The following is a 57,671-nucleotide window of genomic DNA, read 5'->3' on the forward strand; positions in this document are numbered from 1 at the left end:
AGTAGCGGCCCGATCACTTCCCATTCTTCGTCTGTAACGCCAATCCGCTCGCCCAAGGCAGCCTCCAAAAGCCAGCCTTGAATCAAGGTCCGAGTCCACAGTCAAGCTTTGTCCACGAAGCCTAAGGCTTCGGGCGATCATGCACCCGATAGCGACAAGCAATCGTCCGAGAAATTCCACGGCTGTCACGGACATCATTCGGGCGTAACCGCGGATTACATGACAGACACCATCCGGCTGGCCTTTTCATCCCGCCGCCTTCCGCCCCGTTCGGCCTCGCTGCCGCCCGCCGCTGCATTCGGAACCTTCAGACCACCCATCGCCTGACGATCCAGGGGTCGCGCCTGCCTTTCCCGAGGCGCACGTCCTTCGACCGTCAGGAGTTTTTCCTTCATGCGATTTCTAATTGTCGCCGCGACGCTCGCGGCGCTTGCGGCCTCGTCGCACGCTACGCCTGCGGCTGCGCAGGGCTCCGATCCAATGCCGGTCGGTCCGCCGACGCCGCTGGGAGCGGCAATGGCACCGACGCCGCTGCCGGCGCGGCTCACGCTGGCACAGGCACTCGAGGCTGCCGACGCGCGCTCGCCGCGTATCGCCGCCGCCGCGGCCGAGGTCGAGGCCGCCAGAGGGCGCCGTCGGCAGTCCTCCTTTCGCTTCAATCCCGAGATCAGCGTCGAGATCGAGAATTTCGCCGGCACCGGTGCCTATTCGGGCTTCAACGGCCGCGAGACGACCGTTGCGATCAATCAGCGCCTCGATCTCGGCGGGCGGCGCCATGCGCGCATTACGCTGGCTGATGCCGAACTGATTGCTGCGCAATATCGCCTCGAAATCGCGCGCGCCGACCTCGCGCTCGCGATCCGCGATAGTTTCGCCGATGCGATCGCCGCACGCGATGCGCTCGCCCTCGCTGGCGAGAATGAAGTGCGCGCACGCGAAATGGCCCGCGTCGCCCAGACGCTGGTCGATACGGGGAACGAGCCGCCGCTGCGCGTACTGCGCGCCAATTCCGCGCTCGTGCAGACGGTGGCCGACCTGCGTTCGGCCGAGGCCGCCGAGCGCACCGCGCGGCGCTCGCTCGCAGCGCTCATCGGCTTGGACGCGCCGCCCGCCGAATTGATCGACAGCGATCCCGAGACGACGCCGGAAGCCATCGATCCCCGCATGACGCTCGATGTGCGGCTTGCCGAGACCCAACGAGCGATCGCCGAAGCCCGGCTCGGCAGCGCACGCGCCGAGGGCCGTGTCGATCCCAGCGTCGGCGTCGGGGTGCGCCAGATCAGCGAGACAGGTGATCGTGCGCTCGTTGCCAGCCTATCGCTGCCATTGCCGATTTTCGATCGCAACCAGGGCAATGTCGCCGCGGCGCGCTCCGACATCACCGCGTCGGTGGCGCGGCGCGACGATGCGATACTGGCCGCCCAGGCAGAAATCGCCAATGGCGAAGCGCAACTCGCGAGCGCCGAAGCGCGATTGGCCGCGCTTGAGGGCAGCGCGATCGAACAGGCGCGCGAGGCAGTGCGGCTTGCCGAGCTATCCTATCGGGCCGGCAAATCGTCGCTCGTCGAATATCTCGACGCACAGCAGGCCTATGCGGAAACACAGGCCGTCCTGATCGCGGCGCGGCGTGCCCGCGCCGAAGCCCACGCGGTCCTGCTGCGTCAGGCCGCCGCGATTCCGGGCGGTGAACTGCCATGAGCCGATTGGCCCAATGCGCCCGCGGCGAAGCCGCCTTCCCTATTTCGGCCTGCCCACCGCGCGGCCCTTTCCACCTTTCCGGAGATTCCCGATGATAACTACAGACAAGCGACTGCTGGCCTCCGTGGCCGGCGCCATCGCCCTTGCCGGCGCCGCCGGCTTTTCGCTGGCAAAATGCACGGCCGAGCCCGTTACCGCACCCAATGCCGAAGCTGAAGAAAATGACGCCCTATCCGACAGCCTCGCGATTACCCCGGCGGCGATCGAGGCAGCTGACCTGGGCGTCGAGGCGGTAAGAGCCGGCGGGCTCGGTTCGGAGATATTGTCGCAGGCGACGATAACGGCCACGCCGAACGGCGAGGCTGTCGTGACCGCCCGCGCCGGCGGAGCTGTGACGCGGCTTTTCAAACAGCTCGGCGACCCCGTTCGCGCGGGCGAGCCGCTGGCCATCGTGCAGAGCCGCGAGGCGGCGCAGATCGCGGCCGATCGAACCGCTGCCGAAGCCCGCGCGACGCTTGCACAGCGCAACCTCGAGCGTGAGCGCACGCTTTTCGAGCAGAAAGTGTCGGCCCGCGTCGATTATGAGCAGGCGCAAGCCGAAGCAGCGGCAGCCGCAGCCGAAGCGCGGCGCGCGCGCGCGGCCGCGAGCGCCGCGCAGGTTTCACGCGATGGCAGCAGCGTCATCGTCGCGAGCCCGATCTCGGGCCGCGTGACCGCCGAGAATGTCAGCCTGGGCGCCTTCGTCCAGCCCGAAACCGAATTGTTCCGCGTCGCCGACCCGTCGCGCGTCCAGATCGACGCACCTGTGACCCCCGTCGATGCCGAGCGGCTCGCGAGCGGCGACAAGGCCATCGTCGAGCTGCCCGACGGGCGCCGCCTCGATGCCCGCGTGCGCGCCATAACGCCGGGCCTTTCCGGCGACACGCGCGCCGCGACCGCGGTGCTGGATGTCGCGGGCAATCTCCAGCCCGGGCTCGCGGTGCGCGCGCGGCTCTTCCCGTCACGCGGGACCGGCGCCGACGCCGGTCGCATCACCATCGCCGAAGACGCGCTCCAGACGCTCGAGGGTCGCGACGTGGTGTTCGTTCGCACCAAGACGGGCTTTCGCGCGCAGCCGGTGACGGTGGGCCAGCGGAGCGCGGGACGGGTCGAGATCCTCTCGGGACTGAAAGCGGGCGCGATGATCGCCACCCGCAACGCATTTCTGCTCAAGGCCGAACTCGGCAAGGGCGTGGGCGAGGAGGAATAAGCGATGATTGCACGACTGATGGCTCTTGCCGTCCGCGCACGCTGGGCGGTCCTATTCCTCTTCCTCATCATTGCCGGCCTCGGTGTCTGGCAATTGACGAAGCTTCCGATCGATGCGGTTCCCGACATCACGAACAATCAGGTCCAGATCAACACGGTCGACCCCCGGCTTTCACCGGTCGAGATCGAAAAGCTCGTCACTTATCCGATCGAAATCTCGCTCTCTGGAATTCCCGGCCTCGAAACAACGCGCTCGATCTCGCGCAACGGCTTCAGCCAGGTCACCGCGATCTTCAAGGATTCGACCGACCTTTATTTCGCAAGGCAACAGGTCGGCGAGCGGCTGTCGCAGGCGCAGGATAATCTTCCGGACGGCGTCCAGCCGCAGATCGGCCCCGTAACCACCGGGCTTGGCGAAGTGGTCATGTACACTGTGGGCTATGCCCACCCCGATGGCAAAGGCGCCAAGACCGTCGCTGGACGACCGGGCTGGCAGCCGGGCGGTGGATATCTCACGCCCGAGGGCGACCTCCTCGCCAGCGAGGTGGCCATTGCCGGCTATCTGCGCACCGTACAGGACTGGATCGTCAGTCCGCAGCTCAAATCAGTCCAAGGCGTGGCGGGAGTCGATTCGATCGGCGGCTATGCCAAGACCTTCGTCGTCGAGCCCGATCCGACGCGGCTCACCAGCTATGGGATATCCTACAGCGAACTCGGCGAAGCCCTGGAAAAGGCCAATCTCGCGGTCGGTGCCAACTACTATAACCGCGCGGGCGAGGCCTATCTGGTGCGCGTCGATGCGCGGGTGCGCTCGGCGGACCAGATCCGAAATGCCGTCGTCGCGACGCGCGGCGGGTTGCCGGTGACGGTCGGCCAGATCGCCGATGTGACGATCGGCGGCGATCTGAGGACCGGCGCTGGCAGCATGAACGGCAAGGAGGCGGTGATCGGCACTGTGCTGATGCTGATCGGCGAGAACAGCCGCACGGTCGCCGAGGATGTCTCGGCAAAGATCGACCAGGTCAGGCAGACACTGCCCCCCGACATCGAGGTGGCGATCGTCCTCGACCGCGCGAAGCTGGTCAACGCGACGGTCGGAACGGTCGAAAAGAATCTGACCGAAGGGGCGCTGCTCGTGGCCGCGGCGCTCTTTCTGCTCCTCGGCAACTGGCGCGCGGCGATCATCGCGGTCCTCGTCATCCCCTTTTCCTTCCTGATGATGGCGATGGGAATGAACGCCTTTCGCGTTCCCGGTAACCTCATGAGCCTCGGCGCGCTGGACTTCGGCCTGATCGTCGACGGCGCGGTTATTATCATCGAGAATTGCCTTGCGCGGCTCGCGCACCGCCAGGAGTCCGAAGGTCGCCTGCTCGACCTGCGCGAACGGCTCGAAGAAACCATGCGAGCCTCGCAGGAGATGATCAGGCCGACCGTTTTCGGCCAGGCGATCATCCTCCTCGCCTTTGCGCCCTTGCTGATGTTCACCGGGATCGAAGGCAAGACCTTTTCGCCGATGGCGATTACGATCATGCTTGCGTTGATCGCGGCGTTCATCCTCGCGATCACCCTTGTTCCGGCGCTTGTCGCGCTCATTATTCGCGGACGCGTCGCCGAAAGGGAAGTGTGGCTGATCCGCAAGTCGAAGGGTCGTTATCGGCCGCTGCTCGACAAGGCGATCGCGCGGCCCTGGCGGTTCATCGGAGCGGGCCTGCTTTTCTTCCTGTCCGCAATACCGGTCTTCGGGATGTTGGGATCGGAGTTCATCCCCAAGCTGGACGAGAAGAATCTCGCGCTCGCCTCGACGCGTGTCCCCTCGGTCAGCCTGGAACAGTCGCTGGCAATGCAACGCAAGGTGGAAGAAGCCGTCAGCAGCCTTCCCGAAGTCGATATCATGTTCTCGAAGACCGGAACGGCCGAGGTCGCCACCGATCCGATGCCGCCGAACGTCTCCGACGGCTTCGTCATTCTCAAACCCCAGGAACAATGGCCTGCCGGCGTCACGACCAAGGCCGACGTTATCGCGCGGGTCGAGAAGGCGGCGAACGGGGTGCTCGGCCAGCTTTACGAAGTCAGCCAGCCGATCGAATTACGCTTCAACGAACTGATTGCGGGCGTGCGCGGCGACGTTGCAATCAAGCTTTACGGCGACGATCTCGACAAGATGTCGCAAGCGGCGAACGAGATGGTCCGCGTGCTCCAGACGATTCCGGGTGCCGGCAGCGTCAAGGCCGATCAGGTCGGCGGCGCCCCGACGCTCGACGTTGCGCTCGATCGCGCCGCAATCGCTCGCTACGGCCTCACCGTCGAAGACGTGGCTGATACTATCGCTGCGGCGCTTGGCGGACGCGAATCGGGGCTGCTTTACGAGGGTGACCGGCGCTTCGACATCATTGTTCGGGTTCCCGAAGCGACGCGCAGCAATCTCGACGACATTGCTGCGCTGCCCGTGCTGCTCCCCGACGCCAGTGCCGGCGCGCGCAAGCAGGTGCCGCTCGCGCAGGTCGCGCGAATCCGGCTTACAGAGGGACTCAACCAGGTCAGCCGTGACAATGGCAAGCGCCGGGTTGTTGTGCAGGTAAATCTCGAGGGCCGCGATGCCGGGTCGTTCGTCGCCGAGGCGCGGACAAAAATTGCCAAGGTGCCGCTTCCCCCGGGCTATTATCTCGAATGGGGCGGTCAGTTCGAGAGCCTGCAAGCCGCATCGAACCGGCTCGCGATCATGGTGCCGCTGTGCTTCGCAGGGATTTTCGTGCTGCTCTACCTGGCGCTGGGCAGTTTCGGACGCGCCGGCGCAGTGTTTCTCGCGGTGCCGCTCGGCCTTGCTGGCGGTGTCTTCACGCTCGCGGTCACCGGGATCAACTTCTCGGTGTCGGCGGCGGTCGGCTTCATATGCCTTGCCGGCGTCGCGGTGCTCAACGGCCTCGTCGTGATGACCGCGATCCGCGAACGGATCGAAGGCGGGATGGCGCTCGACGAGGCCATCCGCGACGGCATGATCGAGAAAATGCGCGCGGTAATCATGACCGGCTTCGTTCCCGCAATCGGCTTCGTGCCGATGGCGCTCGCGACCGGCACCGGTGCCGAAGTGCAAAAGCCGCTCGCAACGACGGTGATCGGCGGCCTGATCGCCGCCACCGTGCTGACGCTGCTTGTGCTGCCCGCGATCGCCAAGGTGGTGCTGAACTGGCGACCGGGTCGGCGCAAGATGCGGTGGATACCGCGCGAAAACGCCCCCGTCCAAAATGGAGAGGATCATGGATAAGACGTCGAAATTGCTCCGCATCTACACCGATGAGTCGGCCTATCTCGGCGACCAGCGACTGTTCGAATTCATCGCCGCGCTCGCGCGCGAGCAGCAGATGGCGGGGATGACAATCCTCGAGGCAATGCTCGGCTTCGGCCGCTCGGCCCATGTCCACCGGCGCCATGCGCTTGAAAACGACCGCGCTGTCGTGATCGAGATCATCGACGATGAGGCACGGCTCCGCGATTTCGCGGCGCGCATCGCCGATGTGAGCGACATCGGGCTGATCACGCTCGAGGCAATCGAACTGCTTGGCGGCAAGTCGGCGCATCTGAACCTCGATGACGGTGTTAGCCGAGAGAGAGGAGATAAAAATGGCAGGCCATAATCATGGCGACGACGCCCCGGGTGGCGGGCATAGCCACGATCACACCGCCGGGGCCAATGCCCGCAGCCTGGTGATCGCGCTCGCCCTCACGGGAACATTCCTCTTCGCAGAACTGATCGGGGCGTGGCTGTTCAACAGCCTCGCGCTGCTCTCGGACGCAGCGCATATGTTCACCGACGCAGCGGCGCTGGGGATCGCGCTCGCCGCGATCCGCATAGGCCAGCGGCCCGCCGACAAAAAGCGGACCTATGGCTATAGACGCTTCGAGATTCTCGCGGCGGCGTTCAACGCGCTGCTCCTGTTCGCGATCGCTGCCTATGTACTTTACGAGGGAATCCAACGCTTCCTCGACCCTCTGCCGGTTGGATCGATCGGGATGCTTGTGGTTGCGGGGTTCGGCTTGGTGGTCAACCTCATCGCGATGCGCGTGCTGGCGGGCGGACGCGACGAGAGCCTTAATGTGAAGGGCGCTTATCTCGAGGTATGGGCCGATATGCTGGGATCGCTCGGCGTCATCGCTGCTGCTGCGATTATCTGGGCGACCGGCTGGACCTGGGTCGATGCCCTTGTCGCGATCGCAATCGGCCTTTGGGTGCTGCCGCGCACCTGGATCCTGCTGCGCGACACCAGCAACATCCTGCTTCAGGGTGTTCCGCGCGGCGTCGATCTCGATGAGGTGCGCGCCGCGATAGCAACGGTCCCCGGCGTCGCAAGCGTTCATGACCTACATCTTTGGTCGATCGCGGGTCATGACGCGAGCCTGACGGCGCACGTCGTCATCGACCTGACGGAAAATGAACAGGATTTACGGGTCCGCGTTGCCGACAGGCTGATCGAAGAATTTGGGATCGACCATATAACGCTCCAGGTGGAGTCAGGCGAGGCGTCTTGTGAGAACACAACTCATCCTTAAGTTTTGCTGGCCGATTTCTGTTTGGCAGCTCCCAGGTTGAAAAGGAAAGGAAGCGGACATTCCTATCCCTGGACGAGGTTGCGAGCTACTTCTCTTCATGGCATCGGAATACAGACAGTAGATGGCTTGCTAAAGGTCAGGGCCGCCAGTCCAAGCAAGGGGGATGATTTGTCAGACGAACAGCGTGACGAGGCCATATCACAGCGAAATTCAATCTCTGATATTTCGGGTCCGCATGGCAATAGCTCGCTAACGGCCCGCCTGCCGACCCGGCTCGAGTCCGACGGTTTGTTGATCGGCTATTCGCTGGAAGAAGAACGGCACAGACCTGTCATGGGATTCCGTTTCGGCGATGCCGTGGAAGATGAAGACGCAGGCAGCGACCTGCTCGAGCCGATACTCCATACCGGTGACGGCCATCTCATAACCTTGGCTCGAACCGGTGCCGGCAAGGGCGTCGGATGCATTGTCCCCGCCTTGCTTCGCTATCGCGGTTCGGTGATCGTCATCGATCCGAAGGGCGAAAATTATCAGGTTGCCGCCCGTCGACGCCGCGAGCTCGGCCAAGACGTTCGGGTTCTCGACCCGTTCGGAATCGTGGGCGAAACGACCGACGCCCTCAATCCGCTGGACCTGATCGATACCGCGTCGCCGGACGCGATCGACGATGCGGCCGAACTCGCCGAGTTGCTCGTCACCGAGACGAGCACGCGAGATCCCTTCTGGGACAGTCGCGCCCAGTCGCTCGTCACCACCATGCTGCTGCACGTCGCGGTGGCGCGTCCGCCAATACTCCGCAACCTGACCGAGATGCACTATTTGCTCAACCAGTCGAATGAGGAGATCGGCTTTACCTTCAAGGAAATGGCCAAGAGTTCGCATCCAAGCGTGCGTCAGGGCCGCGCTATTCGTGATACGGCGGAGGCCAAGGTGTGGGCTTCGATCCTTTCCACGGCGCAATCGCACACCGATTTTCTGCGGAGCTCCGGCGCGCAGCAAACCCTCGGACAATCGACAATCGATCTCGATGCGATCACCCGCGGCGATCCGCTGTCGATCTTCATCGTCGTGCCTCCAGAAAAGCTCGAAAGTCACGGCAAGCTGCTAAGGCTGTGGATTGGCGCGATGATGAGCGCCATCACAAGGCGCAGCCAGCGCCCAGACCTGCCGACCTTGTTCATTCTCGACGAGGCGGCGCAGCTTGGGGCCCTAAAGCAGCTACGCCAGGCCATTACCCTCCTGCGCGGATATGGCCTTCGCACATGGAGCTTCTGGCAGGACCTCAGCCAGCTCAAGATGATGTATCCGCAAGACTGGCAGACGATGGTCAACAATTGCGAGGTGCTGCAGGCTTTCGGTTTCGCCAACGCAGCGGTCGCGCGCGATGGCGCAGACCTGACAGGTTACCACGACTGGCGCGCTCTGCAGGACCTCGAGGCCGAAGAGATGGTCTTGTCGATTGCCGGAGACCAGCCGGTGATTGCCCGCAAACCGAATTATCTTTTCGACCCCGCATTTGCCGGACAGGCCGACGAAAACCGCTTCTATGCGAAAAGCGACCCGGAGAAATTCGCCATACGCGACAATTGGGGGCGGGTCCGCCGGTATCGGCGCCCTTCGATCCGCCACGCCCGCGACGACGCAAATGGCCCGTTTGATTTATCTGGAGACCCATTCAAAATGCCGTCTGACATTGCGGGGCCGGATGGGGACGCCGAATGATGTGCGATGATCGTGACGCGCCCGTGGCGATCGCCTTCATCGATGGGCAGAATCTGTTCCAGCAGGTGAAACGGCTCTTCGGCTATCGCGAGCCCAATTTCGATCCCCTGCTGCTGCATCGCGAAATGTGCAGCCTTGCCGGCTTCACGCCCGGACCGATCCGTTTCTACACCGGCATGCCTTCGCAAAAGCAGCAACCGCGCTGGCACACCTTCTGGAGCAACCGCCTTCGCGCGATGGAGGAGGCTGGCGTCACGGTAACCACCCGCCCGCTAAGATATCGCGACCATCTGGCCTATGACGAAAATGGGCAAATCGAGATGCACACCCGACCGGAGGAGAAAGGTATCGATATCCGTATCGCGCTCGATGCCGTGCGAATGGCCCGGCGCATGGAACTGGACGCAGCGATCATCTACTCGCAAGACCAAGACCTCAACGAACTGGTTCCGGAAATCGAAGCAATCGCCGCCAATCAGCAGCGAGAGATTCCACTGGCGAGCGCATTTCCGACAAGTGCGAGATCGACATTCGACCGGGGCGTGGATCGAACGCAATGGATTCGCTTCGAAAAATGTTTATACGATAGATGCCTGGATCGGGGAGATTATTTTTAGGGGGAATATTTTGTTCGATAGTATTTCGCATTACCGCGTAGAAATATTCGAATGAGGGTTCACAGGATTTTTCTGAGCTCGACGTTTCTGGATTTTGCTTGGGAACGGGAATTTTTGAACGAGCAGCTGGTGCCTGAACTCAACACCGGTCTTGCTGCATCGGGCCACCGGATCGACCTGCTCGACCTGCGGTGGGGCGTCTCGCGCGATGCAGGCCTCGACAATTTTGCGGTCGACATTTGCATGGCCGAGATTCGGCGCAGCTTCGTTTCGGGAGCCAAACCATTCTTCCTGTACCTAGGCAGCAAGCGACCGGGGTGGACACCCGTCCCTCGCATCCTGTCTGCTGATCGGTTCGACCTGCTTTCAAGCGGGCTCTACGAGCGGTCGGAGGACGTGCTGAAGCTCCTTGAAAGCCTTTACGAACGCGACGACAACTTTCTCGATCCAGCCTACGTGCTGAGGAATCGCCAGGATTTCGAGCGGGACACCGGGTTGAGCTGGGATGCCGCCGAATGCAGCCTGCGCGATCTCGTTGCAGATCCTGCAAATGCCGTACCCAGCACGATCGCCGATAGCTTCAGCACTCCGGTCACGATCCAGGAGGTCGAGCTGGGATTGCAGCTGGTCGATGGCGATGCGAGCCGCATCGCCGCTCTCTGGCGAGAGGAGAAAAGTTCCGCGTCCCTCCTGCACCGCCTTGCGAAGCGTGGCGATGCCGCGATGGAGCGGGATGACTCGCAGTGGAGCGGCCGCGTCGCCGACATGTTTCGCCAGTCCGGAGCACAAATTCAATCCCTGACCCGCAAAGGATCAGCGGATGAACGCTATAGGTCGGAATTTGCGGATTGGGCTAGGGAAGCCCTGCTACGCGTCGTATCGGACGCACCGATGCCGGTCAGCGAGGAACGATCGATACTCGAAGCGGTTTCGCCGCCCCTGGTTGAACGGAGCTGCCTGGGCGCCGTTCGCGCTCTCCTCTCCAGCAACCCAGGCCGCCCGACCCTGCTCTACGGGTCGAGCGGCTGCGGCAAAAGCATACTCTCGCAGCAACTGGCTGATGGGCTGCAAAAGGACGGCTGGGCCACCACCATCATCCGGCCGGGACGCGAAAGACAGAGGCTCGACGCGGAGGGCTTTGCGACCCTCACGCTGCGTACACTCGAGGATCGAGCCTCTGCGCCGCCTGCAGAGGGACGTGGTACAGCCGCACTTCGCGAACGGCTGACTCAGGATCTGGAGGGTCGCCACCTTCTGCTGTTCGACGGCATCGATGAGTGCGACTGGCGCGATGCGGGCGAGGCCGTCGCGTGGTTGCCCGATCGACCCGGCCACGGCCTGACCATAGCCGTGACCACCTGCTCGACGGCTATCCGGTCTGCCTTCGAGGATGCCTTCGGCCCCGCGGTCTTGCTGGACCTTCCCGAACTGACAGCAGAAGAAACCCACGCCGCAATCGATCTGTCGCTGCAGGCCGCAGGACGCCGCCTGCAGGACGACCAGCTGCAAACCCTCTTGTCCGGACTGGCCGATATGCCAGCCAAGGCGGTAGCGGCGCGCCTGGCCGGCACGATCGGAAAGTCGACCGCCGCTGGCGTCGCGCTGCCCACTTGCGAAGCGCATTTGTCGGCCTGGGTGGCGCAGTGGGCCGAGCATCTGGAAAGGCGCGAGGGCCACGGGCGCACGCTAATCGACGCGGCGTTCGCCATCCTCGGCTGCGCACGGCGCAGCGTGCCCGAACGGATTCTCTACGACGCGATCAAGAAGGATCCCGGGGTTGTCGGGTGGGTCGAAGCTGCTTTTCCCGATGCGCTCGAAATAGCGGAGTTGCCGCGTACGGCCTTCAGCCGTCTCATGGGATCGATCGACGACCTCCTGGAAACGCGCGAAGTGGATGGAGAATTGCACGTCGCTTTTGTCCATTCCGCGCTGAAAGAGGCGGCCGCCTCCGTTCCTGGTGCGACGCGGCTCGAATGGGCTCGCAAGCGCTTGCTGGCGCTTTATCGCGGCGATTATGCCATGGCAGGCGCTGCGGCGGCGGTCGGGCCTCATCTTTTGTCCGAACTCGCCTTTCAAGCCATCCTGTTAGGACGGGAAGGACGATCCGGGCTGGATGATGCAGTGCGGAATACCGGCTTCATCGCGCTCAAGACTGGCCCCGAAACGCTCGGTGACACACTCGAAGAGCTCAACATGCTGAGCCGGCAAGATTGGCTGGGCTCGCCGCAACTGAAGGCTTTCGGCCGCCTTGTCAGGCAGGAGCGTCACAATCTGTCGCGACTGCCCGATCGCGAAGATCGGGACTATTATCTGAGACAAAGAATCGATCGCGAGTTCGACAGCAACCCGCTGCGAGGAGGCGGGTCGCAGCGCGATTCCTCGCGGTTCGGCGGCCGCCTCCTGCTCCGCACGCCCCGCGTGCCCGGATTGGCGATCGCCGACCCGGTCCCATCGAAACTGAAAAGCCACGTCGCGACAATCGGCGGTGACGTGCTGATGGGGGAAGAACAAGGTACATTGGCCATCGCCGACGCCCGGGACGGTCGCCTTCGGGCGCGCCTGCCTGGGCACGGCCGAATTACAGGTCTGGTCCCCGTTCCCGGCAGCGGCCGCGCTATCGCATGGGGTGAGGACGACCACATCTCGCTCGTCTCGGCGCCAGCTGCACGCGAACTCACGCGCTTTTCCTTTGGAAAGGGGCCGGTGCGGCTGGTCGTGCCGCTGGCATCCGGCGGCGTGCTGGCGGTGGGCGGCGATGAACTGGAAATCGCCACCTGGGACGCAAGGGGGAACGAGCAAAGCCGTGCGCGTCTAAATAGCGAAAACGCGCCGACCTTCATGCTGGATAACGAAGGCTGGCGCACCGCTGACCCGCTGCCGGCGGCAAAGTTTGCCAGCGCCCTGTTCGATCAAGGCCAGATCAATTCGTTCCAGCTCAGAAGCGACATACTCGAACTGGAAAGCGACCTGGTTGTTTTCCATGGCCTCGCCACCCTCGTACTATGGTCGCTTAGCCAAAGCCGGGCCGTGTTCTGCCTGAACCAGTTGCATTCGCAGGAATGGCTTCCCCGGTTTATCGTGCCCGACGGCGACAATTTCATCCTGATAAGCCAAGGCGGAGGAATTGCGCGTCTGCATAGCGATCAAACAGCGCCTCAAATTCTGGCCCATGCGAACCGCATCGGCGGTGCCGACAGGCTTGACGAGACCCTGATACTGACCAGCCGCGCCGTCGAGAACGACGCGATCGAGACCATCACCTTTGACACCCGGACGCTGGAACAGGGAGCCCCCTTGCGGTGGCAAGGCCTTGCCGGACGCGGTTATTTCCGAAGTGCGGAATCCAGCATGGCTCGGGGGGTGGCAACTCTCGGCGACCGGATTCTTGCGTGGTGCGCGGACGGACTCGCCCTTCTCGATCCCGCGACCGGGCAGGTCGAGCATCGCGATTCCGGAAGCGGGCTGGCGCTGTCGCTTCAAGCAGGAGTCAGCCTCGGCCCTGACGCCGTGATCCTGATCAACAACGAGCGCCCTGAATTGCATACGGCCGCGCAAGCCGGGGTCGTTTCGCTCGACCATCTGTTGCCGCGCGTCGTGGCGTCGGTCGATCTTGGAGAAGGTCGCGCGCTCATCACCCTCCCCGACGATCGCACCGCTTTCTGGAATGCGCGCGAAACGGTCGACTGGATATCCGAAAGCCAGGACGCAACGGCCGCTGGCGCGTTGCTCCAGCGCGGTCACGCAGCACTCCTTTCGAACGGCGACCTAATCGTGCAAGGATCCGACGAGGCCGATCCGGCGATCGAATTTGCGCGCTATGTCGAAACCGATGATGCCTTGCACCTTGCGAGCCGCAGCAAGGGTGCATGGCACCCGAAACCACGCCCGAAGCCCGGCTCGATCGAAGCGATGCTGCCCTTTGTCGACCGTCCCTACAGCCATTGGCAAACGATGGGCGATATGCTGATCAGCTATAGCGGGGTACCCGCCTGCGTCGCGATGACTGACGCGCAGGGCGAGCAGGGCCGCTGGCAGCTTCCGTTCGGCGCCCCGTTAACGCAGATGGTCACGGCTGCCGACCCGGGCCTGGCCGACCATTTTCCCAACCTGGCCTTCATCGCTAGCGACGGGAAACACCTTATCGCAGCGACCTTGGGCAATGGCAATTATCCGGCAGGGCAACTGGCGCTGAAGGGCGAGGTGGACCGGCTCATCGCCTTTGAAGGGGCCTTGCTTTTGCAGCATGCCGACGGGATCGAGCGTGTCGTTCCCGCCAGCTCGCTCCTGGCAAGAATGGACAGTGCTCCTCTGTTCGAGCTGTCGTCGATCCTCCCAAGCGATCGCACGGGGACAATCCGCATGTCGGCCTGGCTCGCTGATGCCCGCGTGGGTCTCATTCTGGTTTCGCTGGGGCGAAAGGGCAGCAACCGACGCGAATGGATGGTCGTCGCATGCTGCCCGGACCGCGGCATCCTCGCACAAGCGATGGCTGGCCCCCAAGGCAAGGCGATCCCGGTTCCGCAGGGCTTTATTCTGTCCGGAGGCGCGGACCCTATGATGGTGACCTTCGATGCGCAGGACATGGCGATCCGCTTCGAAGCTCCCGCGGAACCGCTCGACCTGTGGGTGCCGCTGCGCGAAAGCCTGGAAAATATCCACGGGCCGAGCGATGGTGGAAAAAACTGGACGCTCGCTTCGCTGCCGGGCGTCGCCTACCGGCTCGCGTTCGGTGCCGGTTTCGCCACCTTGCAACACGACCGTATCACTCTTCACTCAGGGAAATCGGACGAACCGGCCGAAGAATTCCTCTTCCCCAGTGGCTATGAGGTGATCGACGCGGTTGGTCACGACGATGGCGCGTCGCTTCTCATCCGCGCCGAAGGTGTGCTGCAAGTCGTGCGCTTCGGTTCGGCGCCCCCGCGCAGTGACGGCGGAGTAACTGCGGGAACGAGCTATACTGCCGCCCAGCGAAGGTTTGTCTGCCGCATGGGCTTGTCCGACGTTGCAAACCAAATGCCGAAAGCTTCGCAACGAGCAGCACTGAAGACGAAAGATGTCTTTCGGGCCCACCTCGTTCGTGAGGGACCGGCCGAGATCGAGATTCTTGTCTGGCAGGACGATCTCGACGAGGCCGAAGCCCAGCTGTTTCTGCTCGAGGGCGCGGCCTTCGATCCGTCCGCACCCGACGATGCGGATCATGAGTCTGCTCGCCGCGCTGCACACCGCCTGGCTGCCACGGTTCGGCAAGCGCGTGGCCAGCTCTCGCTCGCGGACTATCTGTCCCATGCTGAGCTTCGCACTGGCGAGACCAACATCGCCAATCTCGCACCCCCGTGGCTCGACGGGCTGATCTACCACGGCCTTTGCGGCCGCCTGGACCTGTCCGGCCTGGGCGCCTATCTCGCCACGCTGTCGGCCGATCTGCGGGCTGCGGGCTACGATTGCGAGGCCGATCCCCGCTGGGGCGACCTGCTGCTGATGTCCAACGCCGGGTCGCAGCCCGCAGAAGCGGTGCGCAGCGAGCCCGATGCCACCACCCCGGCAGGGGACGAGCACTTCCTGCGCGCCATGCAAGCCAACAAGGCAGGCGCGCATGCCGAGGAGCGCGAACATCTGGAACGCGCTGTACGCGAAGGTCATGCCCACGCCAGCTATATTCTCGGGAAGATGCATCAGGTGGGGATAGACGGCACACCCGACGCAAAGACGGCCAGGAGCCTCTTGAGGACGGCGGCCCAGGCCGGACTGGTCGAGGCCATCAATGATTATTCGGTAATGGTACGAAAAGGCGAAGGCGGGCCCGTAGATTTCGCCGAAGCGAAGCTTTGGGCCCGCCGCGGCCACGCCGCCGGCGACGAGCTTGCGGGGATCAATTATGCCATTGCGCTGTTGACGGACTCCGGCGCCACCGACGACGACAAAATGGAAGCCGTCGGGATATTGAACCAACTTGCGCAGGCGGGCAATCGGGATGCCGCTCAATTGCTCGCAAGGCTGTTTCCGAAGCAATGAGCGGCAAGCCCGTCGATGCGGCTGCGGCTTACCCGCCTCGCGATGCTCTTGTGCTCGCTGTGACCGGGCATCGGCGGCTGTCCGCTTCGGCATGCACCATGCTCGGCAAATTGCTGCCTGGCCTGATAACCGCGCTGCGCTCGGAAATCCTGGCGCTTACGCAATCGAAGGTACGTCTCGTGACGGCAAATGGCCTCGCCGCGGGCGCCGATTTGATCATCGCCGCCGATATCGCCGCCTATTTTCCAGAAATGCACCTGTGGCATAGTCTGCCTTACGGCGAAGCAATCTTCCGTGCGCGGCTTGCCGATGGGATGGATCTGACGGACGCTCAAGAAGAGCGCATGGTTCGTCGATACGACCTGCTCGCCGAGACGGCATGCTATCGAACGGTCATCGCTTCCGTACCCGACGAGACGGCCCTGCAAGCTCACCCACCGCGGTCTTATCTTGCGCTTGCCCGGCAACTGGCTAGCCGTGCTGATGGACTGCTGGCAATGTGGGATGGCCAGCCCTCCGCCGGCCCCGGCGGCGCGGGCGATGTCGTCGCTTTCGCACGCGAAGCATCCTGTCCGGCGCTCATAGTCGAGCCAATGGGACAATGTCGGCTTTTGCCGGAGGGGGGCGAGGCTGAAAGCGAGAACCTCGCAGCGCAGTTTGCGCACCGAATTACATCTTCCTATCACGCTCGCCTGAGCGGCACACGTCCGCGGTGCGGCCAATCAGAAGCGGGGGTACGATGCGCATAGAGGACGAAGGCCCGAATCTCGCAGCAAGACTGGCAGTCCTGGTCGGACGCGGCAGTCGGGTCGGTGCAATTGCCAGGCCCGCGATCTTCGCCTTCCTGATCCTGTGCTGGTTCGCTCTCACGGGCATCGGCGCCTGGCAGGAAAGTCCGGAGGCCGGCTTTGGGGCACGCGTCGCCGACGTGCTCTATGATCCCTTCACTTTTCTTGCGCCGCAAGACAGCTATTTCAATCGGGCGCAATCCGACCTTCTGCATAATCCCTTCCTGTGGCTCGGCCGCTTCTTCGGAGCCGCCATCCCCGTCTATGCAATCATCTGGACTGCAATCGCATGGGGACGCCAGCGCATTGCGCACAATCTGCTTTCGATCGCGACTGGCCATGTCGTGATTTATTCGCAAGATGGGGCGGCCGATGCGATGGCAATCGTCCTGGCGCGAACGGGCGAAGTTGTCGTGCTCGCGGAGAGTGAGCCGCGGCCGGAACGGCAGCAGGCTCTGATCGACGCCGGCGTGATTCTTCTCGACGACCTGCGTCCCGGTTCGCTGCGCCATACCGGGGCCGAGCGCGCATCGCGCGTGATCGCCTGGGGTTCGGACGACGCCAACAACCTCGGCGCCGCTCTCGATATCGGCGCTCAGTTGCATACCCGTCACGAGGACCTTCTCGTCCGGGTCGAAAGTCCCGAGCTTCGACGCGCTCTGCGAAAAGCACCAGACCTGCTCGAAAGGGAGGATTCGCGGATCCGACCCATTTCCCTTAATCAAACTGCGGTCCGCGAGGCCTTCGCCAATAGTGACCTTGTGGAAGCCGCGCTCGCAAATGGGCAGGACCGCGTACATGTCGCACTATTGGGTCATTCTTCTCTATTGGAAGATATTTGCTCCTTCGCCTTGCGGCAGAACTGGTCGGCTCTTCTCGCCACACCCAAAGTGTCTATCGCGTCCGATGACCTTGAGGCATGGCAGGAGTGGCTCACTCTGCATCGAACGGCCTTCAGCCATTTTCGTGTGGCAACCGAAGCTGACATAGACCCAGTTGCGACAGGCTCGCCCATCGGCAGCCTGCTGGCCGACGGCAGCGTTACGCGCTTCATTGTGGATATGGGCGACGACGACGCGACCGTCCGAACATGCTTTCGGCTGGCAACCCAGATCCAGCAATTCGCGGAATCTCCGGCATTGGTGCAGCCGGTGGTACGCTCCATTCCCGCGCTCCGCAATTTGTACGAGAGGAGCCGAATGCCCTTCGCGGCGCCCATCATCCTCTCGCTCGAAAGCCAGGCGTGGAACCTCGTTTCGAGGAAGCGGGACGAGGCTGCCGCGCGCAAGCACCTCGTTTATCTGCAAAGCATCGGCGACGACGCCACTCCACTTCCCGCCAACAAGGACTGGCGCGACATCAGCGAGACATTCGTTCACGCCAATCGAGCCGCAGCCGACCACGAAGCCGTGAAACAATTCGACCTTGCCGAACTGGCTGCAAGGGGAAGTCAACACGAAGATGCGCTCCTTCGGGCGGCGATGTCGGAACATCGACGCTGGTGTGCGGAGCGACTGCTCGATGGCTGGCGCCCGGGTCCGAGGACCGAGGAAACCAGGGACCGGCAGCTTCATGACAAGCTGGTGCCCTGGTCTCAGCTGAACGACGAAGACAAGCGCAAGGACGCGGACCAAGTCAGGGCGGCGTGGGCAACTCCGGCGCGCGACGATCGCGTCCTACCAAATGACGACGGGTTTTGATCAATCCACAGAGCTCGAAAAAGCGGGCGCGCTAGAAAGCGCACGCGAGACTCGATTTCATCCATTTATGGCTAATCGAGATGACTGCCGGGATGCGATCGGACACAGCATCATATATGTCAAAATACCCCAACTCGATCGACCGAGCCGAAGAAATGGAAACGCTGAGGGCGGCGCTCGCGATCGTCCGGACCGCCGGGATCGAACTCGACGAGAAGCCGCCGATCCTGCCGACGAAATGCGCGCACTATCTGATCGCGGCCGATGCCGATCTACTGATCGTTCCGGCCAAGCCCTCGACCGCCGGCGATCATCATGCCGTCGAGGATATCATGGGCCTGTCACGCTGCGACGCGCTGATGGTCTATGTCGCGCGGTCGGAGACCGGCAAAAACCGGGTTGTTGTCGACATTGGGATCCACGGCCTCGTGCCGGTGTGGCATCGCGAATATAGCCCCTGCCTGATCGAAGGCGTGCTCCATTGCGTACCCGATCAGGATGCGAGCAAACCGATATTCAAGTTGACCAAGCGCGGACTGAAGCAGGCGGCCGATTTCGACGCGCTGAACCCTGAAGGGATCTGACCCGCAAAGAGTGGGGTCGCACCGAAAATATGAAAAGGAAGAAGCTATGCTGGTCGTGAATATCGAAGTCTGGCCCTGGGGCCGTGAGGAGCGGAAGTACAAGATCGGCGAGATCACGGCCGGGAATATCGCAGGCGGCCGCATCTCCACCTACAAGGTCCGCGTTCAACAAGACGGTTACGAGCCGGAAGGTGTGCCCGCAATCGATGAAGAATTCCTGCTTCGCGATCACGATCGCAGCGCTGGTGCGCTGGCGCTCATTCGAGACGCACTATTGATTGCCGTTCCGTTGCCTGAAGAAGGCGATGGCGCGTCCGATGCCGGACCCGGGTCGACCTCGCCGGACGTGTGAGAGATGGACGAGCACCCCGGTTCCTCGAACTCCAGCTCCGCCGCCAAGGCTGCTATCGCACGGTTCGCGCCAGCGAACCGGCGACGGCTGAGCGGGGCTAGTCTGCGCACCTTCCTTGTGATCGCCAATCATTGGGGACTGACCGAGGAACAGTGCCGGCTGATCCTCGGCAATCCAGCTCGATCGACCTACCGGGGCTGGGTCAAGAAAGCTCGCGAGCATCGGGACTTCACGCTGAGCGTCGATGTCTTGACACGGATTTCGGCGATCCTCGGGATACATATAGGCTTGAGGACGCTTTTCGACGAGGACCAAGAAGGTGTTGTCTGGCTTCGTCAGCCACATGGTGCTCGAGCTTTCGGAGGAGCAGCGCCGATCGATCTCATCACCGGCGGAACTCAAGAAATGCTGATGACCGTACGCCGCTTCATCGATGCTGCTCGCGGCGGGCTCTATATGGCCCCGTCCCCGGACGAGCGCGATTGGCCGCCCTATGACGATAGCGAAATCAAATTTATCGACGCGGAAAATTAGGCAGTTGCGTCAGCAAGCCGCTCGGCCCGCTATGCGGTGAGCAACCCGATTTCGACGAGTAGAGGGTGACCGTAATGACAAAAATCCCGCCGAAACGTCGAAAGACAGCGTACAAATCGCTACGTAGGATTGCCGAAAGGCTGGGCGTTCCATTTGTGGTTCGCCGACCGACGGTAACTCCGGGATCAGCAGCGTTACCTACGGCCCAAAACGCGTCTGTAGCGGAAAACTCTTCGCCATCGCGGGAGAACACTGGACAGGTGCACACAACCGCTGCACAAGCGTCTAGCGATCCCGCAGAAACTGCGGAATTCCGTCGCTCTGGGTGAGAGATATTCTGGTCTGGAATCCTCTCTCCCCGACCAAATTCCTTCTTATGTTGCCATAGTGGCAGTTTTTGTGCCGTGGCTTCTTGTATCGCGGTCCACAACATCCTAGATTGTTGAAACGCCGCTCTGGTTTCCCCCTTACCATTGCGGCGAGTGCCCCGTCGGCATGACGCGGGTGCGTCCTCCCTGGACCCTGGCCACCTCGTACTCCGGTACGAGGTGGTTTTTTATTCGGCGGCAAGCGGCAGCGCGTCTTCGCCGCCGGGTTGCTGGCCTGCTTCCGCCACCAGATCGGCAAACCAGCGCGCCAGGCGCCCGATCCGCTGCGCATCGGGGCGATACGTCGCGTCCAGATAGAGGCTTCGATCGATTTCGATCTGGATCGCGTGGATTCCCTGTCCCGGATTGCCGTGCGTTCGCACGATATGTCCCCCGGCGTAAGGCTGGTTGCGCGCGACCGGCTCGCCAAGCGACCGCGCCTTGTCGATCACGAGATCGACGAGCACCTCGCCCGACGTCGATCCAAAGCGATCGCCCACGATGATCCGGGCACCGTGGCCTGGCTGGCCCGGCGGAATCGGCGGCATGCTGTGCAGATCGATCAGGACGGCCTGGCCGAACGCCTCCCGCGCAACCTTGAGCTCCGCCGCCAACGCCGCGTGATATGGTCTGTGCAATGCGTCGAGCCGCCATTCGAGGTCGGCCCGGTCGACGGGACGTCGCCACAGCGGCCCGCAGTCGGAAAGCCGCGTCGGCACAACCCCCAGCCCGGCCCGCTCCTTGCGACCCGGAGCCGAAAATTGCGCGCGCATCGATGGCGCGACTTCGGTCGGTGCCATCTGCCCTTCGCCGCGGTTGCAATCGGCGACGGCCCGCGCCCACAGCGCCTCCACGACCGTAGCCCCCGCTTCCCCCGCCAGCGCGGCGATCGCGTCGCACCATCGGTCCTCCAGCCGTTCCAGCTGCGATTGCGCCACCCTTGCCGATGCCAGTATCTCCGGTGGATAAAGACGACCGGCGTGCGGGATCGACACGATGACGGGACTGCCCGTCGCGGCGCGGTTGACAGCGATGGCAGCGGATCGGATGGTGTGGAACGCCATTGGCCGAAGAGTGGCAAAAAAAGATCGGCGAATCCACCCGCCGCCGCCAATTTGTTAAATCTCTGCCGGTAGGGCGGGCTGCAACAGGAACGGGCCGGGCATCGCTGCGGCGCCAAGGGACCAGGGGCATTTTTGAATATGATTCGCATCTTGCTGGCCGAAGACGACGACGTGATGCGCGAATATCTCGCGCGGGCGCTGACCAGCGCGGGGTATCACGTCACGGCCGTCGACCGCGGGACCGCCGCGGTGCCCTATATCGATTCGGGGACGTTCGACCTGCTGCTGTCCGATATCGTGATGCCCGAAATGGACGGCATCGAACTTGCGCAGCACACGGCAAAGGCCGCACCGCAGACGCAGGTGATGTTCATCACGGGCTTTGCGGCGGTATCGCTGCGTGCGGAAGAAAATGTCCCGCAGGCCAAGCTGCTCTCCAAACCGTTCCACCTCAAGGATCTGGTTCGCGAAGTCGACGCTCTTTTCGGTCGCGCCGACCGGTCGCACCAACAATAATCGCATTTCGTCGCGCACAGGGCTTGCCAGCCCGGGCAGAGGCCTTTAAGGGGCGCGTCACCCCAAAACGTGTGGGCGTGTAGCTCAGTGGTAGAGCACTGTGTTGACATCGCAGGGGTCGCAAGTTCAATCCTTGCCACGCCCACCATTTCCCTTCCATCGCCGTCGTCACATCGGCTCCCGGCCGCGTGGCCCGATCCATCGCAAGGGGCTATCGCCCGGCGGCCAGGCGCGCCCGTAACTGCTGCAACTCCCGTTGCGATGCCGGGGTCAGGGATCGGGCGCTTTTCCCCTTGCGGAGTCGCTCGCGATCCTTTTCCGAAGGCTCGACGCGCCGCACGCGCACAGCGGCATGTCCCTGCGCGCGGATGCCGAGCGCTTCGGCAGCGCCTTTCGACAGGTCGATAATGCGGCCCCGCCCCGAAAAGGGGCCGCGGTCGTTCACGCGGACGATGATCCGTCGCCCGGTGTCCAGCGCAGTAACCTCGACATAGGTCGGCAGCGGCAGCGTCGTGTGTGCGGCCGTGATCCAGCCATCGCGAAATTTTTCTCCATTGGCGGTCTGGTTGCCCGATTCATCGCCGTACCAGCTCGCATATCCGACCCGGTCATAGGTCGGGGCGGCAGCGGGTACATAGGTCGTCCCGCGGACCGAATACGGCTTTCCGATGCGCACCGGCGTATCGCTGACGGGCCGGAAATTGCCCCCCGCACACGCCGAGAGAGCGATGGTGGCGGCAACCGCGCCGATCGACCGAACAAGAGAATATCCCCGCATGGCCCAACCCTAATTCGACCAGCCGCAAGAGGGAAGCCGGCAATCGCGGTGCACTGGACAGCGCCGCCGCTGTTCCCTAATCGTTCGCGCGTGAACGACCGCCCCGCCTCGCCGCCCGACCTTCCGCTCCCCGACGCCTCGGATCCTCCCTATCTGCACGGGCTGAACGGACCGCAGCGACAGGCGGTGTTGACGACCGAAGGGCCGGTGCTGATGCTCGCGGGGGCCGGAACGGGCAAGACCGCGGCGCTGACCGCGCGGCTCGCGCATATTATCGCGACTCGGCGGGCGTGGCCCTCGGAAATTCTCGCGGTCACTTTCACCAACAAGGCGGCGCGCGAAATGCGCGAGCGGATCGGACGGATGATCGGCGATGCAGTCGAAGGAATGCCCTGGCTCGGAACCTTTCACAGCATCTGTGCCAGGATGCTGCGCCGCCATGCCGAGCTTGTGGGCCTCCAGAGCAATTTCACGATCCTCGACACCGACGATCAGCTCCGCGTCCTCAAACAGCTGATCCAGGCCGAAGGGCTCGACGAAAAGCGCTGGCCGGCGCGCCAACTGGCGGGCCTCATCGACAAATGGAAGAACCGCGGACTGACCCCGCCCGACCTCGATGCGTCCGATCGCGACGCCTATGCCGACGGCAAGGGACAGCATTTCTATGCGCTCTATCAGGCGCGGCTGAAGACGCTGAACGCCTGCGATTTCGGCGACCTTTTGCTGCACATGCTCGTCATCCTGAAAAACCATCGCGACGTGCTCGAACATTATCAGCAGCGGTTCAAATATATCCTCGTCGACGAATATCAGGATACCAATGCCAGCCAGTACCTCTGGCTTCGCCTGCTCGCCCAGGCGCGCAAGAATATCTGCTGCGTCGGCGACGACGACCAGTCGATCTATTCGTGGCGCGGCGCGGAGGTCGCGAACATCCTGCGTTTCGAAAAGGATTTCCCCGGTGCAACGGTGATCCGGCTTGAACAGAATTACCGTTCGACGCCGCAGATACTTGCCGCCGCATCGGCGCTGATCGCGCAGAATAGCGACCGCCTCGGCAAGACGCTTTGGACCGAACTCGACGCGGGGGACAAGGTCCGCGTCGTCGGAGTGTGGGACGGACCGGAAGAGGCCCGGCGCGTCGGCGAAGAGCTTGAGGATCTTCAGCGCCGGCAGGTCTCGCTCGACCGCGCCGCGATCCTGGTGCGCGCCCAGTTTCAAACACGCGAATTCGAGGATCGCTTCATCGCGATCGGCATGCCGTACCGGATCGTCGGAGGCTTTCGTTTCTACGAGCGCGCGGAAATCCGGGATGCCCTCGCCTATCTGCGCCTCGTTCAGTCGCCCGCCGACGACCTCGCCTTCGAACGGATCGTCAACACCCCGAAACGTGGGCTCGGCGACAAGGCGCTCGCGCGGATCCATCAGTTCGCGCGGATCGAGCGCGTTCCGCTCTTCAACGCGGCCTCGCGGATCACGGAGACCGACGAGCTGACGCCGCAGGCGCGGCGCCAGCTCGCCAATTTCGTGGCGATGATGCGCGGCTGGCAGGCAAAGGCCAACGACCTGTCGCACCCCGAACTGACCCAGCTGATCCTCGACGAATCCGGCTATACCGCGATGCTCCAGGCCGATCGGAGCGCCGAGGCGGCGGGGCGGCTGGAGAATCTGTCCGAACTCGTCCGCGCAATGGAGGAGTATGACTCGCTCGAGGCTTTCTTGGAGCATGTCAGCCTGGTGATGGACCGCGATACCGACGATTCGAGCGAGACGGTTACCATCATGACGATCCACGCGGCCAAGGGACTCGAATTCGACCATGTGTTTCTGGCCGGTTGGGAAGACGGCGTCTTTCCGTCGCAGCGCGCGATGGACGAGGGCGGCACCGCGAGCCTGGAGGAAGAGCGCCGCCTCGCCTATGTCGCGATCACGCGGGCGCGGCAGCGCGCCAGCATCTACCATGCGGCGAACCGGCGCATCTATGGCCAGTGGATGAGCAGCATCCCGAGCCGTTTTATCGCGGAAATCCCGCCGGAGCATGTTTCGAGCGAGAACAGTTTCGGCGGCGGGCAAAGCCTGTGGCGCGCAAACTGGTCGGCGCAGGGCGATCCCTTTGCCCATGTCGCCGAGCGTCAGCCCGCGCGCACGATGACGCGCGGCCCCGCATGGCAGCGCGCCGTCGCGCAATCCTCGACGATCACCCGCGCGCCCGCGCCGTCGGAGAAAGGCCCCGCAGCCTCGGTCGGCGCCAAACCGCGCGCCGATCTGGCGATCGGCATGCGCGTCTTCCACGAAAAATTCGGCTATGGCGAGATCATGGATATCGATGGCAACAAGCTGGAGGTCGAGTTCGACCAGGCGGGAAGCAAGCGCGTCCTGGACGGATTTGTCCGCGCGGCCTGATCCGTGCTGATACGGCACGCTTTGCCGAAATCCGGGAAAGGTCGCTGGTGGAGCCGAGGGGAATCGAACCCCTGACCTCTGCAGTGCGATTGCAGCGCTCTCCCATCTGAGCTACGGCCCCGCGACCGGGGGGCTCTTAACGAGCCTGCCTGGTGGTGGCAACGGCTTTTCTGACCATCCAGCCCTATAAATGTGGGGGGTAACGATTTATGGCCAAGGCCTGGCATCTGGTGAACCGTCCAAAGGGGCTTCCCGCACGCGCCGATTTCGCGCTGCGCGACTTGCCCGACGAGCTGCTCGAACGCGATCAGCTTCGCGTTCGCAATCTCTGGGTCTCGGTCGACCCCTATATGCGGGGTCGAATGAACGACGCCCAAAGCTATGCGGCGAATTTCCAGCTCGATCAGCCGATGACCGGCGGCGCCATCGGCGAAGTCCTCGAAAGTCGTATGGAGGGCTTTGCTCCCGGCGACCTCGTCCTGCACATGGGCGGATGGCGCGACGGCGGCGCGATCGGTCTCGACATGACTCCCTTCAAACTTCCCGCCGACGCGCTGGCGACGGGAATGCCGCCCCAGACCTTTCTTCACAACATGGGGCTGACCGGCGGGACCGCGTGGATCGGCCTGTTGCGTATCGCGTCTGCAAAGGCGGGCGACACCGTGTTCGTATCGGCGGCGGCGGGGGCGGTCGGATCGGCGGTGGTCCAGATCGCAAAGGCACGCGAAATGACGGTGGTCGGCTCGGCGGGCGGCCCCGAAAAATGCGCCTGGCTCAAGCAATTGGGGGCCGACAGCGTCATCGACTATAAGGCGGGGCCGGTCCTCGACGGATTGAAGGCCGCGCTCGACGCTCTCGGCAAACCCGGCATCGACGTCTATTTCGACAATGTCGGCGGCGATCATCTCGACGCCGCCTTCGCGCTCGCCAACGATTTCGCCCGCTTCGCGATCTGCGGGATGATCGATGTCTATAATGACGGCCGGCCGCAACAGATGAAGCATCTGATCCGCACCATTCCGGCGCGCATCCGGATGGAAGGCTTTATCTACACCGACCAGTTCTTCGACTGCATGGAAGAATTCTATGCCGACATGGGAGGGCTCATCGCCAGCGGCGCGGTCACGATGCGCGAGACCGTGCATGATGGGCTCGACGCTGCACCCGACGCCTTTCTGGGCCTGTTTTCGGGCCAGAACATAGGGAAAATGCTCGTCCGGATATAGTGGTCCGGGGCCGTGCCCTCAGCTTCCGAAACCGACCGACAGGAAATCGGGCATCGGGCCGTTCCAGCCGTCATCCGGGCCGTCGTCATCCTGCCGCCGCGGCGGCGCTTTCGATCGCGGCGTGTCCTGCTTCGGCGCCCGTTCGCGGCGCGGTTCCGCCTCCCGGCGCGCCTCGCCCCTGTTTTCGTCCCGGGCTTTCCTGCCACCGCGGCGGCTTTTCTTCGCCTTGGGCTCACCGGCGTCCTCAGTCGGTTTCGCCTCTCCCGCCGGCGCATTTGCGCGACCGAGAACTTCGATGGTCGACCCTGTCAGCTTCTGGATATTGTCGATCGCTTCGTCGTCGGAGGGCGACACCAGGGTGAACGCCCGGCCTTTCGCGCCCGCGCGGCCGGTGCGGCCGATGCGGTGGACATAGTCGTCGGGGTGCCAGGGTGCGTCGAAGTTGAAGACATGGCTCACACCCTTGACGTCGAGACCGCGCGCGGCGACGTCGGACGCAACCAAGATGTTGATGTCACCCTTCTTGAAACGGTCGAGCTCGGCAATGCGGCTCGACTGATCCATGTCGCCGTGGATTTCGCCGGCGCGGTAGCGGTGGCGCTGCAGCGACTTGGCAAGTTCGCGAACCGTCGTCTTGCGATTGCAAAAGATGATCGCCGTCGCGACATCCTCGTCTTCGAGCAGATTGCGCAACGTTTCGCGTTTCCCGCGCTCGCTGGTCTTGACCAGGAACTGGGCGATATTCTCGTTCGTGCTCGCCGGACGCGCGACTTCGATCGTCTTGGGATTCGACAGGAATTTGTCGGCCAGCTTCTTGATCGGCGGCGGCATCGTCGCCGAAAACAGCAAGGTCTGCCGATTCGCGGGCAGCTTGGTGCAGATATTCTCGATATCGGGAATGAAGCCCATGTCGAGCATCCGGTCGGCCTCGTCGATCACGAGCAGGTCGCAGCCTGTGAGCAGAATCTTGCCGCGCTCGAACAGGTCCATCAGGCGGCCCGGCGTCGCGATCAGCACGTCGACACCCTTTTCGAGCGCCTTGATCTGGTCGCCCATCTGCACGCCGCCGATCAGCAGCGCCATCGAGAGCTTGTGATATTTTCCGTATTTCTCGAAATTTTCTGCAACTTGCGCCGCAAGTTCGCGCGTGGGCTCGAGAATCAGGGACCGCGGCATCAGCGCACGGGTGCGCCCGTGCGCCAGGATGTCGATCATCGGCAGCACGAAGGAAGCGGTCTTGCCCGTCCCCGTCTGCGCGATGCCGATCATGTCGCGCATCATCAGGACCGAGGGGATCGCGCCCGCCTGAATCGGCGTCGGTTCGTCATAGCCAGCTTCGCTGACGGCGCGCAAAAGTTCGTCGGATAGGCCGAGGTCGGCAAATTTCATAAGGTCATCATGTCCGGAATAGGTGTCAGCACGGCGTCCCACAACCGCCGTCGCTGCCGCGGCCATTGGGGAAAGCGCAAAGAAAAGTCAAGGAAAGCCGATGATATTCGCGATCAGTCGTCGTCGCGCGGGACCGCCACCATGCGCTTGAACTTGTCGACCTCGCAGCGCGCACCGGTGCGCGCGTGGATTTCGTCGCGATCCTCGCAAAGCCGGCCGTCCTTGTTGCCCTTCATATAAAAGCCCGCATAGAAATCGAGCGCCCGGCAACCGCGGTTGAGCTGCGCGCGCAGCCGCTCGTTCTGCCGCGTGATCAGGTCGATGCTGTCGCGCTGCACCGCCTGCATTCCCATGATGTCGCGCATCGCGACACATTTCGGCGCCTTTTTCTCCTTCCATTCGATCGGCATCGTGCGGCCGCGCGAAGGCGGCGGCGGCGGGGCGGTGAAATTGGTCAGGGGCGACCGCCGCGCCGGAACACGGATGATCAATTGCTGCTCGATCACCATTTGCCAATAGGGTGCCGGTGGCGGCGCAGGCGACGGCAAAGCCACGATAGCGGGCGGCGGCGGCGGCGGTCCGCCGACGTCGGCGGGGGCCGCTGCGGCGGCAAGAATCAGGACGGCCGACGTCAGCATGCGCGCGGCACCGCGCTCTTCGTGCCTGTCGAGATCAAGCTACCCACCCTAAGCTCCCGCACCGATACCGGCTGGACGAAGGCTTTGCCGTTCGTCCATCCCCCCTTTAACATCCATGATTGAACATCAAATGAATTGCTTTCCCGGCGGCGAGTCAAGCCGCCTTTGCCAAAGGTCGACACACGATGCCGCAATCCCCCTCGCCCGCCCTCCTGTCGCGATTGCACCGACTGCTCGGCGACAAGGGCTATAGCGACGATGCAGCGATCCTGGCGCCGTGGCTCACCGACTGGCGCGGCAAATATCACGGCCGGGCCGCGGCGATGCTCTCCCCCGCCAGCACGGTCGAAGTCGCCGAGGTGGTTCGCCTGTGCCGCGCCGAGGCTGTCGCGCTCGTCCCACAGGGAGGCAACAGCGGCATGGTCGGCGGCGCGACGCCGGACGACAGCGGGACGCAGATATTGCTCAGCCTGCGCCGGATGAACCGCATCCGCTCGATCGATGACGCCGCGCACCTGGCGGTCGCGGACGCGGGCGTCATCCTCGAAACCTTTCACAAGGCGGTGCTGGAGCACGGGCTGCGCTTCCCCCTGACCCTAGGGGGCAAGGGGTCGGCAACGATCGGCGGTCTTGTCTCGACCAACGCCGGGGGGACGCAGGTGCTGCGCCACGGCACGATGCGCGCGCTCGTGGCGGGGATCGAGGCCGTTTTACCCGACGGGCGCATCTTCGACGGGCTTGCCCCGCTCAAGAAGGACAATCGCGGTTACGATCTGCGGCACCTGTTCTGCGGCGCCGAAGGCACGCTCGGCATCGTCACCGCGGCCTCGCTTCGACTCGTACCCGCCGCAACGGCGCGCGCAACGGCGTGGATCGGCCTCGAATCGCCCGACCGGGCGTTGCGCCTGCTCCGCAGGCTCGACGAGGCCCTCGACCGCCAGCTGGAAGGGTTCGAGATCGTCCCTCACGGCTGCCTCGACGCGGTGCTGCGCCATATCCCCCAGACGCGCGCGCCGCTCGCCGCGCCGCACCCCTGGTATGCCCTCGTCGAACTCGCCGGCGACATGGAGGATGGACTCGACGCCCGGTTGCAGGCGGCGCTGGCCGCTGCGCTCGATGCGTCGCTGGTCGACGATGTCGTGATCGCGAAGAACGAGGCGGAGAGCGAGGCGTTCTGGAAACTGCGCGATTCGATTTCGGAGGCCGAACGCGCCGAGGGGCCGGCGCTGCAGCATGACGTCAGCGTCCCCGTCGACCTTATGCCGCGCTTCATCGCCGACAATCCGGCGCGTCTCCAGGCCGCGCTTCCGGGTGCACGCGCACTGTCGTTCGGGCACCTTGGCGACGGCAATGTCCATCATCACGTCCAGCCCCCCGCCGGGGTCGACGGTCAGGCGTGGCTCGATGCGCACGGCGAAGCCGCGAGCCGCCTCGTCTACGCCCATGTTCTCGAATTGGGCGGCTCGATTTCGGCCGAGCACGGCATCGGACAAATGAAGCGCGACCTGCTCGCAGAGCTCGACAGCCCCGCGCGGCTTGCCGCCCTGCGCGGGGTCAAGGCCGGCCTCGATCCGGCGGGCCTGTTCAACCCGGGCAAACTGATCGCCTGATCGGCGGCGGCTGCATCGGCATCGCCCCCTTGCGTCGCGGCGCGCGGACCAATAAGGCGCAGCATTCCATCTTTACCGGTCCGCGCTTCTTGCGGGCTGCCGCTTCGGAGTTTCATCATGGCCACTGCGCCCACCAACGCCAATCTGCCGATTTTCTTCAAGGACCTCGTCCCGCTTTCGAGCGTCGATCATGCCGATTTCCGCGTGCGGATGATGGACAATGCCGACTTCCTTGTCAGCCAGCATGCGGTGCCGCTGACCAGCGACGAATTCGCGTCGGCAAGCCGTTTCTACCCGATCGTCTTTTCGGCCGGCGAAAATCCCGTTCCGCTCGCGCTCATGGGCCTGAACGAAGGCATGAACACCTTCGTCGACGACGAAGGCAAGCTGCGCAATCCGGTCTATGTGCCCGCCTACATCCGTCGCTACCCGTTCCTGCTCGCGCGCTTGCGCCCCGATTCGGACGAGCTGTCGCTGTGCTTCGACCCGACCTCCGGCGCGGTCGGCAAGTTCGACGAGGGCGACGCGCTGTTCGAAGACGGCAAGCCGACCGAGGCCACGAACAACATTCTCGAATTCTGCAAGAATTTCGAGGAAGCGGGCCAGCGTACCGGCATGTTCATGGAAGAGCTGAAAAAAGCCGACCTGCTGATGGACGGCGAAGTCAGCATCACGCCGGAAGGCAGCAGCCAGCCCTATATCTATCGCGGCTTCCAGATGATCGACGAAGCGAAACTGCGCGAACTGCGCGGCGACGTTCTGCGCAAGATGATGCAGAACGGCATGCTGCCGCTGGTCTTCGCGCATCTCTTTTCGTTGCAGCTGATGCGCGAAGTCTTTGCCGAGCAGGTCAAAAGTGGCAAGATGCAGCTCGTGACCGAGGCGCCCGCCGTTTAAGGAGACAGACGATATGGCCACCGCCGCATTCGACGCCGGCAGTACCGCCGGCCCGCGCTATACGAAGGTGGCCATATGGCTCCATTGGGCCATCGGCCTGTCGGTCATTCTCAATATCGCGCTCGCCATGCTCACCGAGGGGATGGGCCGGGAAACGCACATGGCGGCAATGGGCGTGCACAAGGCGCTGGGGATCACGATCCTCGCCTTGACCCTGATCCGCATCCTGTGGCGCATCGGTCACAAGGCACCGCCGCTCCCGGCGGGGGTCGCCGCATGGCAGCGCACGGCCAGCAAGGTCGTGCATTTCCTGTTCTATGTTCTGCTCATCCTTCTCCCGCTTTCGGGCTGGGTCTGGATGTCGGCTGCGGGGCGCGGAATCGATTTCTTCGGCCTGTTCACCATCCCGGCGATCACGGGCGCCGACAAGGCGCTGTCCGACGTGATGCACGAACGTCACGAAGTTCTCGGCCTCACGATGCTCGCGCTTGTCGTCATCCATATTCTCGCGGCACTGAAGCACCAGTTCGTCGATCGCAGCGGCGTGGTGTCGCGGATGAACCCCTTTTGACGGCGCACCGCGCGCCGTCAAAAATCGATCGCGAGCCCCTTATATTCCCAGTCGCCATAGCGAACGGGGTCGCGGCCACCCGGCTGCTCCTCGGCCCGTTCTTGTTCAATTGCCTCGGGCGCCGGGACGGGGCTGTTCACCCATCCCGACGGGGCCTTGACGTTCGCAGGGCGCGTGGTCGCGCGGGGTGTTCCGCCAATGCTCTGGTCCGTTGCTTCGCTCATACCAACCCGTCCGAAATGAAATCCGATCGAAACTCCATAGGCTTTGGCGGCCATCACGCCAAGCACCGCAGGAGCCAGCACCATGGCTGATCCCCGGAATCGACGTCGGCGCGGCGTCGAAGAGGCCGATCCGCCGGGTACCGCACCGCGCCGTGCCGCGCTGCGGCTGATCGATGCCGTGCTGCGCCGCGGCGACCCGCTCGACATCGCGGTCCATGCAGCGACCCAGGGGCTCGCACCATCCGATCGCGCCTTCGCGATCGCGATCGTATCCGACGCGCTGCGCTGGATGGTCGACATCGACGCACTGATCGACGGCGCGACCCAACAGCCGCTTGGTGAAGATGTAAAGGCGCGGGCTGTCCTGCGCCTCGCTCTCGCCCAGCTTCTCGTCCTGAAGAGCTCGCCGCACGCGGTCGTCGCGACCGCGCTGCCACTTGTGGCCGGCGGCCCGCGCCGGCTGGTCCACGCGCTGCTTTCGCGCGCTCAGAAGGACGCGTGGGCGCTGCCCGAACATGCCACCTTGCCTCCGGCCGCCGCCGAACGCTGGACCCGGCAATGGGGAGCCGCGATGGTAGAGGCGGCGCAGACCGCGTGGAGTGGGCCGCCGCCGATCGACCTCAGCTTCGCGACAGAGCCCGACGACGCTGACTGGGCCGAGGCCCTCGCGCTCGCCCCATGCCATCGCCGCTTACCGCGCGGCGAAGCGGTCGAGGCCATGCCCGGCTACGGTGCCGGCGGCTGGTGGGTGCAGGATCTCGCCGCCAGTCTTCCCGCGCGCCTGCTCGGCACCGGGAACGGGCGTACCGTGCTCGATCTCTGCGCGGCGCCAGGCGGCAAGACGATGCAACTCGCGGCCGCCGGCTGGCACGTGACCGCGGTCGATTCCAGCGCCAGGCGTCTGGCGCGGCTCGACGACAATCTGAAGCGCACCGGGCTTGCCGCCGAAGTCGTACAGGGTGACATCCGGCGCTGGGCGCCGGCCGCTTCCGCGGACGCGGTCCTGCTCGACGCGCCCTGCTCGGCGACCGGCATATTCCGGCGGCATCCCGACGTGCTGCACCGGATCGGCGCGCGGCAAATCGCGGAGATGGCCGACCTGCAGGCCGAACTGCTCGACCGGGCGGCAGAGTGGGTCAAGCCGGGGGGCCAGCTCGTCTATGCGACCTGCTCGCTCGAGCGTGCCGAGGGCGAAGACCAGATCGCAGCATTTCTGGCCCGGCGCAGCGGCTGGGCGATCGAATCCGCCCGCCCCTGGGAATTGCTCGCCGGCGTTGCCCCAGACGCGAACGGCTTCGTCCGCACCTTGCCCGGAATGCTCGCCGATGCGGGCGGGCTCGACGGCTTCTTCGTCGCCCGCTTGCGCGCGCCCGCCGCCTGAGTGACCGTGTCCCCCCGCCTTCGCGGGAGCACACGGAAACGGGCGTTCGGGCATCGGAGTCAGAAGACCGCGTGCGGCGCATCCTCCTTCATCATCGCCGCGCGCACCATCGGAATCGGCGGACCGCCATAGGACAGGAACTCGTCGTGAAACGCCTTCCACTTCGTCCGGTCGCCCTGCGTCCAATCCTCGCGTAGCTTGCGGATCATCAGCTTGCCCATCGTATAGTTCAGGTACAGCGGGTCATACGTGCCGCGCGCGGCCTGTTGCCGCGAATTGCCCTCGTCCTGATAGCATTGATCCTTGAACATCTTTTCGCTCTCGGCGACCGTCATGCCCTTCGTGTGCAGTCCGATCGCGGACAGGAATCGGCAATCGCGCAGCAGCGCGTTGGACAATTGCCCGATATGCGTTTCGGGGTCGCCATCGCCGAGCCCGGCCTCCCACATCATTTCTTCGGTGTAGTGCGCCCAGCCTTCGGCAAAGGCATAGCCGACGAACAATTTGCCGAAGATGCTGTCGGACCGGTTCGAATGGAGGAAATTCAGGAAATGCCCGGGCCAGACCTCGTGAACCGAGGTGAACAGCAGGTCCTTCTTGCCCGGAATGAACGCTTGCTGGGTCGCCTTGTCCCAGGTCGGATCGGGCGGCGAGATGTAATAGACCGATGGCAAGCCTGTCTCATACGGCCCGGGAATGTCGATATAGGCGCTGTTCTGGCGATTATAGGGCGGCGACTCTTCGACCTGCGCCTGCTCGGTCCCCGGAATCGAAACCAGGTCCTTTTCGACGATGAAGGCACGCAGGTCGGGAAGCTGGCGGCGCGCCTCGACTACGGGGCCGTCGGCGGGCTTGTCGCTGCCCATCTTGGCCATGCAGTCCGCGATCGAAGCGCCCGGAGCGAACGTGCCGCACGCGTCCTTCAACGCGTCCTGGTTGCGCTTGAGATCGGCCTGTCCGATCCGCTCCAGCTCGTCCAGCGGCGTATCGACGCCCTCGTTGGTCAGGATCATCTTCGCGAACTTGTCGGCGCCCAGGGCATAGCCGTCGGCAGTGCCGGGCTGCGACGCGACATAGGCGGACAGATCCTTCATCGCCGCGGCGGCCTTGGCGGCGACGTCGTTGAATTGCTTTTGCAGGGCGGGATCATTGACCTCGGCGAACGCCGCCTTGGCGTCACCGGTGTAATAATCCGCGAAACCGCCGAAGCCCGCGGTGCCGAGCTTCACAAAGGTCGCTGGCAGCGGCAGCTTGAGGTTCGCCTTGATCTGTTCCGCGGCCGCCGGGACCTTCTCGGCATAGGCGATGAACGCCTTCATCCGCGTCGCGGGATCGGCATAGGGGCGGGCGATATAGACGTTGGGATCGAGCGCGCCGATGTAATAGGCGGGATTTTTGGCGGCAAAGTCGGTGTCGCGCAGGAAAAAGAGCTGGCCTTGCGCGACATGGACCAAATAGTCGCGCTCGAACTTCTCCTTGTCGGTCATCTCGCCGCCGAACGCCTTGGCGTCGGCTATCGTCTTTTCGAGATAGGCCGCCTGCTTGTCGATGCCCTCGGGCGACCAGTCGGGCAGCTGGCCGTCGAACTCGTGCTTGCCCTGATAGACGGCGAAGGTGGGGTTCAGCGGGAAATAGCCCGCCAGGAAATTATCGCGAAATTCGCTCCAGTTCTTCGCCGCCGGCGCATCCGCCGAACCGCCGCCATCCGCATTGCAGGCCGAAAGCACCAGGAGCGCGCTCGCCAGCGCGGCGCCGCCGAAGCGGGCAAATTTGCGTGTCATATCGGAATCTCCCTTCTGTCCGGTCCCGCTTGTGCCAAGCCCGGCCGCCGCTCGCATCCCCTAATCGACGAACGGCAGGCCCTTCTATCCTTTGCGGTATAAAAGCTATCTGGTGCGCCGCAGGAAAGGCGGTTAGGGCGAGCGGCAATGGCGACCATCCCTCCCCCACCCTCCGTCGATCCCGTCATGCCCGAAGCCGAGCCACCGAAGGCTCCGTCGCCGCTCGGTTATGCCGATTTCCGCTATTTCTGGCTGGCCCGCTTTACCGCGGTGATGGCGACGATCGCGATGGTCGTCGTGATCGGTTATCAACTCTATGATACCGCGCGCAGCGACTATGGCATGTCAGTCAAGGAGGCATCCTTCCAGCTCGGCCTGCTCGGGCTCGTCCAGTTCGTGCCGCTGGCTCTGCTGACTCCGGTGGCGGGGTGGGCCGCCGACCGCTTCGAACGCCGCAGCGTCGTCATCTTTTCCAACGCGATCGACCTCGTCATCGCCGCGACGCTCGGCTGGTTCACCCACAGCGGCGGCTTGACGCTGCCGTTGCTCTTCGGTCTCGCCGCGCTGCACGGCGTCGCGCGCGTCTTTTCGGGACCGGCGATGAGCGCGATTGCGCCCAATATCGTTCCGACCGCGGTGCTGCCGCGCGCGATCGCGATGAGCAGCATCGCCTGGCAGTCGGCGTCGGTTATCGGACCCGCGGCGGGCGGGCTTATCTATGCCGCGCATCCGACCTCGGTCTACATCTTCGCGGCGGTCCTGCTCGCGGTCTCGGCCTTCACGATAAGCCGGGTACGGCCGGTGCTGCCACCGCCGGCGGATGTCCGTCGCCACCCGCTGCGCGAAATGGTCGACGGGCTGCAATTCGTGTGGAGCGAACGCTTCCTGCTCGGCACGATCACGCTCGATCTGTTCGCGGTGCTGCTCGCCGGCGCGACCGCGATGCTTCCCGTCTATGCGCGCGACATATTGCATATCGGGTCCGAAGGGCTCGGCTTCCTGCGCGCGGCGCCCGCGGTCGGCGCGGCGGCGGTGGCGCTGGGCCTCGCCTTTCGTCCGATCGAACGCAATGTCGGCGTGAAGATGCTGTGGGCGGTCGCGGTCTTCGGCGCGGTCACCGTCGGCTTCGGCCTGTCGACAAGCTTTCCGCTGTCGCTCGCGATGCTCGTCATCATGGGCGCCGCCGACATGTTCTCGGTCTTCGTGCGCGGCACGCTCGTCCAGCTCAACACGCCCGATCACATGCGCGGCCGCGTCAGCGCGGCGTCGGGGCTCGCCATTTCGGCATCGAACGAACTCGGCGAGATGCGCGCGGGCGCGATGGCCGCGCTGCTAGGCCCGGTCGGCGCAGTGGTCATCGGCGGTGCTGGCGCCGTCGGCGTGACGGCGCTATGGTCGTGGCTCTTTCCCGAACTGCGCCGAGCGCGCACTTTTGAGCCGCAATTCAAGGACAGGACCCCATGAAAGCCAATTCGATTCTCGACACCATCGGCAACACCCCGCACATCCGGCTGTCGCGGATGTTTCCCGACGCCGAGGTCTGGGTGAAGTCCGAACGCAGCAATCCCGGCGGATCGATCAAGGACCGCATCGGCCTGGCGATGATCGAGGCGGCGGAGAAGGACGGCAGCCTGAAACCCGGCGGGACGATCGTCGAACCGACCTCGGGCAATACCGGCATTGGCCTCGCCATGGCCGCCGCGGTCAAGGGATATACGCTGATCCTCGTCATGCCCGAAAGCATGTCGATCGAGCGCCGGCGCCTGATGCTCGCCTATGGTGCGACGTTCGACCTGACACCGCGCGAGAAGGGCATGAAGGGCGCGATCGAGCGCGCGATCGAACTCGTCGAAACGACCCCCGGCGCGTGGATGCCGCAACAGTTCGAAAACGACGCCAATGTCGATGTCCATGTCCGCACGACGGCGCAGGAAATATTGAACGATTTTCAGGACGCCCCGCTCGACGCCCTCATCACCGGCGTCGGCACCGGCGGGCATATCACGGGCTGCGCCCAGGTTCTCAAGGCGGCGTGGCCGCAGCTGAAGGTCTTTGCGGTCGAGCCCATCGCGTCGCCCGTCATTTCTGGCGGCCAGCCGGGGCCGCATCCGATCCAGGGCATCGGCGCCGGCTTCATCCCGCGCAACCTGCACACCGACCTGCTCGACGGGGTAATCCAGGTCGACGCCGCCGATGCCAAGGCGATGGCGTTGAAGGCGGCCCGCAGCGAAGGGCTGCTCGTCGGCATCTCGTCGGGCGCGACGCTTGCCGCAATCCAGCAGAAGCTCGCGGAGCTTCCCGCGGGCAGTCGCGTGCTCGGTTTCAACTATGACACCGGCGAACGCTATCTGTCGGTGCCCGACTTCCTGCCGGAGATCTGATCCGCGCCATGCGCCCGGACGAAACGCCCTCGACGTTGCCGCCAGGGCGCGACTGGCCAGGCTGGCTGTTCGCGCTGCTCACCGCGCTGGCAATCGGCGCGGTCCTCCACCTCAGTGCGCCCGGCCCGGCGGCGAACGATACGCAACGCCGCCCGCATCCGGTGGCTCCGCCCCCGGAGGTGCTGCCCCAGGTCGAACCTATGGATCTCGCACCGCTCACGGTCGAGGATGCGAAAGCCGCAAACGACCGCATCCCGCTGGTGACGCGGGATTTCATGCCCGCGCGGCCGTTCGTCTATCCTGGCGACAACGACAATCGGGCCCGCGCACGCGACTGCATGGCGGCAGCGATGCTTTACGAAGCCGGCGACGATAGCAAGGGACAACTCGCGGTTGGTCAGGTGGTGATCAACCGTGTCCGCCACCCTGCTTTCCCGAAAAGCATCTGCGATGTCGTCTTTCAGGGATCGGAACGCAGCACGGGCTGCCAGTTCACCTTCACCTGCGACGGGGCGCTGAACCGTCGGTATTCGGATGTCGCGTGGAAGCGCGCCCAGGACAATGCCAGCCTGATGCTCGGCGGGCTCGTCGACCCCGCCGTCGGCCTCGCGACTCATTACCACACCGACTGGGTGCGGCCCTATTGGAGCGATACGCTCGAAAAGATTGCCGCGGTCGATACCCACCTCTTCTTCCGCTGGCCGGGCTATTGGGGGACCCCGGGGGCCTTCCGCGGCGCGGTGCGCGGCGACGACCCGGTCGAAACGAAACTCGCCGCAATTTCGCTGGCCCACGCGGGCGGGCCGCCGATCGATCTTGCGGGGGTCGACACCAACGCCGCCGTCGGGGCCGCGCATATCGTCAGCGCCACCGACGCGGCGACGGGGAACGCGACCCGCGACGCCATCTACATCCAGCTCGACCGCCGTGCCCCGCCCGAAAGTTTCGTGACGCTCGCGCTGCGGCTCTGCGGCGCGCGCGAATATTGCAAGTTCATGGGCTGGACCAATCCCGTCCTCAAGCCCGAGGGCGACGACATGAGCGCCACCCAGCGCGCCGGCATGACCTTTTCCTACCTGCGCGACGACAAGGCGGGGTTCGAGAAGGCGCTTTGGAACTGCGGCGAATACAAGCGCGACGACCCGCGTCAGTGCATGAAGCGCTAACGCGGGTCAGCAGCCTCAGCCATTTGGCCGGATCAGATATTTCTCGCCCGTCCGCTTCGCATTATACTGGGAAAGCACGTCGAGCGACAGCGCATCGGTCAGCGATATCTCATGGCTGTAATGGCTCTTGAACGTCGTGGTCAGCTCGTCGACGACGCGCTTCCGCATGCGTCCGACGACGTCCGCTCCGGCCTTCTGCATGAAGGGCGTGAGCAGAAAGCCCGACAGCGACCAGGAAAAGCCGAAGCTACGGTTGAGAAGGGTCGGTCCGACGTCGAGCGCACCATAGATATAGACCTGCTTGAACGTGTCCGAGCCATAGCGGCTGTACGTCGTCATCCGCTTGACCGCGGCCGATTCCATGCACGCCAGAATCTGTCCCGCCAGCTTGCCGCCGCCGATCGCATCGAACCCGCAGGTCGCCCCCGTTTCGACCAGCGCCGCAGTCAGCTTGTCGAGGAAATCCTCGTCGCTGCTGTTGACAATATACTCGGCGCCGATCGCCTTCAGCAACGCGACCTGGGCATCGCTGCGCACGATATTGACCAGGGGGATACCGTCCTTGGCGCAGATCTTGACGAGCATCTGCCCAAGGTTCGAGGCTGCCGCCGTGTGGACGAGCGCGCTATGCCCTTCCATCCGCATGGTTTCGGTAAATGCCAGGCTGGTCAGCGGGTTGACGAAGCAGGAGGCGCCATCTTTCGGGTCGGTGCCGTCGGGCAGCTCCATGCACATCGCGGCCGGCAGACAACGATATTCGGCATAGATTTCGCCGCCGAGTACCGCGACCGTCTTGCCGAGCAGCGCCTGCGCGTCGGGCGAGGTCCCCGCCTTGACGACGAGCCCGCAGCCCTCGTTTCCGATCGGCAGCGCCTGGCCGACGCGCGGCGCCATCGCCCGCATCCCGGGCGCCGGAATATCGGCGGTCACGACCGGCAAGCCGTCGCGCTGCGATGCGCGCGCGCTCGCCATATCGGCGGCACCGAACAGCAGCCCCAGGTCGGACGGATTGATCGGGGTCGCCAGGATCTTCACCAGCACCTCGTGCGGCGCGGGCTCGGGCATCGGTCGCCGCTCGAAGAAAACCTCCAGCTCGCCTTCGGGCTTCACCAGCGTGAGCATCGTCAGATTGGTGTCGGGCAGGTCGGTCATTGCGGGTCTCCCATGCGTTCGGTTTCTCGATGCAACGGGTTAGGGTGCCACAGGCGCGCTGGCAATGGCGCAGCCGTCAATCGGGCGAATATTCGCTCGCGATCCGCAGCACGTCGGCCGCCAGTTCCTCGCGGCAGATCAGCAGGTCGGGCAGATAGGTATCCACATTATTATAGCGCAGCGGCGATCCGTCCACGCGGCTGACGTGCAGTCCGGCGGCCGCCGCGACCGCGGCAGGGGCGCAATTGTCCCATTCATATTGGCCGCCGGTGTGAAGGTAGATGTCGGCTTCGCCGCGCACCACCGCCATCGCCTTGGCTCCCGCCGATCCCATTGCGAGCAGCTCGGCGCCGATCCGTTCGGCCACGAACAACGCCTCCGCGGCGGGACGCGTCCGGCTGACCAGCATCTTCAGCGGCGCATTCGCTGGCGGAAGCGGCGGCGGGGCATCGGAAGAGAGCGTCAAGCCGAGCCCTGGCAGCGCCACCGCCCCGACTGCCGCGACGCCATCGATCGCAAGCGCGACATGCACCGCCCAGTCGCTGCGCCCCTCGCCATATTCGCGGGTGCCGTCGAGCGGGTCGACGATCCACACCCGCGATTGCGACAGGCGCGCCGCATGGTCCTTTTCCTCTTCGGACAACAGCCCGTCGTCGGGCCGCGCCCGGCGCAGTTCGCGGCACAGCATCGCATTGGCCGCCTCGTCTCCCGCGCGCCCCAGCGCCTTGCCCGAAAGCGCGCCGTCCCCACCCAGGTCGAGCAATATCTTTCCCGCCGCGGCGGCAAGCCGCCCCGCAAGCTGCGCATCGCTTTCAGCCATGATCGCCGACCAGTCCCTCTTCTTCGCGTTCCGCGTCATCATCGGCCTGCTTGTGCTTGTGCAGGCCCCAATCGACGCGTGCCCACGCACGCTCGTGCAGATAATAGAGGATCATCTTGGTGATGACCTCGGTGCTCGCGATCGCGCCCGCCGCCTTCACATTGGCGGTGAAGATATAGCTCAGCACGAAGGTGTCGATGCTGCCCAAGACGCGCCAACTGATCGCCTTGAGCAGCGACCGGCTATGCGCCTCCCTCCCCCGGAACAGCAGCACCTACCCTCCTATCCCAACAATCGCTCGACGATCAGGTCGGCCGCCTGTTCGGCGGACATCACCGTCGTATCGATCCGGATTTCGGGATTTTCGGGCGCTTCATAGGGGCTGTCAATGCCGGTGAAATTCTTCAGCTGTCCGGCCCGCGCCTTTTTATAAAGGCCCTTCACGTCGCGCCGCTCGGCCTCCGCCAGCGGCGTATCGATGAAAATTTCCAGAAATTCGCCTTCGGGCAGCATCGCGCGCACCATCTCGCGCTCGGCCCTGAACGGCGAAATGAACGCGGTGATGACGATCAGCCCGGCATCGGTCATCAGTTTCGCAACCTCGCCGACGCGGCGGATATTCTCGATCCGGTCGGCCTCGGTAAAGCCCAGGTCCCTATTGAGCCCGTGGCGGACATTGTCGCCATCGAGCAGGAAGCTGTGCCGGTTTGCGCGGTGCAATTTCTTTTCGACGAGATTGGCGATCGTCGATTTGCCCGACCCGGACAGGCCGGTGAACCACAGCAAGGCGGGCTTCTGGTTCTTCAGGTCGGCACGGGCTTCGCGGCTGATGTCGGTCGCCTGCCAGTGGACATTCTGCGCGCGGCGCAGGCTGAAGTGCAGCATGCCGGCGCCGACGGTCGCGTTGGTCAGCTTGTCGATCAGGATGAAGCCGCCGAGCGCACGGTTGTCGGCATAGGCTTCGAACACGATCGGCTTGTCCGTCGACAATTCGACGACGCCGATGCCGTTCAGGTCGAGGGTCTTCGCCGCAAGATGATCGAGCGTGTTGACGTTGATTTCATATTTCGGCGCCTGCACCGTCGCGGCGACCGTCTGCGTCGCGAGCTTCAGCCAATAGGCGCGGCCCGGAATCATCGCCTCGTCGGCCATCCAGACCAGCGTCGCCTCGAACTGGTCGGCGGCCTCGGGCGGCGCGTCCGCCGCGGCAATGACATCGCCGCGCGAGCAATCGACCTCGTCGGCGAGCGTCAGGGTGACCGACTCGCCCGCGATCGCCTCGTCCAGGTCGGCGCCCAGCGTCACGATGCGGCTCACCCTTGTCGTCTTGCCGCTCGGCAGGATTCGCACGGGATCGCCCGGCGCGATGCGGCCGCTCGCCACCTGCCCCGAAAAACCCCGGAAATCCAGGTTCGGGCGGTTGACCCACTGTACCGGCATGCGGAAGGGTTTGCTCTCCTCGGCGCGCGCGCCGAGGTCGACATTTTCGAGATGCTCGATCAACGCCGGCCCCTTGAACCAGGGCATATTATCCGAAAGCGCGGTGATATTGTCGCCCTTGAACCCGGAGATGGGGATGGCGGTGAAGTTGGTGATGCCGATCTCGCTCGCGAACGCCCGGTACGCCAGCGCGATGCGATCGAAGACGCCCTTGTCGTATCCCACGAGGTCCATCTTGTTCACCGCGAGCACGATATGCCTGATGCCGAGCAGATGCGCGAGGAAGCTGTGCCGCCGCGTCTGGGTGAGCACGCCCTTGCGCGCGTCGATCAGGATCACCGCCAGGTCGGCGGTGGAGGCGCCCGTGACCATGTTGCGGGTATATTGTTCGTGCCCCGGTGTGTCGGCGACGATGAACTTGCGCTTTTGCGTCGTGAAAAAGCGATAGGCGACGTCGATCGTGATCCCCTGCTCGCGCTCGGCGGCAAGGCCGTCGACGAGCAGCGCGAAATCGATCTCCTGCCCCTGCGTGCCAACGCGCTTGCTATCGGCCTCGAGCGCGGCGAGCTGGTCCTCGAAGATCATCTTGCTGTCGTACAGCAGCCGCCCGATCAGGGTCGACTTGCCGTCGTCGACGCTGCCGCAGGTGATGAAGCGCAGCAGCGACTTCCGCTCATGGCTGGCCAGATAGGCGTCGATGTCCTCGGCAATCAGCGCATCGGTGACGTAGATGGGGTCGGTCATATTCTTACTTCGTCATTCCCGCGAAAGCGGGAATCCCGCTTCGTCCGTTGATACAGAAAGAGGCCCCCGCCTTCGCGGGGGTTGACCCTTCGTCAATCTGAAGATTGGCGCGGCGGGTCAAAAATACCCCTCCTGCTTCTTCTTCTCCATCGACGCGTCGCCGCCATCCTTGTCGATCGCGCGGCCCTGCCGCTCGCTCGTCGTGGTCAGCAGCATTTCCTGGATGACCTCGTTCAAGGTAGCGGCGGTGCTTTCGACCGCGCCGGTCAACGGATAACAGCCCAGCGTGCGAAAGCGGATCGAGCGTTCCACGGGAACTTCGCCATCCTCGAGGGGGAAGCGGTCGTCGTCGACCATCAGCAACAGGCCGTCGCGTTCCACGGTCGGCCGCGGCGCCGCGAAATACAGCGGCACGATCGGAATATTCTCGCGCGCGATATATTGCCAGATGTCGAGCTCGGTCCAGTTCGACAGGGGGAACACGCGAATGCTCTCGCCCTTCGCCTTGCGGGCGTTGTAGAGATTCCACAGCTCGGGGCGCTGCTTCTTCGGGTCCCAGCCATGCGACGCGGTGCGGAACGAAAAGATGCGCTCCTTGGCGCGGCTTTTCTCCTCGTCGCGGCGCGCGCCGCCGAAGGCGACGTCGAAGCCATATTTGTCGAGCGCCTGCTTCAGCCCCTCGGTCTTCCACATGTCGGTATGCAGCGGACCGTGGTCGAACGGGTTTATACCGCGCTCCTTCGCCTCGGGGTTCTGGTGGACGATCAGTTCCATCCCCGCCTCTTCGGCCATGCGGTCGCGCATCGCGTACATCGCGCGAAATTTCCACGTCGTGTCGACGTGGAGCAACGGGAAAGGCGGCGGCGACGGATAAAAGGCCTTGCGCGCCAAATGCAGCATCACCGCGCTATCCTTGCCGACGCTGTACAGCATCACGGGCTTCGCCGCGTCGGCCATGACTTCGCGCATGATATGAAGGCTCTCGGCTTCCAGCCGGTCCAGATGGGTAAGCGTCTTCGTCATGTCCCCGCCATTGCCGCCACCGCCCGCAACAGGCAAACTGTATGGCCTTTTGCCCTGCCAAGCCAGACTTGCAGCATCACGCGCGCGCCGCGACCTTCGAACGGTACCAGTCGTGCGCGATCGCCGCGACGGCCTTCAGCGGCCCCTCGAGCCGCCGGGCAACATCGGGCAGCCCCGACCAGTCGGCGGCGAACAGCAAGCCCAGTTCGCGGCGAAAATCATAGCCGGCGACGCGGAGCGGGACCGTCCCGTCGATCGCCATCGACACGGGGGCGGTGGTGATGCCGATCCCCGCCGCGACCATGCGCAGGCAGCGCTCGTCGCTGTCGCTGCGCAGCGAAAAGCGCGGACGAACCCCGTGCCGGGTAAAAAAGCGACTCGTCGCGTCGAGATATTCGCACGAGCGGCGCGCGATCATCGTTTCGGGCGCCAGTTCCTCCGGCGACACCTCGTCCCGACCGGCGAGCGGATGCGCCTCGCCGACAAGCATGACCAGCGGTTCCTCGAACAGCGCCATCGCCGCCGCCTCGCCCTCCCCCGCGGCCAGCGGGACCAGCGCCATCTGGATGCGCCCGTTCGCCAGCGCGGCGCGAAGCTCGGCATCGTTACCTTCGACGATCTCGATCGAAAAGGCCCGCGCGAACTCGGCAACGATGCGCTGGAGAAACTCGCCCGGCGCCGACCGGATCGTCCCGATGCGCAGCACCGGCGCGGGGGCGGTCTCGTTGCGGCCGAAACCGTCGGCGGCGCGAAACGCGCGCTCGAGTTCGCGGGCGATCGGCAGGAACCGCCCGCCCGCTTCGGTCAGGCGGATCTTGCGCCGGTTCCGAATGAACAGCTGCGCCCCGACCAGCCGTTCGAGCTCGGCGACGCCGGTCGACAAGGCGGGCTGGGTCACGCGGATCTGCTGCGCCGCCTGGGTAAAGCTGCCCGCGTCGACGACGGCGAGGAACTGGCGGATGTGGGCGCGCTTTATCATAAATATTTCTTATGATGGATCGCATCGGATTTCAATTTTCATATGGTTCGACTTTCGGGCATGAAGGGACCTCTGTCCCGTTTCGACTTCGAAAGGCTGACCATGCGCGCCACCCCCGACTTCGATTTCGCGCTCGGCGAAACCGCCGACATGATCCGCGAAACCACCGCTCGCTTCGCCGACGAACAGATCGCACCGCTGGCCGCCAGGGCCGACGCCGAAGACTGGTTCCCGCGGGACGAATTGTGGACGCAGATGGGTGCGCTTGGCCTCCACGGCATCACGGTCGAAGAGGAATGGGGCGGCCTCGGGCTCGGCTATCTGGAGCATGTCATCGCGGTCGAGGAAGTGTCGCGCGCATCGGGCGCGATCGGCCTCTCCTACGGCGCGCACTCCAACCTGTGCGTCAACCAGATCCGCCGCTGGGGCAATGCGGAGCAAAAGGCGAAATATCTTACCAAGCTGATCTCGGGCGAGCATGTCGGCAGCCTCGCGATGTCCGAAGCCGGCGCGGGAAGCGACGTCGTCTCGATGAAGCTGAAGGCCGAGAAGGTTCAGGGCGGCTACGTCCTGAACGGTACGAAGTTCTGGATCACCAATGCGACCTGCGCCGACACGCTCGTCGTCTATGCCAAGACCAGTCCCGAAGCCGGATCGCGCGGGATCACCGCCTTCCTGATCGAAAAGGACATGCCGGGCTTCGCCATCGGGCAAAAGATCGACAAGGTCGGCATGCGCGGCAGCCCGACCGCCGAACTCGTCTTCACCGATTGCGAGGTCGGCGAAGAGCAGGTCATGGGCCCGGAAAACGGCGGCGTCGGCGTGCTGATGTCGGGGCTCGATTACGAACGCGTCGTGCTTGCGGGACTCCAGCTGGGCATCATGCAGGCCTGCCTCGATACGGTCATCCCCTACGTCCGCGAGCGCAAGCAGTTCGGCAAGCCGATCGGCTCGTTCCAGCTGATGCAGGCAAAGGTCGCGGACATGTATGTCGCCCTCAATTCGGCGCGCTCCTATGTCTATAACGTCGCCAAGGCGTGCGACGCGGGACAGACGACACGCTTCGATGCCGCGGGCGCGATCCTGCTGGCGAGCGAGAGCGCCGTGAAGGTCGCCGGCGAAGCGATCCAGGCGCTCGGCGGTGCGGGCTATACGAAGGATTGGCCGGTCGAACGCTATTGGCGCGATGCCAAGCTGCTCGATATCGGCGCCGGCACGAACGAAATCCGCCGCATGCTGATCGGTCGCGAGCTCATCGGCGCCGGCGCGTGATCTGGCTCTGGCTGTCGGCCGCCGCGATGGCAGCGACGGCCACCTTTCACTCGCGGCTCGGCGAACGGCGGATGGTGCGGCCCTTGCTCGCGCTCGACCAGGGCGTGACAGCGGACCCGCGCGTGCGCCGGATTATCCGCTTCGCCTGGCACGCCACCTCGGTTCTGATGCTCTTGTCCGCCGTCACCGTCGCCTGGCCCGGTACGCCGCGCGGCCTCATTGCGATCATCGGGGGCGGCTGGCTGGCAACCGGTCTCGTCAACGCCGCGTATCTGAAGGGACGCCATATCGTATGGCTGTTCCTTACCGGCGCGGGGGCGCTCGCGCTCATCGGAGCCATTGCGTGACTCAGACCCTCCTCGACGCCCTGCAATATTACGGCGCGGGCGCCGCAACGCTCGCGGCCTTCCTCGTATCGCTCAACCTCGGGCGGCGCTGGACCGGCTGGGCCTTCGTCATCTTCGTGACGAGCAGCCTTGCGCTGATCGGCTGGGGGTTTCTGCAACCCGACAGCGAGGGCATCGGGTGGCAGAACATCGCCTTGCTCTGCATCAACTGCGTCGGCGTGTATCGGTACCTGGTCCTGAAGGAAAAGCCCAGCGATCCGTCGGATCAGGGCGGGGCCGACTGAGTGCCCCGCCCTTCCCGATCATCATCCCCAGATGCGAACGCGCTTTTCGGGAGGCAGGTACAGCTTGTCCCCCGGCTTGACGTCGAACGCCTTGTACCAGGCATCCAGGTTCCGCACCGTCAGCGCCCGGTACATGCCCGGCGCGTGACCGTCGGTCGCGATCCGCGCGCGCAGCGCCGCATCGCGCATCTTCGTCGCCCATGTTTGCGCATAGGCGATGAAAAACCGCTGATCGCCCGTGAACCCGTCGATCACCGGCGCTTCCTTGCCCTTCAGCGAGGCGCGATAGGCATCATAGGACGCCTGAAGCCCGGCGACGTCGGCGATATTCTCGCCCAGCGTCAGCTTGCCGTTCACGCTCAGGTCGGGAAACGGCTTGTACTGGTCGAACTGGTCGGCCAGCGCCTGCCCCGCTTCCTCGAACTTCTTGAGGTCGGCGTCGGTCCACCAGTTGCGCAGCGCGCCGGTCGAATCGAACGCCGCGCCATTATTGTCGAAGCTGTGGCTGATCTCGTGCCCGATCACCGCGCCGATCGCGCCATAATTATAGGCGGGGTCGGCCTTCGCGTCGAAAAAGGGCGGCTGCAGGATCGCCGCGGGGAAGTTCAGCGCGTTCTGGACCGGCAGGTTGACCGCGTTGACCGTCTGCGGGGTCATCCACCATTCCTTCTTGTCGAACGGCTTTCCGATCTTGACCAGCTGATGGGCATATTCGGCCTTCTCGCCCGCGATTTCATTGGCATAGGCGCCATCGGGGCTCACCTGATAGCTGCCATAGTCGCGCCACGTTTCGGGATAGCCGACGCCGACCTGGATAGTCTCGACCTTCTTCAGCGCCTCCTTCTTGGTTTCGGGCGCCATCCAGTCGATCGTCTCGACGCGCTTGGCAAAGGCCGCCTTGATGCCGTCGACCATATCGCTCACCTCGGCCTTCGCCGCGGCGGGGAAATATTTATCAGCATAGGCGCGGCCCACCGCGTCGCCCAGATACTGATCGAGCGCCGAAAGGGCACGTTTGTCACGGCTACGCTGTTCGGGCGTGCCCGACAGCGTCGTGCCGTAAAAGGCGAAATGGGCGTTGTCGATCGCGGTCGGCAGCACGTCGGCATGGCTGTTGATCTGGTGGAACGTCAACCAGTCCTTCCACGCCTCGAGCGGCTGCGACGCCACCAGCGCGGCAAGCCCGCTGATCGCCTTCGCATGATAGGCGCCGAACTTGTCCGCTCCGTCGAGCTGCGCCGCGGCAAAGAAAGCCGGCCAGTCGATGCCCGGCGCCTTCTTGCCGAAATCGGCCTTTGTCCAGACGTCGGTCGACGCCGTGAAATCCTCGCGCTGCTCGCGCGTGTCATGCGCCTTGGCGATCTTGGTCTCCAGGTCGAATATCCGCTTTGCCCGGGCATCGGCGTCGTCGATGCCCGCGGCCGTGAGCAGCTTGACGATATAGGCCTGATAGGCGGTGCGCAGGCTCGCCATTTTCGGATCGGACGACAGATAATATTCGCGCTCGGGCATGCCGAGACCACCCTGGAGAATATAGGGGATGACCTCGCCCGGGGTCGCAAGTCCCTGTGTCACGAAGACGCCGAACAGGTTTTCGGTGTTGAAATCGGTGGCGTTCAGCGGATCGACATCGGCGCGCAGTTGTTCGCCCAGCACTTTCGAAAGGGCATCCTTGTCCGCGATCGCGTCAAAGCGCGCCAGGTCGGCCTCGACCGGCTTCATCCCCGCCTTGTCGATCGACGGTGTATCGATATAGGCCTTATAGAAATTGGCGATCCGCGCCTGGTCGGTGCCGTCCTGCACCGGCCCCTTGACGATCGCATCGATCAACTCGCGGTTGCGTTTCTCGGTTTCCTGAAAGGCCGTGAAAAAGGCGCCGGTCGACGATCGGTCGGCCGGGATTTCGGTCGTCTTCTGCCAGTTTCCATTCGCATAGGCATAAAAGTCGTCGCCGGGATTGACGCTGGTGTCCATCGCGGCCTTGTTGATGCCGATCGCGGTGCCGACGGTATAGGCGGCGGATGTTTCGTCCTTGCCGCCGCTGCTGCAAGCAACGGGGCCGGCCAGAACCGCGGCGGTGGACAACAGGGCAACGAAAAGCGTCTTCTTCATCGGTTTGCAACCTCGACTTCGGGGGAATGTGAACGGGGGGATACGCCTGTGACGATTCGGTTTCAATGCCAACCAATTTCTGCCTGTGGCGCTTTTCAATCGACGAGCGACCATTTACCCCCGCCATCATCGACAGGAGAGACGATCCAGTGAGCGCACCGGTCCTGCAAACCATGGTCCAGCCGGAGAGCGAGGCCTTTCACAGCAACGCCGCGCACAATCGCGCGCTTCGCGACGACCTTCGCTCGCGCGTTGCCGAAGCCGCGCTAGGCGGCAGCGAGAAATCGCGCGAGCGACACGTCGGCCGCGGCAAGTTGCTTCCGCGTGAGCGCGTCGAGCGGCTGCTCGATCCCGGCTCGCCCTTCCTCGAAATCGGGCAGCTCGCCGCATGCGACATGTACGGTGGCGAAATCCCGGGCGCCGGGATGATCGCCGGTATAGGCCGCGTATCGGGCAAACAGGCGATGATCGTCTGCAACGACGCCACGGTGAAGGGCGGCACTTACTATCCGATGACGGTGAAGAAGCATCTGCGGGCGCAGGAGATCGCGGAGGCGAACCGCCTGCCGTGCATCTACCTCGTCGACAGCGGCGGCGCCAACCTGCCGCATCAGGATCAGGTCTTTCCCGACCGCGACCATTTCGGCCGCATCTTCTTCAACCAGGCGAATATGTCGGCAAAGCGCATTCCGCAGATCGCCTGCGTCATGGGCAGTTGCACCGCGGGCGGCGCCTATGTCCCCGCGATGAGCGACGAGACCGTCATCGTCCGCAACCAGGGCACGATCTTCCTTGCTGGGCCCCCGCTGGTGAAGGCGGCGACGGGCGAGGAAATCAGCGCCGAGGATCTGGGCGGCGGCGACCTGCACGCGAAGAAATCGGGCGTCGTCGACCATCTGGCCGAGAATGACGAACATGCGCTGACGATCGTCAGGGACATTATGAGCCACCTCTCCGGCCCGTTCGTGTCGAGCGAAGTCGAGACACCGGGAGGCGGCGCGCGAACGATGGGCATCTCGACTGCGCTCGATGCGAGCGGGATTAGAGCACCAAGGCCGCCAAAATATGATGCGGAAGAACTGTACGGCATCATTCCGCAAGACGTCCGCGCGCCTTACGATGTGCACGAGGTGATCGCGCGCATCGTCGACGCCAGCGAGTTTCACGAGTTCAAGGCGAATTACGGCGCGACGCTCGTCTGCGGCTTCGCGCATATCTGGGGCATCCCCGTCGCGATCCTCGCCAACAACGGCGTGCTGTTCAGCGAAAGCGCGGTCAAGGGCGCGCATTTCATTGAGCTGGCGCAGCAGCGGCGCATCCCCCTGCTTTTCCTCCAGAACATCAGCGGCTTCATGGTGGGCGGCAAATATGAGGCCGAGGGGATCGCCAAGCATGGCGCGAAGCTGGTGACGGCCGTCGCGACCGCGACGGTGCCAAAGATCACGGTGCTGATCGGCGGCAGCTTCGGCGCGGGCAATTACGGCATGTGCGGCCGCGCCTACAGCCCGCGCTTCCTGTTCACCTGGCCCAATGCGCGGATCAGCGTGATGGGCGGCGAACAGGCCGCGTCGGTGCTGGCGACCGTCCACCGCGACGCCGACAAATGGACGCCAGAGGAGGCCGAAGCCTTCAAGGCGCCGATCCGCCAGAAATATGAGGATGAAGGCAACCCCTATCACGCGACCGCGCGCCTGTGGGACGATGGCATCATCGACCCCGCCCAGACTCGCGACGTGCTCGGCCTCGCCTTCTCCGCAACGCTGAACGCCCCGGTCGAAGACCGCGGCTTCGGCGTGTTCAGGATGTAATGATGATGATCAACTCCCTCCTCATCGCCAATCGCGGCGAGATCGCTTGCCGCATCATCCGCACCGCGCGCGAGATGGGCATCCGCACCGTTGCGGTCTATTCGGACGCCGACGCCAAGGCCCTGCATGTGCGCGAGGCCGACGAAGCCGTGCATATCGGGCCGTCGCCGGCGCGCGAGAGCTACCTCGTCGGCGAGAAGATCATCGCGGCGGCCCGGGCGACTGGCGCCGAGGCGATCCATCCCGGCTATGGATTCCTCTCGGAAAATGCCGCGTTCGCGCAGGCCGTCACCGATGCCGGGCTGATCTGGGTCGGGCCGAAGCCCTCGTCGATCACCGCGATGGGCCTGAAAGACGCCGCAAAGACGCTGATGGCCGACGCCGGGGTGCCGGTGACGCCGGGCTATATGGGCGAAAATCAGGACCCGGATTTCCTCGCCGAACAGGCCGCGCAGGTCGGCTATCCCGTCCTCATCAAGGCGGTCGCGGGCGGCGGCGGCAAGGGGATGCGCAAGGTCGACGCCGCGGCGGATTTCATCGACGCGCTCGCCTCGTGCCAGCGCGAGGCTGCGGCGTCCTTCGGCAACGACCATGTGCTTATCGAGAAATATATCTTGACCCCGCGCCATATCGAGGTGCAGGTGTTCGGCGACACCCACGGCAATGTCGTCCACCTGTTCGAGCGCGACTGTTCGCTCCAGCGCCGCCACCAGAAGGTGATCGAGGAAGCCCCCGCCCCCGGCATGGACGAAGCGACCCGCGCCGAGCTGTGCGCCGCCGCGGTACGCGCGGCGAAGGCGGTCGACTATGTCGGCGCCGGTACGATCGAGTTCATCGCCGACGCATCCGAAGGCCTGCGCGCCGACCGCATCTGGTTCATGGAAATGAACACGCGGCTACAGGTCGAGCATCCGGTGACCGAAGAAATCACCGGCGTCGACCTCGTCGAATGGCAGCTGCGCGTCGCCAGCGGCGAGCCGGTCCCGCTGACGCAGGACGAACTCGCGATCGATGGCTGGGCGATGGAGGCGCGCCTCTATGCCGAAGACCCGGCCAGGGGCTTCCTGCCCTCGACCGGTCCGCTCGAACTGTTCCAGCTTTCCGATCATATCGGCCGCGTCGACACGGGCGTCTATGAAGGCGCCGAGGTCTCGCCCTTTTACGACCCGATGATCGCCAAGGTCATCGCGCACGGCGAAACCCGCGACGAGGCGCGCGAGACGCTGTCCGACATGCTCGAGGACAGCGCGGTGTGGCCGGTGAAGACCAATTCGGCCTTCCTGATCCATGCGCTCGGCCACCCCGATTTCGTCGCCGGCACCGTCGACACCGGGCTGATCGGCCGCGACGGCGACGCGATGACCGCAGCCCCCGAACCCTCGCCCCAGGCGCTGACCAACGCCGCGATGGCGATGGTGCCGCGTGTCCTGCAATCGGGTTTCCGTCTCAACGCGCCCGATGTGCGCACCGCGCCCTTCCTGCTCGACGGCAAGCGGGTCGATGTCGTGCTGCACGGCCCCGGCACCGCCGAACCCGCCCCCGCGATGCTCGTCGCCGAAAGCGGCTCGGTGTGGCAGCTCGCGCCCTGGCGCGCGGCGGGCGGGGTCGGCGGCGCGGCGGGCGACGGCGCGATCCTCTCGCCGATGCCGGGCAAGGTCATCGCGGTCGATGTCGCTGCGGGCGATGTCGTGACCAAGGGCCAAAAGCTGCTGACGCTCGAGGCGATGAAGATGGAGCACAGCCTGACCGCGCCCTTCGACGGCGTGGTGGCCGAACTCAACGCCGAAGCGGGCGCGCAGGTTCAGGTCGAGGCGCTGCTCGCGCGGATCGAGCCGGCCGAATGAGCGACCTGATCCTCCGCGATGCGACGCGCGCGGACCTTCCCGCTATCCTCGCGATGCTCGCCGAAGACACGATACCGCCCGACCGCGAGACCGATCCCGGCGATCCGTGCTATCTTGCAGCTTTCGAGGCGATCGACGCCGGTCCGAACCAGCATCTGATCGCTGCGGAACTGGACGGCCGCGTCGTCGGGACGATGCAGTTGAGCTTCCTGCCCGGCCTCTCCTTTCGCGGCAGCTGGCGCGGATTGATCGAGGCGGTGCGGATCGCAAGCGACCTGCGCGGTCGAAGGCTCGGCGAACGCATGATCCTGTGGGCGGTCGAACAGTGCCGCGCGCGCGACTGCAAGCTCGTCCAACTGACGTCGTCGGCGACCCGCACCGACGCGCATCGCTTCTACGCCCGGCTCGGCTTCGCGGCGAGCCATGTCGGCATGAAACTGCATCTGAAGGACTGATCATGGCAGGCAAATTATTCGACGAGTGGCAGGTCGGCGACACGCTGGCCCACGACATCCGCCGCACGGTGACAGAGACGGACAATCTGCTCTTCACGACGATGACGCACAATCCGCAGCCGCTGCACCTCGACATAGAGGCCGCGAAGGCATCCGAATTCGGACAGATTCTCGTCAACGGCACCTTCACCTTCAGCCTGATGGTCGGGCTGTCGGTGGGCGACACCACGCTGGGCACACTCGTTGCCAACCTCGGCTACGACAAGCTGGTGATGCCCAGGCCGGTGTTCCTCGGCGACACGCTGCGCGCGGAGAGCGAGGTGATCGCATTGAAAGAGTCGAAATCGCGACCGAACGCCGGGATCGTCACCTTTCTTCATCGCTGCATCAACCAGCGCGATGAACTTGTCTGCCAGTGCGAGCGTTCGGCCCTTATCAAGCGAAAGGCCGACTGATGCGACTGCGTTCCCTCCTCTTCGTCCCCGGCGACCGCCCCGATCGCTTTGCCAAAGCCGCCGCATCGGGCGCCGACGCGATCATTCTCGATCTGGAGGATTCGGTCTCGCCGGCAAACAAGGACATGGCACGCGATGCCGTCGCCGATTACCTTGCGGGCACGCGGGAGGTCATCACGCTGGTACGCGTTAACCCGCTCGACGGGCATATGACCGCCGCCGACATCGCCGCCATCGTGGGTGCCGCGCCCGATGCGATCATGCTTCCCAAGGCCGAAGGCGCGCCGAGCCTTGCGCAACTCGACACGATTTTACGCAGCGAAGGCGGCGATACGGATCATTTGCCCCCTGTCCTGCCGATCGCGACCGAAACGCCGGCGGCGATCTTTACGCTCGGCAGCTATCGCGAGGCGCGCGATCGGCTCGTCGGTTTGACCTGGGGCGCCGAAGACCTGCCCGCCGCGATCGGCGCGGCAACCAGCCGCGAGGCCGACGGCAGCTACACCGACCCCTATCGCGTTGCGCGCGCCTTGACGCTGTTCGCCGCGCATGGCGCGGGCGTCGCGGCGATCGACACCGTGTTTCCCGCCATCCGGGACGAGCAAGGCCTCGCCGCCTATGCGACGCGGGCGCGGCGCGACGGTTTCACCGGCATGATGGCGATCCACCCGTCGCAGGTCGCGCCAATCAACGCCGCCTTTACGCCGGCGGAGGAGGACGTCGCCCGCGCCCAGGCGATCGTCGACGCCTTCGCCGCGAATCCCGGCGCCGGCGTGCTGCAAGTCGACGGCAAGATGGTCGACGCGCCGCACCTCAAGCAGGCGCGGCATATCCTGTCACTCGCGGACTGATCGGCCTTCGCGAAGGGAGGTCAGCCGCGCCGCCGAAATGGCCGGTGCCGCCGCATCCAGGCCTTGCCGCGGTGCCAGCTCTTCTTCAGCCCGCGCTCGGCGATCCCTTCGAACATCGCGTCGGGGCTCGTCGGATCGAGCAATTCATTGTCGGCGATAAACTCGTCGAACGGGCCCGGCGCGATCAGGTCGAGTCGCTCGAGCGAGCGCCCGTCGCCGCGCAGCGCCTCGATCGTCTCGATCAGCGACCCGCTCCGTTCGAAATGGCGTCCGACATCTTCCGGCTCGACCCCCAGATGCTCCGCCATCAACGACTCGCGCAATTTGCGAATCGTCGACTCTATGCCGCGATTGGCCGTCAGACCGGCGTCGATCGTCACGTCGCACTCGCTGTCGAGCCCCATCGAACGATTGTTCATGTTCGACGATCCGACACGGATCAAGCGGTCGTCGACGATCGCCGTCTTGGCGTGCACGTAAATCGGGTCGCCGCCCGCCGTGTGCGGCACATAGACGCGCAACCGGTCGCCATGCTTCGCCTTGGCGATCTCGCGGACCAGTTCGACGCGCGCCGCATCCATCGCCATCTGCTCCAGCCAGCCGTCGGCGGTCTCGGGCATGACCATGACGAATTCGGGGGCATCGTCCTCGTTCAACCGCTCGGCGATCGCCGCGGCGATCTTGCCGCTCGTGAAATATTGATTCTCGAAATAGATGAAGTGCTTGGCTCCCGCGATGATGTCCAGATAGAGCTGCTCTATCTCGCGGATCGCCGGATAGCCGTCATATTCGGCGCGCGTGCGCGAAATCGCGACATCGACATCACGGAAATCCGGGTCCAGATCGTCGGGCCAATTCTCGCCGATACCGCTCAGGTCGCGCAGCGGCTTTTTCGTCGCGCGCTGCCAGCGCTCGTTGCCCAGTTCGGCGAGCGCCTCGCCCACCGGGCCGGCAAGAATCATCGTCGAATCGTGCCAGGGCATGTACGCCTCGCCGTCGGGGGCGATCCGGCACGGGTCGTCGTCCTTGTGCTCGCGCGTATCCCAGCGCCGCGATCCGACGTCGATCCCGCCGCATACGGCCAGATGGTCGTCGAATACCGCGACCTTTTGATGATGGCTGCACCCGACCGGGTGCGCGCCGTCCAGCCGAAAGCTGATCGAACGCGTGATCTTCCAGCGCAGCACCATCGACACGATGCGCGGCATTGCGAGTTGCTTCAGCCCGCCGAAGTTCCAGCGCAAGATGTCGATATCGCGATCCGGACGGTCCTTTGCGAGCCGCAACATGTAATGGCCAAGCGCTTCGCCGCTGCCGTCCGCTTCGGGGGTCAGCGATATGCGCGGATCGAAATCCCATCCGATCAGCAGGATGCGTTCCTTGGCGCCCGCCATCAACCGTGCAAGCAGCGCATAATAATTTGCGGCGTCGACGATCATCCGCGCTTTGTTCGCGCGTTCGATCCGCCAGCAATTGCGCCCTTCGGCGACGATGGGAGAGAGGTCGGCGTCGCTCATCGCCGCAGACACGCGCGGCGGCGGCGATGGTTGCGCATCGCAGAGCTCAGGCGGCGAAGAATTGTTCGGGCGCCAGTTCCATCATCGCCTCGCTGCCCGCCTCGATCTTGCGGCGGAGCGCGCCGGCGTCGGGCATGAAGCGTTCGGCGAAGTGCCGCGCCGTCACCAGCTTCGCATCGAGGAACGCCGCATCGCCGCGACCTTCGTCCCGCGACGTCTGCGCCGCTTCGGCCATGCGCAGCCACATCAGGCCCAACGCGACGATACCCATGATGTGCATATAGTGATGCGCACCCGCGCCGACATTGTTGGGGTTGGTCATGCCGTTCTGCATGAACCACATCGTCGCGGCCTTCAGTTCGCCATTGGCCTTTTCGAGGCGCAAAGCGAGGTCCGACAGCGGCCCCTCCTTCGCCGCGGCGCATTCGGCGTCGACGACGGCGAACAGCGCCTGGACCGCGCGTCCGCCATTCTGCGCCAGCTTGCGGCCGACAAGGTCCATCGCCTGCACACCGTTCGCGCCTTCATAGATCATCGTGATGCGGGCGTCGCGCACATATTGGCTCATGCCCTGCTCTTCGATGTAGCCGTGGCCGCCGAACACCTGCTGTGCATTGGTGGCGACCTCATAGCCCTTGTCGGTGCCATAGCCCTTGATAACCGGGGTCAACAGGCTGACGAGGTCGTCGGCCTGCTGCCGCTCGTCCTCGCTCTCGGCCATATGCGACAGATCGACCTGCAAAGCGCCCCAAAGGCACAGCGCGCGCAATCCCTCGACCACCGCCTTGCCATCCATCAACATGCGGCGCACGTCGGGGTGAACGAACAGCGGGTCGGCCTTCGCCTCGGGGTCCTGCGGCCCGGTCAACGCGCGGCCCTGGCGGCGGTCCTGCGCATATTGCACCGCATTCTGGAATGCGACATCGGCCTGCCCCAGCCCCTGGATGCCGACACCCAGCCGGGCGGCGTTCATCATGACGAACATCGCGGCAAGACCCTTGTTCTCCTCGCCGACCAGCCAGCCGGTCGCGCCGTCATAGTTCATCACGCAGGTCGCATTGGCGTGGATGCCCATCTTGTGCTCGATCGAGCCGCACGACACGCCGTTCCGCGCGCCCGGCGACCCGTCCTCGTTCACCAGGAATTTCGGCACGATGAACAGCGAAATGCCTTTCGAACTGTCGGGCGCTCCCGGCGTCTTCGCCAGCACCAGATGAATGATATTGTCGGTCAGGTCGTGCTCGCCCGACGAAATGAAGATCTTGGTCCCGCTGATCGCATAGCTGCCGTCGGCCTGCGGCTCGGCGCGGGTACGGATCAGGCCCAGGTCGGTACCGCATTGCGGCTCGGTCAGGTTCATCGTGCCGCCCCATTCGCCCGACACCATCTTGGGGACATATTTGGCTTTCTGTTCGTCCGACCCCTTGACCAGCAGCGCCGACACCGCCGCCTGCGTCAGCCCGGGATACATGGCAAAGGCCTGGTTCGCCGCCATGCGATATTCCTCGACCGGGAATCCGACGACGTGCGGCAGCGCCTGCCCGCCGAATTCCTCGGGCTGATTGAGCAACGGCCAACCGGCCTCGCAATAGCTCCTATACGCCTCCTTGAATCCTTCCGGCGTCGTCACCGAACCGTCGCCGTGGCGCGTACAGCCTTGCTGGTCGCCCGAATAGTTGAGCGGGAAAAGCACTTCCTCGCAGAATTTCCCGGCCTCGGTCAGCACCGCCTCGACCATGTCGGGACTGGCGTTGGCGAAACCGGGAAGGCCCGCATACCGCTCGATTCCGAGCACATCGTTGAGCAGGAAAAGCGTGTCTTTGACGGGGGCGCGATAGACGGGCATGCGAATTCTTTCCGATAAATCAGAGGGGGCTTCGGTCTTTTGTCTTACCCGGGGAGGCGTTCCGGGTCAGCCGGCCTCTTGCGTGGCCTCGACCTTTTTCACCGTTTCGATGAAGCGCGTCAATTCCTCGACCGCGCTGTCGATATCGTCGCGCTGGCGGCGCAGCAGCGAAATGCGCTCCTGGCATTTCTCGATCGTCACCTGGCGCTGCAGCTTGCGATTGTCGCCGACGTCGTAAAGGTCGATCATCTCGCGAATGTCGGCAAGGCTGAAGCCGGTGCGCTTGGCGCGCAGAATCCAGGCGAGCCGCGCACGGTCACGTTTCGAATAGATGCGCGACAACCCCTTGCGCGACGGGCTGATCAACCCTTCATCCTCGTAGAAGCGCAGCGCCCGCGCCGTGACGCCGAATTCGGTCGACAGGTCGGTGATGCTGTACTGCTCGCGTCCCAGATGGTCGGGCGTGTCGATATGAGCGTGGCCGTATTCTTCGGTCATAAGCGACAGGATTAGTTTCCGTTGACGTGAA

At 64.4% G+C, this 57,671-nt stretch carries 47 protein-coding genes and 2 tRNA genes; 32 read left to right on the forward strand and 17 right to left on the reverse strand.

The window, feature by feature from the left end; genetic code table 11:
• Positions 1–393: 393 nt before the first annotated feature.
• The 13 genes from AC58D2_RS19525 to AC58D2_RS19585 all read left to right on the forward strand — a co-directional run bounded on the left by AC58D2_RS19525 (position 394) and on the right by AC58D2_RS19585 (position 19,800).
• Positions 394–1,698, forward strand: a complete 1,305-nt coding sequence (locus AC58D2_RS19525) for a TolC family protein (protein ID WP_497392713.1) — start codon at positions 394–396, stop codon at positions 1,696–1,698.
• Positions 1,699–1,789: 91 nt separating this feature from the next.
• Positions 1,790–2,947, forward strand: coding sequence for an efflux RND transporter periplasmic adaptor subunit (locus AC58D2_RS19530; RefSeq protein ID WP_497392714.1), 1,158 nt, complete (start codon positions 1,790–1,792; stop codon positions 2,945–2,947).
• Positions 2,948–2,950: 3 nt separating this feature from the next.
• Positions 2,951–6,208, forward strand: a complete 3,258-nt coding sequence (locus tag AC58D2_RS19535; RefSeq protein WP_497392715.1) for an efflux RND transporter permease subunit — start codon at positions 2,951–2,953, stop codon at positions 6,206–6,208.
• On the forward strand, positions 6,201–6,578 hold the full coding sequence (locus AC58D2_RS19540) for a DUF190 domain-containing protein (RefSeq protein ID WP_494227452.1): 378 nt from the start codon (positions 6,201–6,203) through the stop codon (positions 6,576–6,578). Before AC58D2_RS19535 ends, AC58D2_RS19540 begins: the two co-directional genes overlap by 8 nt.
• Positions 6,565–7,491, forward strand: coding sequence for a cation diffusion facilitator family transporter (locus AC58D2_RS19545; protein ID WP_494227453.1), 927 nt, complete (start codon positions 6,565–6,567; stop codon positions 7,489–7,491). The genes AC58D2_RS19540 and AC58D2_RS19545 overlap by 14 nt, the downstream gene beginning before the upstream one ends.
• 168 nt (positions 7,492–7,659) lie before the next feature.
• Complete coding sequence (locus AC58D2_RS19550) at positions 7,660–9,213, forward strand: type IV secretory system conjugative DNA transfer family protein (RefSeq protein ID WP_494227454.1); 1,554 nt, start codon at positions 7,660–7,662, stop codon at positions 9,211–9,213.
• A gap of 23 nt (positions 9,214–9,236) precedes the next feature.
• A complete protein-coding gene (locus AC58D2_RS19555; protein ID WP_497392716.1) occupies positions 9,237–9,830 on the forward strand; it encodes an NYN domain-containing protein in 594 nt (197 codons plus the stop codon).
• Between the two features lie 51 nt (positions 9,831–9,881).
• The gene (locus AC58D2_RS19560) at positions 9,882–15,842 is read left to right on the forward strand and encodes an NACHT domain-containing protein (RefSeq protein ID WP_497392717.1); all 5,961 of its coding nucleotides are present in this window, start codon (positions 9,882–9,884) and stop codon (positions 15,840–15,842) included.
• The gene (locus AC58D2_RS19565; RefSeq protein ID WP_494227458.1) at positions 15,839–16,591 is read left to right on the forward strand and encodes a hypothetical protein; all 753 of its coding nucleotides are present in this window, start codon (positions 15,839–15,841) and stop codon (positions 16,589–16,591) included. Before AC58D2_RS19560 ends, AC58D2_RS19565 begins: the two co-directional genes overlap by 4 nt.
• Complete coding sequence (locus AC58D2_RS19570) at positions 16,582–18,330, forward strand: RyR domain-containing protein (protein ID WP_494227459.1); 1,749 nt, start codon at positions 16,582–16,584, stop codon at positions 18,328–18,330. Before AC58D2_RS19565 ends, AC58D2_RS19570 begins: the two co-directional genes overlap by 10 nt.
• 116 nt (positions 18,331–18,446) lie before the next feature.
• Positions 18,447–18,914: a hypothetical protein gene (locus AC58D2_RS19575; protein ID WP_494227460.1), complete on the forward strand. Its 468-nt coding sequence runs from the start codon at positions 18,447–18,449 to the stop codon at positions 18,912–18,914.
• Positions 18,915–18,960: 46 nt separating this feature from the next.
• The gene (locus AC58D2_RS19580; RefSeq protein WP_497392718.1) at positions 18,961–19,266 is read left to right on the forward strand and encodes a hypothetical protein; all 306 of its coding nucleotides are present in this window, start codon (positions 18,961–18,963) and stop codon (positions 19,264–19,266) included.
• 3 nt (positions 19,267–19,269) lie between these two features.
• On the forward strand, positions 19,270–19,800 hold the full coding sequence (locus AC58D2_RS19585) for an antitoxin Xre/MbcA/ParS toxin-binding domain-containing protein (RefSeq protein WP_497392719.1): 531 nt from the start codon (positions 19,270–19,272) through the stop codon (positions 19,798–19,800).
• Between the two features lie 556 nt (positions 19,801–20,356).
• On the opposite strand, the gene AC58D2_RS19590 is transcribed toward AC58D2_RS19585, so the two are convergent.
• Positions 20,357–21,232, reverse strand: a complete 876-nt coding sequence (locus AC58D2_RS19590; protein WP_497392720.1) for an N-formylglutamate amidohydrolase — start codon at positions 21,230–21,232, stop codon at positions 20,357–20,359.
• 138 nt (positions 21,233–21,370) lie between these two features.
• Between AC58D2_RS19590 and cpdR the strand changes: the two genes are divergently transcribed.
• Complete coding sequence (gene cpdR, locus AC58D2_RS19595) at positions 21,371–21,748, forward strand: cell cycle two-component system response regulator CpdR (RefSeq protein ID WP_497392721.1); 378 nt, start codon at positions 21,371–21,373, stop codon at positions 21,746–21,748.
• 73 nt (positions 21,749–21,821) lie between these two features.
• Positions 21,822–21,896, forward strand: a tRNA-Val gene (locus AC58D2_RS19600).
• A 63-nt stretch (positions 21,897–21,959) separates the two neighbouring features.
• On the opposite strand, the gene AC58D2_RS19605 is transcribed toward AC58D2_RS19600, so the two are convergent.
• The gene (locus AC58D2_RS19605; RefSeq protein ID WP_497392722.1) at positions 21,960–22,526 is read right to left on the reverse strand and encodes a septal ring lytic transglycosylase RlpA family protein; all 567 of its coding nucleotides are present in this window, start codon (positions 22,524–22,526) and stop codon (positions 21,960–21,962) included.
• 90 nt (positions 22,527–22,616) lie between these two features.
• Between AC58D2_RS19605 and AC58D2_RS19610 the strand changes: the two genes are divergently transcribed.
• Positions 22,617–24,929, forward strand: coding sequence for an ATP-dependent helicase (locus tag AC58D2_RS19610; RefSeq protein ID WP_497392723.1), 2,313 nt, complete (start codon positions 22,617–22,619; stop codon positions 24,927–24,929).
• 45 nt (positions 24,930–24,974) lie between these two features.
• Here AC58D2_RS19610 and AC58D2_RS19615 read toward each other — a convergent pair.
• Positions 24,975–25,050: transfer RNA gene (locus AC58D2_RS19615), tRNA-Ala, on the reverse strand.
• An 88-nt stretch (positions 25,051–25,138) separates the two neighbouring features.
• Here AC58D2_RS19615 and AC58D2_RS19620 point away from each other — a divergent pair.
• Positions 25,139–26,155, forward strand: coding sequence for an NADP-dependent oxidoreductase (locus tag AC58D2_RS19620; RefSeq protein ID WP_497392724.1), 1,017 nt, complete (start codon positions 25,139–25,141; stop codon positions 26,153–26,155).
• Between the two features lie 18 nt (positions 26,156–26,173).
• Here AC58D2_RS19620 and AC58D2_RS19625 read toward each other — a convergent pair whose 3' ends face one another.
• Positions 26,174–27,544: a DEAD/DEAH box helicase gene (locus AC58D2_RS19625; protein ID WP_497392725.1), complete on the reverse strand. Its 1,371-nt coding sequence runs from the start codon at positions 27,542–27,544 to the stop codon at positions 26,174–26,176.
• 113 nt (positions 27,545–27,657) lie between these two features.
• Positions 27,658–28,182, reverse strand: a complete 525-nt coding sequence (locus AC58D2_RS19630; RefSeq protein ID WP_497392726.1) for a hypothetical protein — start codon at positions 28,180–28,182, stop codon at positions 27,658–27,660.
• Between the two features lie 185 nt (positions 28,183–28,367).
• Here AC58D2_RS19630 and AC58D2_RS19635 point away from each other — a divergent pair, with 185 nt between their 5' ends.
• The 3 genes from AC58D2_RS19635 to AC58D2_RS19645 all read left to right on the forward strand — a co-directional run bounded on the left by AC58D2_RS19635 (position 28,368) and on the right by AC58D2_RS19645 (position 31,260).
• The gene (locus AC58D2_RS19635; protein ID WP_497392727.1) at positions 28,368–29,792 is read left to right on the forward strand and encodes an FAD-binding oxidoreductase; all 1,425 of its coding nucleotides are present in this window, start codon (positions 28,368–28,370) and stop codon (positions 29,790–29,792) included.
• Between the two features lie 117 nt (positions 29,793–29,909).
• The gene (locus tag AC58D2_RS19640; protein ID WP_497392728.1) at positions 29,910–30,689 is read left to right on the forward strand and encodes a SapC family protein; all 780 of its coding nucleotides are present in this window, start codon (positions 29,910–29,912) and stop codon (positions 30,687–30,689) included.
• 13 nt (positions 30,690–30,702) lie between these two features.
• Positions 30,703–31,260: a cytochrome b gene (locus AC58D2_RS19645; protein ID WP_497392729.1), complete on the forward strand. Its 558-nt coding sequence runs from the start codon at positions 30,703–30,705 to the stop codon at positions 31,258–31,260.
• 17 nt (positions 31,261–31,277) lie between these two features.
• Here AC58D2_RS19645 and AC58D2_RS19650 read toward each other — a convergent pair whose 3' ends face one another.
• Complete coding sequence (locus tag AC58D2_RS19650) at positions 31,278–31,568, reverse strand: DUF1674 domain-containing protein (RefSeq protein ID WP_497392730.1); 291 nt, start codon at positions 31,566–31,568, stop codon at positions 31,278–31,280.
• Between AC58D2_RS19650 and AC58D2_RS19655 the strand changes: the two genes are divergently transcribed.
• The gene (locus tag AC58D2_RS19655; RefSeq protein WP_497392731.1) at positions 31,567–32,865 is read left to right on the forward strand and encodes an RsmB/NOP family class I SAM-dependent RNA methyltransferase; all 1,299 of its coding nucleotides are present in this window, start codon (positions 31,567–31,569) and stop codon (positions 32,863–32,865) included. The two genes, AC58D2_RS19650 and AC58D2_RS19655, sit on opposite strands and share 2 nt — an antisense overlap.
• A 59-nt stretch (positions 32,866–32,924) precedes the next feature.
• Here the strand turns inward: AC58D2_RS19655 and AC58D2_RS19660 are convergent, their stop codons facing one another.
• Positions 32,925–34,646, reverse strand: coding sequence for a DUF885 domain-containing protein (locus tag AC58D2_RS19660; RefSeq protein ID WP_497392732.1), 1,722 nt, complete (start codon positions 34,644–34,646; stop codon positions 32,925–32,927).
• Positions 34,647–34,793: 147 nt separating this feature from the next.
• Here AC58D2_RS19660 and AC58D2_RS19665 point away from each other — a divergent pair, with 147 nt between their 5' ends.
• From AC58D2_RS19665 to AC58D2_RS19675, 3 genes are read left to right on the forward strand one after another with little or no spacing between them, the layout of a single operon-like run.
• Positions 34,794–36,110 (forward strand): MFS transporter, encoded by a 1,317-nt coding sequence (locus AC58D2_RS19665; protein ID WP_497392733.1) that lies wholly within the window; start codon positions 34,794–34,796, stop codon positions 36,108–36,110.
• A complete protein-coding gene (cysK, locus tag AC58D2_RS19670; protein ID WP_497392734.1) occupies positions 36,107–37,027 on the forward strand; it encodes a cysteine synthase A in 921 nt (306 codons plus the stop codon). The genes AC58D2_RS19665 and cysK overlap by 4 nt, the downstream gene beginning before the upstream one ends.
• 8 nt (positions 37,028–37,035) lie before the next feature.
• Positions 37,036–38,193, forward strand: a complete 1,158-nt coding sequence (locus AC58D2_RS19675; RefSeq protein WP_497392735.1) for a cell wall hydrolase — start codon at positions 37,036–37,038, stop codon at positions 38,191–38,193.
• Positions 38,194–38,208: 15 nt separating this feature from the next.
• On the opposite strand, the gene AC58D2_RS19680 is transcribed toward AC58D2_RS19675, so the two are convergent.
• The 6 genes from AC58D2_RS19680 to AC58D2_RS19705 all read right to left on the reverse strand — a co-directional run bounded on the left by AC58D2_RS19680 (position 38,209) and on the right by AC58D2_RS19705 (position 44,351).
• Positions 38,209–39,345 (reverse strand): zinc-binding dehydrogenase, encoded by a 1,137-nt coding sequence (locus tag AC58D2_RS19680; protein WP_497392736.1) that lies wholly within the window; start codon positions 39,343–39,345, stop codon positions 38,209–38,211.
• A 76-nt stretch (positions 39,346–39,421) separates the two neighbouring features.
• Entirely contained in the window at positions 39,422–40,165 is a 744-nt protein-coding gene (locus tag AC58D2_RS19685) for a 3'(2'),5'-bisphosphate nucleotidase CysQ (protein WP_497392756.1), read from the reverse strand.
• The gene (locus AC58D2_RS19690; RefSeq protein ID WP_497392737.1) at positions 40,158–40,439 is read right to left on the reverse strand and encodes a DUF2061 domain-containing protein; all 282 of its coding nucleotides are present in this window, start codon (positions 40,437–40,439) and stop codon (positions 40,158–40,160) included. The genes AC58D2_RS19685 and AC58D2_RS19690 overlap by 8 nt, the downstream gene beginning before the upstream one ends.
• A gap of 8 nt (positions 40,440–40,447) precedes the next feature.
• Entirely contained in the window at positions 40,448–42,349 is a 1,902-nt protein-coding gene (gene cysN / locus AC58D2_RS19695) for a sulfate adenylyltransferase subunit CysN (protein ID WP_497392738.1), read from the reverse strand.
• Positions 42,350–42,466: 117 nt separating this feature from the next.
• Positions 42,467–43,372 carry a sulfate adenylyltransferase subunit CysD gene (cysD, locus tag AC58D2_RS19700; protein ID WP_497392739.1) on the reverse strand — a complete coding sequence of 302 codons (906 nt, stop codon included), beginning with the start codon at positions 43,370–43,372 and terminating at the stop codon, positions 42,467–42,469.
• A gap of 76 nt (positions 43,373–43,448) precedes the next feature.
• Complete coding sequence (locus AC58D2_RS19705; protein ID WP_497392740.1) at positions 43,449–44,351, reverse strand: LysR family transcriptional regulator; 903 nt, start codon at positions 44,349–44,351, stop codon at positions 43,449–43,451.
• A 102-nt stretch (positions 44,352–44,453) separates the two neighbouring features.
• On the opposite strand from AC58D2_RS19705, the gene AC58D2_RS19710 reads away from it, so the two are divergent.
• The 3 genes from AC58D2_RS19710 to AC58D2_RS19720 are packed head-to-tail and all read left to right on the forward strand — an operon-like array spanning position 44,454 to position 46,254.
• A complete protein-coding gene (locus AC58D2_RS19710; RefSeq protein ID WP_497392757.1) occupies positions 44,454–45,623 on the forward strand; it encodes an isovaleryl-CoA dehydrogenase in 1,170 nt (389 codons plus the stop codon).
• A complete protein-coding gene (locus AC58D2_RS19715) occupies positions 45,620–45,970 on the forward strand; it encodes a hypothetical protein (protein ID WP_497392741.1) in 351 nt (116 codons plus the stop codon). The genes AC58D2_RS19710 and AC58D2_RS19715 overlap by 4 nt, the downstream gene beginning before the upstream one ends.
• A complete protein-coding gene (locus tag AC58D2_RS19720; protein ID WP_497392742.1) occupies positions 45,967–46,254 on the forward strand; it encodes a hypothetical protein in 288 nt (95 codons plus the stop codon). Before AC58D2_RS19715 ends, AC58D2_RS19720 begins: the two co-directional genes overlap by 4 nt.
• A 21-nt stretch (positions 46,255–46,275) precedes the next feature.
• Here the strand turns inward: AC58D2_RS19720 and AC58D2_RS19725 are convergent, their stop codons facing one another.
• Positions 46,276–48,366: a M13 family metallopeptidase gene (locus tag AC58D2_RS19725; protein ID WP_497392743.1), complete on the reverse strand. Its 2,091-nt coding sequence runs from the start codon at positions 48,364–48,366 to the stop codon at positions 46,276–46,278.
• A gap of 173 nt (positions 48,367–48,539) precedes the next feature.
• Here AC58D2_RS19725 and AC58D2_RS19730 point away from each other — a divergent pair, with 173 nt between their 5' ends.
• Genes AC58D2_RS19730 through AC58D2_RS19750 form a run of 5 tightly spaced genes read left to right on the forward strand, consistent with a single transcriptional unit; the run spans position 48,540 to position 53,779 of the window.
• Positions 48,540–50,174 carry a carboxyl transferase domain-containing protein gene (locus AC58D2_RS19730; protein WP_497392758.1) on the forward strand — a complete coding sequence of 545 codons (1,635 nt, stop codon included), beginning with the start codon at positions 48,540–48,542 and terminating at the stop codon, positions 50,172–50,174.
• Between the two features lie 5 nt (positions 50,175–50,179).
• Positions 50,180–52,018, forward strand: coding sequence for an acetyl/propionyl/methylcrotonyl-CoA carboxylase subunit alpha (locus AC58D2_RS19735; RefSeq protein ID WP_497392759.1), 1,839 nt, complete (start codon positions 50,180–50,182; stop codon positions 52,016–52,018).
• Positions 52,015–52,473: a GNAT family N-acetyltransferase gene (locus AC58D2_RS19740; protein ID WP_497392744.1), complete on the forward strand. Its 459-nt coding sequence runs from the start codon at positions 52,015–52,017 to the stop codon at positions 52,471–52,473. The genes AC58D2_RS19735 and AC58D2_RS19740 overlap by 4 nt, the downstream gene beginning before the upstream one ends.
• A 2-nt stretch (positions 52,474–52,475) precedes the next feature.
• A complete protein-coding gene (locus AC58D2_RS19745; RefSeq protein ID WP_497392745.1) occupies positions 52,476–52,928 on the forward strand; it encodes a MaoC family dehydratase in 453 nt (150 codons plus the stop codon).
• Positions 52,928–53,779, forward strand: a complete 852-nt coding sequence (locus tag AC58D2_RS19750) for an HpcH/HpaI aldolase/citrate lyase family protein (protein WP_497392746.1) — start codon at positions 52,928–52,930, stop codon at positions 53,777–53,779. Before AC58D2_RS19745 ends, AC58D2_RS19750 begins: the two co-directional genes overlap by 1 nt.
• Before the next feature lie 20 nt (positions 53,780–53,799).
• Here AC58D2_RS19750 and AC58D2_RS19755 read toward each other — a convergent pair whose 3' ends face one another.
• From AC58D2_RS19755 to AC58D2_RS19765, 3 genes are all read right to left on the reverse strand, one after another.
• A complete protein-coding gene (locus tag AC58D2_RS19755; protein WP_497392747.1) occupies positions 53,800–55,296 on the reverse strand; it encodes a phospholipase D-like domain-containing protein in 1,497 nt (498 codons plus the stop codon).
• A 46-nt stretch (positions 55,297–55,342) separates the two neighbouring features.
• The gene (locus AC58D2_RS19760; protein WP_497392748.1) at positions 55,343–57,142 is read right to left on the reverse strand and encodes an acyl-CoA dehydrogenase C-terminal domain-containing protein; all 1,800 of its coding nucleotides are present in this window, start codon (positions 57,140–57,142) and stop codon (positions 55,343–55,345) included.
• Between the two features lie 66 nt (positions 57,143–57,208).
• Positions 57,209–57,640: a MerR family transcriptional regulator gene (locus AC58D2_RS19765; protein ID WP_497392749.1), complete on the reverse strand. Its 432-nt coding sequence runs from the start codon at positions 57,638–57,640 to the stop codon at positions 57,209–57,211.
• Positions 57,641–57,671: the final 31 nt, after the last annotated feature.

Source organism: Sphingopyxis sp. CR5, assembly GCF_059693785.1.

What these genes read in the sequence shown, in the direction of transcription:
- AC58D2_RS19525 (WP_497392713.1), top strand. Translation starts at nt 394, where the DNA reads ATGCGATTTCTAATTGTCGCCGCGACGCTCGCGGCGCTTGCGGCCTCG.
- AC58D2_RS19530 (WP_497392714.1), top strand. Translation starts at nt 1,790, where the DNA reads ATGATAACTACAGACAAGCGACTGCTGGCCTCCGTGGCCGGCGCCATC.
- AC58D2_RS19535 (WP_497392715.1), top strand. Translation starts at nt 2,951, where the DNA reads ATGATTGCACGACTGATGGCTCTTGCCGTCCGCGCACGCTGGGCGGTC.
- AC58D2_RS19540 (WP_494227452.1), top strand. Translation starts at nt 6,201, where the DNA reads ATGGATAAGACGTCGAAATTGCTCCGCATCTACACCGATGAGTCGGCC.
- AC58D2_RS19545 (WP_494227453.1), top strand. Translation starts at nt 6,565, where the DNA reads ATGGCAGGCCATAATCATGGCGACGACGCCCCGGGTGGCGGGCATAGC.
- AC58D2_RS19560 (WP_497392717.1), top strand. Translation starts at nt 9,882, where the DNA reads ATGAGGGTTCACAGGATTTTTCTGAGCTCGACGTTTCTGGATTTTGCT.
- AC58D2_RS19565 (WP_494227458.1), top strand. Translation starts at nt 15,839, where the DNA reads ATGAGCGGCAAGCCCGTCGATGCGGCTGCGGCTTACCCGCCTCGCGAT.
- AC58D2_RS19570 (WP_494227459.1), top strand. Translation starts at nt 16,582, where the DNA reads ATGCGCATAGAGGACGAAGGCCCGAATCTCGCAGCAAGACTGGCAGTC.
- AC58D2_RS19575 (WP_494227460.1), top strand. Translation starts at nt 18,447, where the DNA reads ATGTCAAAATACCCCAACTCGATCGACCGAGCCGAAGAAATGGAAACG.
- AC58D2_RS19580 (WP_497392718.1), top strand. Translation starts at nt 18,961, where the DNA reads ATGCTGGTCGTGAATATCGAAGTCTGGCCCTGGGGCCGTGAGGAGCGG.
- AC58D2_RS19585 (WP_497392719.1), top strand. Translation starts at nt 19,270, where the DNA reads ATGGACGAGCACCCCGGTTCCTCGAACTCCAGCTCCGCCGCCAAGGCT.
- AC58D2_RS19590 (WP_497392720.1), bottom strand. Translation starts at nt 21,232, where the DNA reads ATGGCGTTCCACACCATCCGATCCGCTGCCATCGCTGTCAACCGCGCC.
- cpdR (WP_497392721.1), top strand. Translation starts at nt 21,371, where the DNA reads ATGATTCGCATCTTGCTGGCCGAAGACGACGACGTGATGCGCGAATAT.
- AC58D2_RS19605 (WP_497392722.1), bottom strand. Translation starts at nt 22,526, where the DNA reads ATGCGGGGATATTCTCTTGTTCGGTCGATCGGCGCGGTTGCCGCCACC.
- AC58D2_RS19620 (WP_497392724.1), top strand. Translation starts at nt 25,139, where the DNA reads ATGGCCAAGGCCTGGCATCTGGTGAACCGTCCAAAGGGGCTTCCCGCA.
- AC58D2_RS19625 (WP_497392725.1), bottom strand. Translation starts at nt 27,544, where the DNA reads ATGAAATTTGCCGACCTCGGCCTATCCGACGAACTTTTGCGCGCCGTC.
- AC58D2_RS19630 (WP_497392726.1), bottom strand. Translation starts at nt 28,182, where the DNA reads ATGCTGACGTCGGCCGTCCTGATTCTTGCCGCCGCAGCGGCCCCCGCC.
- AC58D2_RS19635 (WP_497392727.1), top strand. Translation starts at nt 28,368, where the DNA reads ATGCCGCAATCCCCCTCGCCCGCCCTCCTGTCGCGATTGCACCGACTG.
- AC58D2_RS19640 (WP_497392728.1), top strand. Translation starts at nt 29,910, where the DNA reads ATGGCCACTGCGCCCACCAACGCCAATCTGCCGATTTTCTTCAAGGAC.
- AC58D2_RS19645 (WP_497392729.1), top strand. Translation starts at nt 30,703, where the DNA reads ATGGCCACCGCCGCATTCGACGCCGGCAGTACCGCCGGCCCGCGCTAT.
- AC58D2_RS19655 (WP_497392731.1), top strand. Translation starts at nt 31,567, where the DNA reads ATGGCTGATCCCCGGAATCGACGTCGGCGCGGCGTCGAAGAGGCCGAT.
- AC58D2_RS19650 (WP_497392730.1), bottom strand. Translation starts at nt 31,568, where the DNA reads ATGGTGCTGGCTCCTGCGGTGCTTGGCGTGATGGCCGCCAAAGCCTAT.
- AC58D2_RS19660 (WP_497392732.1), bottom strand. Translation starts at nt 34,646, where the DNA reads ATGACACGCAAATTTGCCCGCTTCGGCGGCGCCGCGCTGGCGAGCGCG.
- AC58D2_RS19665 (WP_497392733.1), top strand. Translation starts at nt 34,794, where the DNA reads ATGGCGACCATCCCTCCCCCACCCTCCGTCGATCCCGTCATGCCCGAA.
- cysK (WP_497392734.1), top strand. Translation starts at nt 36,107, where the DNA reads ATGAAAGCCAATTCGATTCTCGACACCATCGGCAACACCCCGCACATC.
- AC58D2_RS19675 (WP_497392735.1), top strand. Translation starts at nt 37,036, where the DNA reads ATGCGCCCGGACGAAACGCCCTCGACGTTGCCGCCAGGGCGCGACTGG.
- AC58D2_RS19680 (WP_497392736.1), bottom strand. Translation starts at nt 39,345, where the DNA reads ATGACCGACCTGCCCGACACCAATCTGACGATGCTCACGCTGGTGAAG.
- AC58D2_RS19685 (WP_497392756.1), bottom strand. Translation starts at nt 40,165, where the DNA reads ATGGCTGAAAGCGATGCGCAGCTTGCGGGGCGGCTTGCCGCCGCGGCG.
- cysN (WP_497392738.1), bottom strand. Translation starts at nt 42,349, where the DNA reads ATGACCGACCCCATCTACGTCACCGATGCGCTGATTGCCGAGGACATC.
- cysD (WP_497392739.1), bottom strand. Translation starts at nt 43,372, where the DNA reads ATGACGAAGACGCTTACCCATCTGGACCGGCTGGAAGCCGAGAGCCTT.
- AC58D2_RS19705 (WP_497392740.1), bottom strand. Translation starts at nt 44,351, where the DNA reads ATGATAAAGCGCGCCCACATCCGCCAGTTCCTCGCCGTCGTCGACGCG.
- AC58D2_RS19710 (WP_497392757.1), top strand. Translation starts at nt 44,454, where the DNA reads ATGCGCGCCACCCCCGACTTCGATTTCGCGCTCGGCGAAACCGCCGAC.
- AC58D2_RS19725 (WP_497392743.1), bottom strand. Translation starts at nt 48,366, where the DNA reads ATGAAGAAGACGCTTTTCGTTGCCCTGTTGTCCACCGCCGCGGTTCTG.
- AC58D2_RS19730 (WP_497392758.1), top strand. Translation starts at nt 48,540, where the DNA reads ATGGTCCAGCCGGAGAGCGAGGCCTTTCACAGCAACGCCGCGCACAAT.
- AC58D2_RS19735 (WP_497392759.1), top strand. Translation starts at nt 50,180, where the DNA reads ATGATCAACTCCCTCCTCATCGCCAATCGCGGCGAGATCGCTTGCCGC.
- AC58D2_RS19740 (WP_497392744.1), top strand. Translation starts at nt 52,015, where the DNA reads ATGAGCGACCTGATCCTCCGCGATGCGACGCGCGCGGACCTTCCCGCT.
- AC58D2_RS19745 (WP_497392745.1), top strand. Translation starts at nt 52,476, where the DNA reads ATGGCAGGCAAATTATTCGACGAGTGGCAGGTCGGCGACACGCTGGCC.
- AC58D2_RS19750 (WP_497392746.1), top strand. Translation starts at nt 52,928, where the DNA reads ATGCGACTGCGTTCCCTCCTCTTCGTCCCCGGCGACCGCCCCGATCGC.
- AC58D2_RS19755 (WP_497392747.1), bottom strand. Translation starts at nt 55,296, where the DNA reads ATGAGCGACGCCGACCTCTCTCCCATCGTCGCCGAAGGGCGCAATTGC.
- AC58D2_RS19760 (WP_497392748.1), bottom strand. Translation starts at nt 57,142, where the DNA reads ATGCCCGTCTATCGCGCCCCCGTCAAAGACACGCTTTTCCTGCTCAAC.
- AC58D2_RS19765 (WP_497392749.1), bottom strand. Translation starts at nt 57,640, where the DNA reads ATGACCGAAGAATACGGCCACGCTCATATCGACACGCCCGACCATCTG.